Here is a 57,671-nt window from a genome sequence, read left to right on the forward strand (position 1 = left end):
CAAAGCCGGCATGCAGAACCTATGTTGAAAGGCTGGCAAGTCTCTCCCCGGCATCGGGCGGAAACTAGGTCTTTTAAGGGGGGGATGCAACACCTATAAGTGGTTCTGCACCCGTGACTTTTTGACACTTTTGCTGCATTTATTGAGCAGATAAAGGTCGTCATAAGGCCGCTGCTTTCAATGAAACACCAAGAGTCGATCATGCTTGAGAAGATGAAAACCCTGACACTTATCCCGGCGCGGCTCGGTTCCACACGGCTGCCGAACAAGCCGCTCGCCGATATTTGTGGCAAGCCGATGATCGTGCATGTGGCCGAAAGGGCTGTGGCAGCCTCGCTGGGGCGCACGGTTGTGGCAACCGACAGTGATGAGATATTCGCCGCAGTGATCGCGCATGGTCATGAGGCGATCATGACGCGCAGCGATCATGAATCGGGTTCGGATCGAATCTATGAAGCGCTTCAGAAACTCGATCCGGCGAATGAGGTGGAAGCCATCATCAATGTGCAGGGCGATTTGCCAACCATCGATCCGGAAACCATTCGTCGCGCATTGCGTCCCTTGCAGGACGGTCCCGCAGACATTGCGACCCTTGGTGTTGAAATCAAGCTGGATGAAGAAAAGGTCAATCCGAATGTCGTCAAGATCGTCGGTTCGCCTTTGAACAATGGTGAGCGTCTGCGCGCGCTCTATTTTACGCGCGCCACAGCCCCCTATGGCGATGGGCCACTTTATCATCACATTGGCCTTTATGCCTATCGTCGAGCAGCGCTTGAACGCTTTGTGAAGATCGGCCCATCGACCCTTGAAAAGCGCGAGAAGCTTGAGCAGCTTCGCGCGCTTGAAGACGGAATGCGCATTGATGCCGAGATCGTCACAACAGTTCCACTTGGCGTTGATACGCAGGCTGATCTTGACCGGGCGCGCGAAATTATCGCAAAGGGTTTATGATTTAAAATAAAAGGATTTGGAGCGCCGATCTGATTCAATCAGATTGAAACGTGCTCTAAAGCAAGCTTCGATTGTTGCGGAGCATTTGAGAAAGCACAAACACGATGAAGACCAACCGGATTTCCTTTCAGGGTGAAGCAGGCGCCAATTCCGATACGGCGTGCCGCAACATGTTTCCCGATATGGAGCCTTTGCCGTGCCCGACTTTTGAAGATGCCTTCAATGCGGTTGAAAGCGGTGCTGCGGATCTTGCGATGATCCCGATTGAAAATACGCTTGCAGGCCGCGTTGCGGATATTCACTATCTGCTGCCGCTCGCCGATATGCATATCGTGGGTGAATATTTTCTGCCGATTCACTTTCAGCTCATGGTGCTCCCGGGTGTGAAGCGCGAAGAGATCAAAACGGTTCACAGCCATATTCATGCGCTTGGCCAGTGCCGCAAAGTCATCCGGCAAAATGGCTGGAAGCCGGTGATCGCAGGCGATACGGCAGGCGCTGCGCGCCTTGTGGCTGATTTGCAGGATCGCTCCATGGCGGCCCTTGCGCCGCGCCTGGCCTCTGAACTCTACGGTCTTGATATTCTCGAAGAGAATGTGGAAGATTCGGAAGACAATGTGACCCGCTTTGTGGTTCTGTCCAAGAACAAGCAGTGGGAGCCACGCCCTGAAAAGGACGAGCGCATTGTCACGACTTTTGTTTTCCGCGTGCGCAACGTGCCCGCAGCACTTTACAAAGCGTTGGGTGGTTTCGCCACCAATGGCATCAACATGACCAAGCTGGAAAGCTATCAGATCGGTGGCCGTTTCATCGCGACACAGTTTTATGCCGATGTTGAAGGTCATCCGGAAGATCGCAATCTCCAGCTGGCGCTCGAAGAGTTGCGCTTCTTCACAAAGGAAGTGCGTATTCTCGGTGTCTATAAGGGGGCCGATACGCGCGGGACACAGTTGCTCGCAGCTGAGTAGCAAGCATTTCCAGCGAAAGTGGGAACCGTTTTCGCGTAGGAAAATGCGCAGAAAAAATAGTTAGATCGGTTTGACTGATCTAACTGTTTGCCCAGGCTCTGATCAGATGGGTTGCGATGGCGCCGGATGCCGGGACACGCAGCCCATTTTCATGGGTGTCTGAAAGCATGGCACGGACTTCTGCCTTGTCGAACCAGCGACCGTCTTCGAGTTCCGAATGATCAATGGTGAAATCATCGGAAAGCACCTCGGCATGACAGCCGATCATCAGTGAATAAGGGAATGGCCACGGCTGGCTGGCATAATAGCCAACACGACCAATCGACAGGCCCATTTCCTCACAACTTTCACGCCGCACGGCAGCTTCAATTGTCTCGCCATGCTCGATGAAGCCAGCAAGGCAGGAATAGGAACCGGCGGTAAAATGCGCGCTGCGTGCGAGAATGCATTTTTCACCCCGAACAGGCAGCATGATTGCCACAGGATCGGTGCGCGGAAAATGTTCGGCTCCGCAATTCGGGCAAATGCGTTTTGCGCCACCGGCGCGCATTTGGCTTTTTGTGCCGCAACGCCCACAAAAACGATGATTGCTGTGCCATGCAGTCAGTGCCGCCGCCTGCGCCAATGCGCCAACAAGATCGGTGGAAACCAGCCCTTCCATATAGATGCTGCGATAATCCTGTGCGCGAAACGGGTGCGCCAGTGCATCGGGATCAAGTGGCGCCATCAGTGCCACAATCGGCACGCCATCCTGTAAACCCAGCAGCACAGGCTCATCGAGATCGGGCGAAAATGCCTGCGCTTGCGTAAGCGAGAACAGCGCGCGCGGCGCATTTTCGTCCGTGTAATCAAGCAGAAGCTTATGGTTGCCCAAAACCATCACGCGGGTTTCAGGCAATTCCAGTGCGTTAAACGCAGAATCGTCCTGACGTTTTTCTGAAAGTCGGTCTATGCGATTGCCGGCGAAGCCAACAAGACTGCTCGGCTCAATATCCGGCAGGTCTGAAAGACTGAAAACCATGATTGTCTCGAAAAGTTTAAGGGAGAATCAGAGAGCAGTGCGAATCGCTTCGATGAAGCGAAGAGCGTCTTTTTCCGCATAAGGTGCGCGGGTGCCGTGCCCCCACACAGGGCCGGGCCAACCGGCATCGCCTTCATTGCGCGCAATCACATGGATATGCAACTGACGCACCATATTTCCCAGAGCGCCCGTATTGATCTTGTGGCACTGTGTGGCGTTCTTCAACGCCTGTGAGACCATCGCGGCTTCAAATGTCAGCATGGTCTGATCAAGCGGTGTCATATCGTGAATTTCGCTCAGCCCGGCGCGTCGTGGAACCAGAATAAGCCATGGCCAGCGCTTGTCATTCATCAGTCGCAGCTCGCAAAGGCCGAGCGGAGCGACTGAAAAAGTGTCGGCATCAAGCCGTTTATCGAGTTCAAACTGTTTCATAGAATAATTCTTATCAGTTTTTTTGTCTCTGCGCTTGCTTTTTGCGCGCCGATTGACGATATGCAGCGTGGGAGGTTGGTGGTGGACGAGCCACTCGCCAACCGGGTCAGGTCCGGAAGGAAGCAGCCCCAACGAGCACGGCACGGGTCATCGTGCCAGCCTCCCACCTTTCTTTCACGACGATCATGACTGTTGATGGTTGATATGCCAATGTCGAAGTCACTTTCGTCTCCGGTCCAAACTGTTTAAGGTTTCAGCCTGGACAAAAGCGAACAGGGAACGGAAGGGTCGCAATGGACACAAAATCCGAAACTGGCGCTTATCGCGTTCTCGCCCGCAAATATCGCCCCCAGAATTTCAATGATCTGATCGGTCAGGAGCCGATGGTTCGCACGCTGAAAAATGCGTTCGAAACGGGCCGCATTGCGCAAGCCTGGATGCTGACGGGTGTACGCGGTGTGGGCAAGACCACAACAGCGCGCATTCTGGCGCGTGCGCTTAATTACAAGACTGATTCTGTCGATCAGCCGACAATTGATCTCTCCATTATGGGCGAGCATTGTCAGGCGATTATGGAAGGCCGCCATGTCGATGTGATCGAAATGGATGCGGCTTCGCATACGGGTATCGACGATATTCGCGAAATCATCGAGCAGGTGCGCTATCGCCCTGTTTCGGCACGCTATAAAGTCTATATCATCGACGAAGTGCACATGCTGTCCAATCAGGCCTTCAACGGCCTGTTGAAGACGCTTGAAGAGCCGCCGCCGCATGTAAAGTTCATCTTCGCCACCACCGAAATCCGCAAAGTACCGATCACGGTTCTGTCGCGCTGTCAGCGTTTTGACCTGCGCCGCATCGAATCGGGCACGCTGGCCGCACATCTGAGGCGCATTGCGCAGGCAGAAGCAATCGAAGTCGATGACACATCACTGGCGATGATTGCACGCGCTGGCGAAGGCTCGGCACGCGATTCGCTCTCGATCTTTGATCAGGCGATTGCGCATGGCGCCGGTCATGTTTCAGCGGAAGCCGTGCGCTCCATGCTGGGGCTTGCCGACCGCGCCCGTATCATTGATCTCTTCGAGATGATCATGCGTGGCGATGTTGCTGGCGCTCTCACTGAGTTTCGCGCGCAGTATGATGTCGGAGCCGACCCATCGGTGGTGCTGACTGATCTTGCCGATTTCAATCATCTGGTGACGCGCCTGCGCTTCACGCCGGATGTGGCGAATGATGCAACGCTTTCGGAAGATGAGCGGGTGCGTGGCCGTGATTTTGCGCAAAAGCTTTCAGTGCGCGTGCTGTCGCGCACATGGCAGATGTTGCTCAAGGGCATTGCTGAAGTGGATACGGCAACACGGCCTGTGCAGGCAGCAGAGATGCTGCTGATCCGTCTGGCCCACGCAGCTGATTTGCCAACGCTTGATGAAGCGCTGAAGGGACTTGAAAGCGGCACTGTTTCAGCGCCGCGTCCGCAATCACCAGGCGGCGTAAGGCCAAATAGCGGTTCGCAACCAGAAGCGCGTGGCAGTGTTGATGCGGTGGCCGGCTCAACCATGATGCCTTCATCGGGTGGTCCTGCGACGGCCATGCGATTGGTCGAGACACAGCCGCAGTCGGTTCAGTCAGCATTGGCAGCATCGGCTCCGCAGCAGTTTGTCGATAACACGCCGCAGCCTTCGGTGCCGATCAACAGCCTCAATGACATTGTTGCACTGGCGGATAAGTTCCGCGACATGCAGTTCAAGATTCTGGTCAAGAATTGCGTGCGCTTGTCCTCAATTGCCCCCGGACGGCTTGAAATCGGTCTGACGGATGATGCGCCGAAATCGCTGGTCAGCGATATTTCGCAGCGCCTTATGAACTGGACCGGCATTCGCTGGGTGGTCACGGTTGCGCGTGATGTTTCGGGGCAGACTGTTGCAGAAGCGGAAACCGAGCGTCGCGATAATCTCGTGACCGACGCACGCGCTGATCCTGATGTCGCCGCCATTCTGGCCGCTTTTCCGGGTGCAAAGATCACAGACGTCCGCATTGCCGTTGCAGAACAGGGTGATGATGACGATATAGACTTGCATAGCGTTGAAGACGTGCCCGGCGCGCCTTCTGACGACGACTGAATTTCAAAGACAACGGAGTGAACCCATGCGTGACATGATGGGCATGATGAAACAGGCAAAAGAACTGCAGGCCAAGATGAAGACCATGCAGGACGAAATTGCCAATCTTGAAGCAACCGCTTCTTCGGGTGGCGGTCTGGTCACGGTCACGCTTTCGGGCAAAGGCACCTTGTCGTCGCTCAAGATCGATCCTTCGATGATGAAGGAAGAGGACACGGAAATCCTCGAAGACCTGATCATTGCAGCCCATAATGATGCCAAGGCAAAACTCGAAGCCGAAATGGCTGAAAAAACCCAGTCCCTGACTGCGGGTCTGCCAATTCCTCCGGGCTTTAAGCTGCCGTTCTAAGGACGGGGGAGCGGCTTCGCTCCCTTATATTTATTTCCCTTTTTCTTACGCCCAAAGCAGCATGTCCAAACGTATCGCCGGTCCTGAAATTGAACGTCTGATCCAGCTTCTGGCCCGCGTGCCGGGACTGGGGCCGCGCTCTGCGCGCCGTGCAGCGCTGCATCTGATCAAGAAAAAAGAGGCGCTGCTGATCCCGCTTGGCGGCGCCATGCAGGATGCCGCCGAAAAGGTGCGTATCTGCTCGTGTTGCGGCAATGTCGATACATCCGATCCATGCACGATCTGCACCGATAATCGTCGTGATCCATCGATGCTGATTGTTGTGGAGGATGTGTCAGACTTGTGGGCGCTGGAACGCGCAGGCACCATGAATGTGCGCTATCACGTGCTGGGCGGTCGTCTGTCGCCGCTCGATGGCATCGGCCCGGATGATCTTAACATCAAGGGGCTGGTTGAACGTGTCGCATCCGGTGAAATCAAGGAAGTGATTCTGGCCGTTAACGCGACAGTCGAAGGCCAGACCACGGCCCATTACATCACCGATCAGCTGACGAATTTAGAAGTCCGCGTCACACGGCTCGCGCATGGTGTGCCGGTGGGCGGTGAACTTGATTACCTTGATGAAGGAACGCTTGCGGCTGCATTGCGGGCGCGAACTGCACTCTGATTGCGTTTGGGAGAATTTCACAATGGCATGCAAATGGAAACGAAGCCTGAAGCTTGCTCTCGGCCTGTTTGCCAGCCTTGCCATATCGCCCGCATTCGCAGCGCCTTCCAAAGCGCAGGTTGAAAGCCAGTATCGTAATTGGATCGAAAAAGACCTCTGGCCGGAGGCAAAAGCCGCAGGCGTTTCGCGTGCTGTTTTCGAGCAGGCTTTTGCTGGCGTGACAATCAACTGGAAACTGCCTGATCTGGTTATTCCGGGGGAGAAGCCAACCACACCCAAAGAGCAGAGGCAGGCCGAATTCGGCGCTCCGGGCAAATATTTCAATGCCAAAACGATAGGCTCTGTCACGAGCGGCGGCAAGGCACGCTTTGGCCAGAATGCAGCCTTGCTCAAACGCATCGAACAGCAATATGGCGTGCCGGGGCGGATTGTTGTTGCAATCTGGGGACGTGAATCCGGCTTTGGCACGGTCAAAATTCCTTATAATGCGTTTGAAGTGCTGGGCACCAAGGCTTTTATGGCAACGCGCAAGGATATGTTCCGCAAGGAACTGATTGCAGCGCTTCAGATCACATCACGTGGTTATATCGCCAATGGCTCCATGAAAAGCTCATGGGCGGGTGCGCTCGGCCAGCCGCAATTCATGCCGACATCCTATCTCAAACATGCCGTTGATTTTGATGGCGACGGCAAGCGCGATATCTGGAATTCGGTTCCCGATACGCTTGGCTCCATTGCCAATTATCTCAAGATCCATGGCTGGCAGGCTGGACGCGACTGGGGGTATGAGGTCAATGTGCCGCAAAACATTTCCTGTTCGCTGGAAGGGCCTGATCAGGGCAAGACATTCGCCGAATGGGCAAAGCTTGGCATCACCCGCACCAATGGCAAGGCGTTTCCGGCCAATGAAATGCGCGGCGAGGGCTTTTTGCTGATGCCGGCTGGTCGTTATGGCCCGGCCTTTATTGTGACGCCGAATTTCTACGCCATCAAAGATTACAATATGAGCGATCTCTATGCGCTGTTCATCGGCCATGTCGGAGATCGGATTGCTTATGGCGCTGGTGATTTTGAAAACCCGTGGAGCACGATTGGCACCATGTACCGCTCCGACATTCAGGCCATGCAGAAGCGCATGCAGGCGCAGGGTTACGATATTGGCAAGGCTGATGGCCTGCCGGGCTTCAAGACCCGTCGTTCAATTGGTCTTTGGCAGTCCAGAAACGGGCAGGCTCCAACCTGCTTTACACAGCCTGAAATCGTGAAGTCCATTCGCTGAAGTGAATTGCCGGGAGTTTTGGCTCCCGGCAATGACTGTTTAAGCGGCCTTTGTCAGCATGCCATGCGGGTCGAGTACAAATTTCTTCGCCACGCCCTGATCGAAGCTTTCATAGCCTTGCGGCGCTTCTTCCAATGAAATCACCTGCGCATTGACGATCTCGGCAATGTTCAGACGACCATGCAGAATGGCCTGCATGAGTTGACGGTTATATTTGACCACAGGCGTCTGGCCCGTATGGAAAGACTGTGCCTTTGCCCAGCCAAGACCAAAGCGCAGCGACAGGCTGCCATGCTTGGCAGCACTGTCAACAGCGCCGGGATCTTCGGTCACGTAAAGGCCGGGAATGCCGATAGACCCTGCCGGACGGGTAATTTCCATCATCTGGTTGAGAACAATAGCCGGTTGCTCGCCACCACTGTGGCCGCGCGCTTCAAAGCCCACGGCATCAATGGCGCTGTCCACTTCATTGCTGCCAGTCACCTCGGCAATCATGTCACCGAGACGATCGCTTGCTGAAAGATCAATTGGCTCGAAGCCAACTTTTCGTGCGTGTTCCAGCCGTTCCTTGTTAAAGTCGCCAACCATGACGACCGCGGCACCAAGGATACGGGCAGAGGCGGCCGCAGCAAGCCCGACCGGACCGGCACCCGCCACATAGACGATTGAGCCAACGCCGACGCCTGCCTTCACCGCGCCGTGAAAGCCGGTGGGTAGAATATCGGAAAGCATGGTCAGGTCGCGAATTTTCTCGATGGCTTGTTCGCGATCCGGGAATTTCAGCAGATTGAAATCGGCATAAGGCACCATGACGTAGCGTGCCTGTCCCCCGATCCAGCCGCCCATATCGACATAGCCATAAGCGCCGCCAGCACGTGATGGATTGACGGTAAGGCAAACGCCGGTGTCTTGCGATTTGCAGCAGCGGCAGCGGCCGCAGGCAACGTTAAATGGCACGGACACGATGTCGCCCACGTCGAGCATTTCCACATCGCTGCCTTTTTCAATCACTTCGCCGGTGATTTCGTGGCCAAGAACAAGGCCGGGCATGGCGGTGGTGCGGCCGCGGACCATATGCTGGTCTGAGCCGCAAATATTGGTGGTAATCACTTTGAGAATAACGGCATGATCCAGCTTGCGCCCGTCCGGGGCGCTCAAGACCGGATCATCAATATCACGAACTTCGACTTTACCGGGGCGCATGTATACAACGCCTCTATTCCTGCTCATGTCGACCTCCTCCAGATTGACGTGCGGATCGTTCCCGATCCGCATATTGGGCCGGGATATGCGGGGATATACCCGTGGAGAAAGGCTAGCGTGCTTGATCGTCGGAGAGGTGGTCTGTGCGCGACATGTTTGGTTCGCTCATCAGCATGTCGGCGAAAGATTTGAGCGCTTTGGTCTGATAGCGGTCATTGTGCGAAAGCATCAGAAACTGGCGTTGCGGGAGAGTGAAATTGACTTTGACGAGCGTGCCTGCCGCAAGATGCGGCGCTGCCACCAGTTCCGAAATTGCCGTGACATAATTGCCGGAAAGCACCGCCGAGCAGATGGCTTCATTGGATGGAAGCTCGAGCGCGATGCTAAGACGCGCAGGATTGTAGCCTGCGACCCGCATCGCATCTTCAAACACGCTGCGGGTGCCTGAGCCATGCTCTCGCAAAATCCATTGGCCGTGAAACAGCGTATCCCAGGTCAGTTTCTCGGCATCGCGCCATTGATGGGTTGGTCCCGTGACAACAATAAGCTGATCCGTAGCAACCTTGCGCAGCGAGAGGGTGGGGGCCTGAACAGCACCCTCCACAAGCCCGATATCTGCCAATCCTTCTTGCGTGGCCTGTGTGACGCTTTCGGTGTTTCCGAGCGTGAGGCGCAAATCGATCATCGGATGCGTCGCATGAAACTGTGCCAGATAGGGTGGCAGCCAGTAGCTCGCGATGGTTTGGCTTGCATGGATCGCCAGAATGCCGCGTTTGCCGCCACCAAGCTCTGACAGCATACGCTCCGCCGATTGCGCGCGCGCCAGCGTTGCGCGTGCTTCATCCAGAAACATGCGGCCATCGCCCGTCAGCTCAATGCGCCGTCCAATGCGGTTGAAAAGCATCGCGCCATAGCGATCTTCGAGTATGCGGATTGCTGAACTCACCGCCGAGGGCGTGAGATGAAGCGCTTCAGACGCCCGTGTCAGATGCTCACGCTCGGCCACTTCGATAAAAATACGTAATTGTTCCAGTGTCATAGCTATGATCGTTCGATTTTATCGAATGAATTATGCCATATTATGCGATGGAATGAACAGAAGAATAAGCGCATTCGATTGGAAAATATTTCTCAAGATGTGAATGCTGATTCCAATGAACACCGCAACTGCCACAAAATTTCAGAACATTCTCCCGGGGCTTGCACTCAGCCTTGCTGTTTCGGCTGTGGCAATCGGGCTTGAAAAGATTGAGGAGCATTATACCGGCAAAGCCTGGCTGGAAGCGCTGGTGCTGGCTATTCTGCTGGGCACCGCCGTCAGAACACTCTTTCGACCCGGCAAGCAGTTTGCCAAAGGCATCAGCTTTTCCGCCAAACTGCTGCTGGAGATTGCGGTCGTTTTGCTTGGTGCTTCGATCAGCGTGAGCGCGGTCGTTGCCGCCGGTCCCGGACTGATTATGGGTATCGCGGCCGTTGTGGCACTTGCGATTACGCTCAGCTATGGCATAGGGCGATTGCTGAAACTGCCGCATCGTATGGCGGTTCTTGTGGCCTGTGGCAATTCCATCTGCGGTAACTCGGCCATTGCCGCCACTGCCCCCGTCATTGGTGCAGACAGCGAAGATGTGGCCGCTTCCATCGCCTTCACGGCAATTCTGGGCGTTGTTGTGGTGCTGTGCCTGCCGTTGCTCGTGCCGTTGCTGGGGTTGTCATTCACGCAATATGGCGTCCTGGCGGGACTGACGGTCTATGCGGTGCCGCAGGTGCTCGCTGCAACCGCGCCCGTTGCGGCAATCAGCGTACAGCTTGGAACCTTGGTCAAGCTTGTGCGCGTGCTGATGCTGGGGCCGGTTATACTGGTGTTGTCTGTTGTTGCAGGCAATCGGGATGCAGACGTGAAGCCCGGCTTTCTGCAACTGGTGCCGTGGTTTATCATCGGCTTTCTCGGTATGATGGCATTGCGGGCCTTTCATCTCATTCCGCAACCCGCTCTCCCAGCCATACAATATGCATCCACAGCACTGACGATCATTTCAATGGCGGCGCTGGGATTGGGTGTGGATGTGCGTTCGGTCGCCTCTGCCGGTGGCCGCGTGACCCTTGCCGTCATTCTTTCGCTGCTGGCTCTTGGGCTGATCAGCCTTGGCCTGATCCATTTGCTTGGTGTTATCTGAGGACAGCTTGTTAATCGCGCCGATCCGCTCCGAGATCAAAAAGAAAAAGCCCGCCAATGGCGGGCTTTCTCATTTCTCTAAGAGGTCGAAAACTTAGTTGTTTTCCGACTTCTTCATGGCTGCGGCAAGAATGTCGCCGAGCGAAGCGCCAGAGTCGGACGAACCGTACTGAGCAACGGCTTCTTTTTCTTCAGCGATTTCGAGCGCCTTGATCGAGACCTGCAGCTTGCGGGTCTTCTTGTCGAAGGCGATGACGCGGGCGTCAACCTTCTGGCCAACCGAGAAGCGTTCTGTACGCTGTTCGTCACGGTCACGCGACAGATCCGAACGCTTGATGAAGCTGTCGAGATCGTGGTCAACGAGACGGACTTCAAGGCCACCATCGGTAACAGCTGTGACTTCACAGGTTACAACAGCGTTCTTGCGCAGTTCACCCGAAGCGGCTGCTTCACCGACCTTGTCGCCGGAAAGCTGCTTGATACCGAGCGAGATGCGTTCCTTTTCAACGTCAACGTCGAGAACAACGGCTTTAACAACTTCGCCCTTGTTGTATTCTTCGATGACCTGCTCGCCCGGACGGTTCCAGTCGAGATCGGAAAGGTGAACCATGCCGTCAACGTCGCCGTCGAGACCAATGAACAGGCCGAATTCGGTCTTGTTCTTGACTTCGCCTTCAACGATTGTGCCCGAAGGGTACTTGTCGGCAAAAGTCGTCCATGGGTTGTCGAGGGTCTGCTTGAGGCCGAGGGAGATGCGGCGCTTGACCGGATCAACTTCGAGCACAACGACTTCGACTTCCTGAGTGGTCGACAGGATTTTGCCTGGATGTACGTTCTTCTTGGTCCACGACATTTCTGAAACGTGGATCAGACCTTCGATGCCTGGCTCGATTTCGACAAATGCGCCGTAATCGGTGATGTTGGTTACAGTACCGGTGATCTTTTTGCCGATCGGGTACTTCGCACCGATGCCATCCCAAGGATCGTTCTCGAGCTGCTTCATGCCGAGCGAGATACGATGTGTATCCTGGTTGATACGGATGATCTGCACCTTGACCGACTGGCCGATGGTGAGGATTTCCGATGGATGGTTGACGCGGCGCCATGCCATGTCGGTCACGTGCAGGAGGCCGTCAATGCCGCCGAGATCAACGAACGCACCGTAATCGGTGATGTTCTTGACAACGCCTTCAACAACCTGGCCTTCTTCAAGGTTCTGAACGATTTCCGAACGCTGTTCCGCACGGCTTTCTTCAAGAACGGTCCGGCGCGAGACAACGATGTTGCCACGGCGCTTGTCCATCTTGAGGATTTCGAAAGGCTGTGGGACGTGCATAAGCGGGGTAACGTCGCGAATCGGACGAATGTCGACCTGCGAACGTGGAAGGAAGGCAACTGCGCCGTCCAGATCGACGGTGAAACCACCCTTGACCTGGTTGAAGATGACGCCGTCAACGCGTTCGCCATTGGCGAACTTCTGTTCGAGCTTGCCCCAGCTTTCTTCGCGGCGTGCTTTTTCGCGCGACAGAACAGCTTCGCCAAGTGCGTTTTCGATGCGCTCAACGTAGACTTCAACTTCGTCGCCCGGCTTCATCGAGCCGTCTTTGCCCTTCGCGCCGAATTCCTTCAGCGGAACGCGACCTTCGACCTTGAGGCCGGCATCGATGATTGCCATGTCTTTTTCGATGGCAACGATGCGACCCTTTACAACATAACCTTCTGCAAGGTCATTGTTGGCAAAGGATTCAGCCAGCAGCGACTCGAAGTCTGCAAGGGTTGGATTGAATTCAGACATAAATACTCCTGATGCATCCGGTATAAAACAACATCGGATGCGGCGCCGGGGGTTAGAGTTGCGTTCGGCCTGTCCTTCGGCTCCGTCCCTTTGGGACAACCGGCGCGTGGAACGCGAAGTCAGGTTATAATGTTGGGAGTGCCCTATATAGGAACAAACCCCGAATAATCGAGCATTTCCGGGCGGATCATAGCAGAAAACCTCACGGCTTTCCTGATTTTATGCCGGATGCTGCGCCAAAGCGTGATCAATCAGCTTTTTCGCTGCCAGAAATGCCGCTTCTATACTCATTTTACTCGTATCTAGCAAGTGTGCGTCTTCAGCAGGCCTGAGCGGGGAATCCGTGCGGTTCATGTCGCGCTCGTCGCGCTTTTTGAGATCGGCCAGAATTTCATCAAAATCGGCCGTTCCACCCTTTGCAATAATCTCGTCAAAGCGGCGTTGCGCACGCACCTCCGGTGAGGCGGTCACAAAAAGCTTGATAGCGGCTTGCGGACAAACCACCGTTCCAATGTCGCGCCCATCAAGCACGCTGGATGGCAAGGCTCTGGCAAAGCCGCGCTGTGCTTCAACAAGAGCGCGTCGCACAGCGGGCATGACAGCCACTTTGGATGCGGCTTCGCCAATTGCATGGGCCGAAAGAACAGCCTTGTCCATCGCATGCAGATCAAGATGAAGTGCCACATCGGCAGCAATTGCTTCATCATCCAGCGGCAGCCCCTGATCAAGAAGCGCTTTCGCAACGGCACGATAGGTCAGGCCGGTATCGAGATGCGGCATGCCGTAATGAATGGCAATGCGCCGGGCAAGGGTTCCCTTGCCCGAGGCTGCCGGTCCGTCGATGGCAACGACGAAACTTGTCATTGCTGCGCGCTGACTTCGATTTTTGCACCGAGACCCGGCATCATGGTCATGAATTCCGGGAACGAGGTGGCAATCATCGTGCTGTCGTCAACTGTGACTGGCTTCTCGGACGCCAGCCCCATGACGAGAAAGCTCATCGCGATGCGGTGATCAAGATGTGTGGCAACCGTGCCGCCGCCAAGGCCCTTGCCGTCAGGACGACCGCGAACCGTGAGCGACATTTCACCTTCGGTGCAATCAACGCCATTGGCTTCAAGGCCACGCGCAACCGCTGCAAGGCGATCTGATTCTTTGACGCGCAGTTCATCAAGGCCGTCCATGACGGTTTCGCCTTCGGCAAAAGAAGCGGCAATCGCCAGAACCGGATATTCATCAATCATGGAAGGTGCGCGTTCCGGCGGAACGACAACGCCCTTGAGCTTCGATGACTTCACGCGCAGATCCGCAACGTCTTCACCGCCGGCAAGGCGCGGATTGATGATTTCAATATCAGCGCCCATTTCCTGCAAGGTGAGGATCAGGCCGGTGCGGGTCGGGTTCATCAGCACATTGCGGATGGTGACGTCCGAACCTTCAACCAGCAGGGCTGCAACCAGTGGAAAAGCGGTTGAGGATGGATCACCCGGCACGTCGATGGTCTGGCCAGTGAGTTTGCCCTGTCCAACGATGCGGATATGGCGCACGCCGTCCTTGTCGGTTTCAACCGTCAGGTCAGCACCAAAGCCCTGAAGCATTTTTTCGGTGTGATCACGCGTCATGACAGGCTCAATGACCGTTGTAACACCCGGCGTATTGAGACCTGCGAGCAGAACGGCGGACTTAACCTGAGCGGACGCCATCGGCACGCGATAGCTGATCGGGTTTGCAGTTTTGGGACCGGTGAGTGTCAGCGGCATGCGGTCGCCTTCGGCAGCCTTCACCTGAACGCCCATTTCACGCAGCGGATTGAGCACGCGTCCCATGGGGCGTGAGGTCAATGATGCGTCACCGATGAAGGTTGTGGTCATGTCGTAGGTGCCGACAAGGCCCATGGTGAGGCGTGCACCGGTTCCGGCATTGCCGAAATCAAGCGGGGCTTCAGGCTGCAAAAGACAGCCATTACCAACACCATTGATGATCCAGACGTCGCCGTCTTTGCGAATCTTGGCACCCATCGCCTGCATGGCGCGGCCTGTGTTGATAACGTCTTCACCTTCGAGCAGGCCGGTGATACGGGTTTCACCCGAAGCCAGACCGCCGAACATGAAGGAACGATGCGATATAGATTTGTCACCCGGAATGCGAATTTCGCCCTTGAGTGCCTCTGAGCGGCGGGCGATTGCAGGTTTCGGGGTAGCGGAATGGGACATGGATTTGTTACTGTCTCATTTGGGCGTTATGCACGCGGGATTGATCAAAGCGGCAGCTACCTAGCACAGGAACAGCGCGGGGTCATCCGCGAATGCGTGTTTTGAAACACAGATCGCGTGCAGAATGCGTCTTTCGCTTTGACAAAAGCTGCAAATTGCGTTTATGCACCAAAACAACACCGTAATGCGCGTCTTCCGCCTTCTCCCGACTGATGGACGGTTGAGGAGTTTGATGGCGAGCTTAAAGCATGTAAGCGTCGCAGGCGCGACGGAGAAATCAACTCACGAGGCTAAACGTGGCAAAAGCTGAACTTGGTACCAAGCGCATCGATCCGGAAACGGGCAAAAAGTTTTACGATCTCAATCGTGATCCGATTGTTTCGCCCTATACAGGCATTTCCTACCCACGGTCGTATTTTGAAGCGACCATAGCGGAAAGCCGTGCGGCCGAAGAGGAAGAAGAAGCCGAAGAGCTCGATACAGCGCTCGAAAAGCCGGAATTCGTTTCTCTTGAAGATGCGGATGACGAAGCCAAGGGTGGTGAAGATCTTCCTGACCTCGACGACGATGTCGATCTGGGCGATGACGATGAAGACACCTTCCTTGAAGAGGAAGAAGATGAAGACGACGACGTTTCCGGTATTCTGGGCGGCGGCGTTGGCGGCGACGACGAAGAAGTCTGATAACGCCTTCATGGACGATTTAAAGCAGGGCGGCTCAATGAGTCGCCTTGCTGTTTTCTGGGCTGCAATCTCACGCCTGTTGATGATCGACAAATTATTTTTGGCAGATATGAAAAGAGTTGCGTTTTATCTCTTGATCTTCTGTAACTTGCCCTTTAATAAGCCGCCTCAACGGGCAGCAAATTTCTGTCTGATGGGGCCATAGCTCAGCTGGGAGAGCGCTTGCATGGCATGCAAGAGGTCAGCGGTTCGATCCCGCTTGGCTCCACCAAATTTCCCCACACCACTCTATAAAAAACCGTTGAGCCCTAAAACCGGTCGCGAAATGCTAGGAATCGCTTTCGCGGGGAAAATACGTCACCGGACTGATTTCTATTCCCGCTACGATCCGCGAACAACATGCGTAAAAATAAGAACATAGAGCGAGCGTATTGGGTATGATTAAGCGCGATACGCTCTAGCCGGACGGTTTTATTATCGGAGAAATTAAGTTTCCCTCGACTTTTATCTCAATGTTGTTAGTGAAGCTCCACCAAAGTAATTGTTAGCGGTTGGTTGGGTGAAAAGGCTTCCTGATTTCGACGGTCTGCGATTTCTACTGTGTCTTGGAATTGCAGCGTTTCATTATTCTTTTCGCATCCCTGTGAAAAACGCCCCGCTGCAAGACATTATATTACCATTTGCTTATTTTACTGATGTCTTTTTTATTGTGTCAGGTCTGTTTCTAGCGAGAAAGCAGAATTACGTCTGGAACAGACGGCAATATCTTGGTTTTGTTGGCAAGCGCCTGGCGCGGATTTATCCGCTGCACGCCATAACCTTTGCCTGCTTTGCCCTTTTGTCAGTCTTGACGGCAGCCGGTGTTCTTCACCCTTCCGCCGAGCCCAATATGAGCCTGTCAGACGGGCTCACACAATTGCTGCTCATTCATGATTGGGGGCTTGGAAAAACGCTCTCTTATAATTACGTCAGCTGGTCTCTGAGCGCACTTTTCCTGATGTATCTCTGCTTTCCCTTGTTTGATATTCTTTGCCGCAGGCTGGGGAGTTTTGTTCTCGTTATTGTTATCCTTGTTGTAGCGGTTGGAGAGTATCTGGCGCAGAAGCTGGGCGCCCCCTCCTTGACACGCATTCAAATGGCCGATGTGGGTGTGCTGCGGGCGCTGCCTTCTTTCCTTTTCGGCATGTGGCTTGCGCGCCGTGCGCATCCGATAATGCCAGTGCTCGCGATTAAGCTGGCGCTTGCCGTTTGTGTGGCGATTTTTCTATTTTATCATCCGCCAGCTGTGGCGGAAGAACCCAACACGCTTGAAGGGCCGTTGCGGCTGGCTTTCCTTTATTGTGGAGTTTATGTGCTCTACATCGCCTCTACCCAGGATGTTTACACCCCCCTGCGACTGCCTGTTCTGGTGCGGCTTTCTCCCTACAGCTTTGGTATTTTCATTCTGCATCCATTGGTCGGATTGATTTTCTTCAACGCTCTTCCGCAACATTGGGGAGACACCACAATCGGTGCTGTGATGCTGATTGCGGGTGGTGTTACAGCCAGCGTTGTTGCGGCTTTTATAGCCTGGCATATTTTTGAAAATCCAATCAATCGCTGGCTCGTTAATCGGATAAACCGATGGCTAAACCGCGAAAGCGATACGGAAAACCTTCTGGGTTCAGGGCAATCAGCGCATTAGAGCGCATCCCGAAAAGTGTGAAACGGTTTTCGGAAAAAGATGCGCGATAAAACAAAAAGTTTAAGAGCCGATCTCATTCAGTCAGATCGAAACGCGCTCTAGCATCTGGAAAAATATGGACGGATGGGTAGGTCTCTTTTAGACATTTGTTTTGGAGCTGATCGTCGGAGTGATTTCAGCTCGGCGTGATTCTGGGAGGAATGATGACTATTGCGGCCGTTTCCGTTGATAAACAGCCCCTGTGGCAACCTGATGCAAACCGTATTGCGACAAGCCCGCTCGAGCACTTTCGCGTGCAGGCCGAGGGGAGGGCGGGACGGAAACTTGCCACTTACACCGATTTGCACCGCTGGTCGGTTGAAGACCGTGCCGCTTTCTGGAGTCTAATCTGGGATTTTTGCAATGTCATTGGTGAGCGCGGGCAAACGGCGCTGGTCGACAATGGTCATATGCGTGAGGCGAAATTCTTTCCCGATGCCAAACTTAATTTTGCAGAAAATCTCCTGCGTCATAACGGTGCGGGAGAGGCGATCATCTTTCGCGGCGAAGACAAGGTTGAGCGCCGCCTGACATGGGACGACCTTCATGCACTGGTCTCAAAGCTTCAGCAGTTGATGCTTGCAGAAGGAGTAAAGCCCGGTGATCGCGTTGCAGGCATGATGCCGAACATGCCTGAGGCTGTCGCTCTAATGCTGGCAGCGTCGTCTATCGGGGCAGTCTGGTCTTCGTGCTCGCCGGATTTTGGCGCGCAGGGTGTGCTGGATCGCTTTGGCCAGATCGAGCCGAAACTGTTTTTTGCCTGCGATGGTTACTGGTATAACGGCAAACGCATTGATGTGAGTGACAAGATCGCCGAAGTGACAGCCAGGCTGCCCAGCAGCAAACGCTCGGTCATCGTTCCCTATTTGGGCGAAGCGGAAGCGGTGGCCAGCAAGGCCCGGAACGGCATTGCGCTTGACGCAGCCCTTGACCCTTTTTCAGCAAAAGCAGTCGAGTTCATGCGGCTGCCATTTGACCACCCGATCTACATTCTCTTTTCGTCGGGTACGACCGGCATTCCAAAATGCATCGTGCATCGTGCTGGCGGCGTGCTGTTGCAGCATCTTAAGGAACACCGTCTTCACGCGGATATTCGCGAAGGCGACCGCTTCTTCTATTTCACCACCTGCGGCTGGATGATGTGGAACTGGCTGGCGTCCGGCATCGCGTCCGGTGCAACGCTGCTGCTTTATGATGGCTCGCCATTTTATCCCGATGGCAATGTTCTGTTCGATTATGCGGCGTCCGAAGACATGACCTATCTCGGCACGTCGGCAAAATTCATTGATGCGGTGCTGAAAGCCGGTCTGCGACCCGGTGAAACCCATGATCTGTCCGCTCTGCGTACCATTTCCTCGACCGGTTCGCCGCTGTCACCTGAAGGTTTTGCTTTTGTCTATGAGGCAATCAAAAAGGATGTGCATCTGGCATCCATCTCAGGCGGAACGGACATCGTTTCCTGTTTCGTGCTGGGCGTGCCGACCGAACCCGTCTGGCAGGGCGAAATTCAGGGCGCTGGCCTTGGCATGGCTGTTGATGTCTGGGACGATAATGGCAAGCCGGTGCGCGGCGAGAAGGGCGAACTGGTTTGCACCAAGGCCTTTCCTTGTATGCCGCTGCAATTCTGGAACGATCCGGAAGGCGCGAAATATCAGGCAGCCTATTTCGAGCGTTTCGACAATATCTGGTGCCATGGCGATTTTGCTGAATGGACCGAGCATGATGGCATTGTCATTCATGGCCGTTCGGATGCCACGCTTAATCCGGGTGGTGTGCGTATCGGGACAGCAGAGATTTACAATCAGGTCGAGCAGATGCCGGAAGTGACGGAAGCACTTTGCATCGGGCAGGGTTGGGACAACGATGTGCGCGTGGTGCTCTTTGTGCGGCTTGCTGAAGGCGTTTCGCTTGATGACGCTCTCAAAGCGCGGATCAAAGCCAAAATCCGTACCGGCGCTACACCGCGCCATGTACCTGCAAAGGTCATCGCTGTCAGTGATATTCCGCGTACCAAATCCGGCAAGATTGTCGAACTTGCCGTGCGCGACATCGTGCATGGCCGCGAGGTGAAGAACCGTGAAGCACTGGCAAACCCGCAAGCACTGGAGCTTTATCGCGATATTGCCGAGCTTCAGGAGACTTGATGCGGAATGGTGCGCGAAAGAAAATTTCGTTATAGGGTAATAAATAGCCACAGAACGCCGCGCAAAGCCATTGCCTAATCGGTCTCCACACGACACTCTGAACGGAACATAGCTGTTTTCAAAAACAGCAGCCGGGCAGAACTTGTGGAGGACGAGTATGTTTGCTTCGGGCCAGAATTTGGGGGGCATGAATTTCGGTCTTGGCGAAGAGATCGAAGCCCTTCGTGATACGGTTCGCCGTTTTGCGGAAAGCCGCATTGCGCCGCTTGCCGCCGATATTGATCGCAAGAACGCATTTCCCATGCATCTGTGGCGCGAACTGGGTGATCTCGGCGTGCTGGGCATCACGGCACCAGAAGATTACGGTGGCGCAGGCATGGGCTATCTTGCGCATTGTGTGGCAATGGAAGAAATCAGCCGTGCATCGGCCTCGGTTGGCCTGAGCTATGGCGCGCATTCCAATCTCTGCGTCAATCAGATCAAGCGCAATGGTTCGCCCGAACAACACGCGAAATATCTACCCAAACTTATCTCCGGCGAGCATGTCGGTGCGCTTGCGATGTCCGAACCGGGAGCCGGTTCTGACGTTGTGTCGATGAGGCTGACAGCCGAAAGGCGCGGGGACAGTTATATTCTCAACGGCAACAAGATGTGGATCACCAACGGCCCCGATGCGCATGTGCTTGTTGTCTATGCCAAGACCGATCCGGCAGCGGGTCCGCGTGGTATCAGTGCCTTCATCATTGAGAAAACCTTCAAAGGCTTCTCAACCGCGCAAAAGCTCGACAAGCTCGGTATGCGCGGCTCCAACACCTGCGAACTGGTGTTTGAGGATTGTGAAGTGCCCGCCGAAAACCTGCTGGGGGAAGAAGGCAAGGGCGTCAATGTGCTGATGTCCGGCCTTGATTATGAGCGGGTCGTGCTGGCCGGTGGGCCGCTTGGCATCATGGCGGCCTGTCTCGATGTCGTTGTGCCTTATGTGCATGAGCGCAAGCAGTTCGACCAGCCGATTGGTGAGTTTCAGCTGATGCAGGGTAAGCTTGCCGATATGTATGTGAGCTTCAACGCTTCGCGCGCCTATGTTTATGCGGTGGCAGCGAGCTGTGATCGTGGCGAGACGACGCGCAAGGATGCGGCTGGCTGCATTCTTTATGCAGCGGAAAACGCCACACAAATGGCTTTGCAGGCCATACAGGCGCTGGGCGGTAACGGCTATATCAATGATTATCCGACCGGGCGTCTTTTACGTGACGCAAAGCTTTATGAAATCGGTGCAGGCACGTCGGAAATCCGCCGTATGCTGATCGGACGGGAACTCTTTCAGGAGACCCGCTGATGCCGGTTCTGAAATCTGAAATTTTGACACGCAGCCCCGTCTTTGAAGCCAATCGCAAGGCTATGCTGGCAGCGCTTGATGTGGTGGCAGAGGCATCACGCATGGCCATGGATGGCGGTGGCGAAAAAGCGCGGCAGCGTCATATCGCGCGCGGAAAACTCTTGCCGCGTGATCGTGTTGCGCAGCTCATCGATCCGGGATCACCCTTTTTGGAAGTGGGGCTGACGGCGGCGCATGACATGTATGACAATGCGGCCCCTTCCGCGGGCATGATCACCGGCATTGGCCGGGTATCTGGCCGTGAATGCATGATTGTCTGCAATGATGCAACGGTGAAGGGCGGCACCTATTATCCGATCACGGTGAAAAAGCATCTGCGCGCGCAAGAGATCGCAGGCGAAAACCGCTTGCCTTGCATTTATCTGGTCGATTCCGGTGGCGCGAACCTTCCCAATCAGGATGAGGTTTTTCCCGATCGCGATCATTTCGGGCGTATTTTCTATAATCAGGCGCAGATGTCGGCAGCGGGCATTCCGCAGATTGCAGTCGTCATGGGATCGTGCACGGCAGGCGGCGCTTATGTGCCTGCCATGAGCGATGAGACGGTGATTGTGCGCAATCAGGGCACGATTTTTCTGGCTGGTCCGCCGTTGGTCAAAGCTGCAACCGGCGAAGTGGTAAGCGCTGAAGATCTGGGCGGGGGTGACACGCATACCCGGCTCTCCGGCGTGGCCGATCATCTCGCCCATGACGATGCTCATGCGCTGCAAATCGCTCGCGCCATCGCCGCTAATCTCAACAGTGAAAAACGTGCCTTCATACCAAGAGGCGAGGGTGCTGCCCCGCGTTATGACGCGGAAGAGATTCTCGGAATTGTCTCGGCTGACACCCGCATTCCCTATGATGTGCGCGAGCTGATTGCGCGGTTGGTCGATGGTTCCGAGTTTGATGAGTTCAAGGCACGATTTGGCCCGACGCTGGTCTGCGGTTTTGCCAGTCTTTATGGAATGCCGGTTGGCATTATCGCCAATAATGGCGTTTTGTTTTCCGAAGCTGCTTTAAAGGGGGCGCATTTCATAGAGTTGTGCTGCCAGCGCAATATTCCGCTGATCTTCCTGCAAAATATCACCGGCTTCATGGTTGGTCGCAAATATGAGGCCGAAGGCATCGCCAAGCATGGGGCCAAGCTGGTGACGGCGGTCGCCACCGCCAATGTGCCGAAGATAACCATGCTGATTGGTGCATCTTATGGGGCGGGAAACTATGGCATGGCCGGGCGGGCCTATTCTCCGCGCTTTTTGTGGACGTGGCCGAATAGCCGTATTGCGGTGATGGGCGGCGAACAGGCGGCAGGCGTTCTGGCCACCGTCAAGCGTGACGGGATCGAGCGCAACGGCGGCACATGGTCGGCGCAAGAGGAAGCGGAGTTCAAGCGTCCCACCCTGGACATGTTCGAGCGTCAGAGCCACCCGCTTTATGCATCGGCACGGCTTTGGGATGACGGCATTGTCGATCCGCGCAAGAGCCGCGAAGTGCTCGGTCTATCGCTTTCTGCAACGTTGAATGCGCCGGTCGAGCCGACGCGCTTCGGCATCTTTAGAATGTAAAGAGGGCGGTCAGATGTTTCAAAAAATACTGATTGCCAATCGCGGAGAAATCGCCTGCCGCATTATCCGAACGGCGAACAAATTGGGCATTGCCACTGTCGCGATTTATTCGGATGCAGATGCCAATGCGCTTCATGTCGAAATGGCTGACGAGGCGGTGCGCGTCGGTCCGGCACAATCTGCGCAAAGCTATCTCAATATTGATGCGATCATCAAGGCGGCACTGGATACGGGCGCGGAAGCCATTCATCCGGGCTATGGTTTTCTCTCTGAAAATGCCGACTTTGTGGATGCGGTCGAGGCAGCAGGGCTCACCTTCATTGGCCCTTCGGCCAAAGCCATCCGCGCGATGGGGCTGAAAGATGCCGCCAAGCGCTTGATGGAAAAAGCCCGAGTGCCCGTCGTGCCCGGCTATCATGGCGACAATCAGGACGCCGCCTTTCTCAAAGGCGAGGCGGATCGCATAGGCTATCCTGTGCTGATTAAAGCGCGTGCGGGCGGCGGCGGCAAGGGGATGCGTCGTGTCGACAATCCCACCGATTTTTTAACTGCATTGGACAGTGCGCGACGCGAGGCAGAAGCATCGTTTGGCGATCACGCCGTGCTGATTGAAAAATACATGACCAAGCCGCGCCATATCGAGGTGCAGGTTTTTGGTGATAATTATGGTCATGCGGTGCATTTGTTTGAGCGCGATTGCTCGCTGCAACGCCGCCATCAAAAAGTGATTGAGGAAGCACCCGCCCCCGGCATGACGCCTCAAATGCGCGCTGCCATGGGCGAGGCGGCAGTCAAGGCTGCCCAAGCCATCGGCTATTCCGGCGCAGGCACGGTGGAATTTATCGCCGATGTGTCGGAAGGGCTGCACCCTGACCGCTTCTTTTTCATGGAAATGAACACGCGGCTACAGGTTGAGCATCCGGTGACGGAAGCGATAACCGGCCTTGATCTGGTTGAGTGGCAATTGCGTGTGGCGTCCGGCGAAGCCTTGCCGAAGCAGCAGATTGAGCTTTCCATCAATGGCTGGTCTTTTGAGGCGCGGCTTTATGCCGAGGACCCTGCGCGTGATTTTCTGCCCGCGACCGGCAGGCTTGCGCTGTTTGCAGCGCCTCAAAATGCGCGCGTGGATTCCGGCGTGCGCTCTGGCGATACCATCACGCCGTTTTATGATCCGATGATTGCCAAGATCATCACCCATGGCGCAACGCGCGATGAGGCGTTGACCCGGCTCGAAGGCGCTTTGAACAAGACGCGTATTGCAGGACTTGTCACCAATCGGCAGTTTTTGTCCCAACTTTGCAAGCTTGAAGCCTTTCGTTCTGGCGATGTTGATACAGGGCTGATTGCGCGTGAGGCGTCCACACTTTTCAGAATAGAACAGTCTTCGGATATTGCTTTTGCGCTGGCAGCACTCGGTGCGCTTGATTTGCTGGATGCGCCGCTTAACAATGATCCATGGAGCAGTCTGCGCGGTTTCCGCCTATGGGATGATGCAGCGCGCTCCGTCCTGCTTGATCATCATGGTGAACGCCAGACAATTCATTTTACGATCAAAAGCGGCAGGCTTTTTGGCTTTAGCTTTGGCGATCTGGAAATCCGCTCTCATGAAAATGGTCTGGTGCGCTTTTCAATTCATGGTCACCTTGAACAGGCATCCGTCATGCGCATCGGCGTTGACGTGAGCGTTCAGCTCCATGGACGCGACGCCTTGTTTCATCATGTTGAGATTGTCGGTGCGGAGGAGGAGGTTTCGGGCGAAAGCCGCATTCTCTCGCCGATGCCAGGACTTGTGCGGCTGGTGTGCGTTGCGGAAGGCGAAAGTGTCGCCAAAGGCGACCGGCTTGTGACGATGGAGGCGATGAAGATGGAGCTTTCACTGACTGCGCCGCGAGATGGCAAGGTCGCAACTGTGAACGTCGCGGCTGGCGATCAGGTCGATGAAGGCGCGCTGTTAGTCCAACTGGAGGAAGAGCATGATCCCGAAAAGTGGGAACCGGTTTTCGGACAAGATCATGCTCAAACAAAAAGAGGAGAAGAACATGGCTGAACACGTGGAAATCGTCGAAATGGCAGCGCGTGACGGCCTGCAAAATGAGAAGCGTTTTGTTCCGACAGCCGACAAGATTGCGCTGATTGATCGCCTGTCCGCTTGTGGCTATTCCCGTATCGAAGCAACCAGTTTTGTCAGCCCCAGATGGGTGCCTCAATTGGCCGATGCGCAAGAGGTGATGCGCGGTATCCACCGTGCGGGCAGCGTCCGCTATTCGGTTCTGGTGCCGAATATGAAGGGCTATGCGCTTGCGGTGAGCGCCAATGTTGATGAAATTGCCGTCTTCATCTCTGCCTCCGAGGGCTTTTCCAAAGCCAATATCAATTGCACGATTGCAGAGAGCATTGAGCGGCTGGCACCAGTGATTGGTGCAGCCATCAATGATGGTCTGGCCATTCGCGGTTATGTCAGCTGCGTTGTCGAATGTCCTTATGATGGGCCAACTGCGCCGCAGGCGGTTGCAGAAGTCACCGAGCAACTCTTTTCGCTTGGCTGCCACGAGGTGAGCCTTGGTGACACAATCGGGCGCGGCACGCCTGAAACAGTGAGCGCCATGCTCGATGCCGTGTTGAATATCGCGCCTGCGCACAGTCTTGCCGGTCACTATCACGACACCAATGGCCGTGCGCTTGATAATATCCGGGCCAGTCTGGAAAAGGGGCTTCGGGTGTTTGATGCATCGGTGGGCGGACTGGGGGGATGTCCGTTTGCACCGGGTGCCAAGGGCAATGTCGATACGCTGGCAGTCGCGGACATGCTGCATCGGCTTGGCTTTGAAACCGGCCTTGATATTGAAAAGCTGAGATCGGCAGCGTTGTTTGCGCAAGCGTTCACGCAGGATAAGGCTGCATGAGCGCGTTCGAAACCTTGCAAATTGCGCTTGATGAGCGCGGTGTCGCGACACTGACGTTCAATCGCCCCGAGCAGCACAATGCGCTTTCCGGTCTTATGATCGATGAGCTTTTCAACGCGACGCTGCAACTGGCAGATGATGACGCGGTGCGTCTCGTTATTCTGACCGGCAGCGGCAAAAGCTTTTGCGCAGGTGGCGATCTTGGCTGGATGCAGGAGCAGGTGAACGCGAACCGCTCTCAACGAATAGAAGCGGCGCGCAAACTGGCACTGATGCTCAAAGCCTTGCGCGATCTGCCGAAGCCTCTGATCGGGCGGATCAATGGACAGGTTTTTGGCGGTGGTGTCGGGCTTATCAGCGTTTGCGATGCAGCGATCGGTGTCTGTGATGCGCGTTTCGGGTTGACGGAAACCAAGCTTGGCCTGATCCCGGCAACCATCAGTCCCTATGTGGTTGCGCGGATCGGACAGGCCCATGCACTGAGAACGTTTACCTCGGCACGATTGTTTGATGCAATGGAAGCAAAGCACATTGGATTGCTGCATCACGTGGTCGAAGCAGAGCAACTTGATGCTGCAATAGAGCGGGAAATCAAACCCTATTTTTCGACTGCACCCAATGCGGTCGCAGCGTCCAAACGGCTGGTGCACGCGCTCAGTGCACCGATCGACGAAGCGGTGATCGAAATGACACTCACCCGTCTCGCCGACACATGGGAAACGCCAGAGGCTGCGGAAGGAATCGCGGCCTTTTTTGCAAAGCAAACACCACCATGGAAGAGAGGAGGATAAGCATTTTTTGGGAGGCAGTTTTCGTTGTAGTTGCGGGTACTTGGCCCCTTGCAATCGGAAGCTGGAAATGCATTCTTATTACATCATGAAAGCGTGCTGCCGTTCTGGAGCATGTTTCCGAAAGCGCAGATGCAATTTCGGATAATATTATGGCTCTGGTACCCCAAAAGGGTGATGGTGCGGCGCGTTTTTGGATTGACCCTTTAAGATCGTATGATTGAAATAAAAGGGAGGGCCCGGCAAAGCTGCAGCGCATATGCGCTACGATTTGACCGGCATGGGTTGTCTGGGGCCATCGGGAAAAACGGGGCCTCACCAAAGGAGAAAAAGAATGAACCTCAAGCTTCTTTCCAGCGTAGCCTTTGCCGCTACTCTCGGTTTTGCCAGCGCTGCTTATGCAGATATTACGATTGGCGTTGTCGCACCACTCACAGGTCCGGTTGCCGCCTATGGCGACCAGGTCAAGAAGGGTGCGGAAACCGCTGTTGAAGTCATCAACAAGAATGGTGGTATCAAAGGCGAAAAGATCGTTCTGAAGTTTGCCGACGATGCCGGTGAGCCAAAACAGGGCGTTTCTGCGGCAAACCAGCTTGTTGGTGATGGCATCAAGTTCGTCGTCGGCCCGGTCACGACCGGCGTCGCGATCCCTGTTTCCGACGTTTTTGCGGAAAACGGCGTTCTTATGGTTACGCCAACTGCAACCGGTCCTGATCTGACGTCGCGCGGCTTGGAAAACGTGTTCCGCACCTGCGGTCGCGATGATCAGCAGGCCGATGTCATGGCCGCCTACTTCCTGAAAAACTTCAAGGACAAGAAGGTCGCCATCGTTCACGACAAGGGCGCATATGGTAAGGGTCTCGCAGATTCCTTCAAGGCTGCAATCAACAAGGATGGCATCACCGAAGTTCAATACGATTCCGTCACCCCCGGCGATAAAGATTTCAGTGCTCTGGTATCCAAGCTGAAAGCCGCTGGTACGGAGATCGTTTATTTCGGCGGTTATCATGGTGAAGGCGGCCTTCTGGCCCGTCAGATGCATGATGCAGGTTTGAATGCCCTGATTCTTGGCGGTGAAGGTCTGTCCAACACCGAGTTCTGGGCGATTGGTCAGAAGAATGCTGAAGGCACACTCTTCACCAATGCTGTTGATGCAACGAAGAATCCAGCTTCCAAGGAAGCCGTTGATGCGCTGACAGCCAAGAACATTCCGGTTGAAGCATTCACCATGAACGCTTTTGCCGCTGTTCAGGTGCTTGCAGACGGTATTGAACGCGCTGGTACGACGGAAGATACCGCAGCTGTTGCCGCAGCACTTCGCGATGGCAAGCCAATCGAAACGGTTATTGGTAAGCTGACCTATGGCGAAACGGGTGATCTTTCATCGCCAAGTTTTGACGTTTTCAAATGGGAAGACGGCAAGATCGTTGGTCTTGATTGATCAGCCATTTGCAATTGACGAAAACGCCGGGGATCAAACCCCGGCGTTTTTGTTTTGCGAATAACAGTTGAGGCTTTTTATGAGCTGGGAAAACCAAGCTCTGCTTCGATGGCTTCAAAAGTGTCATCCATGGCGCGGGTCGGGCTGAACGGAAGTGCGAAGTGACCGTAGGCGATCGACATCTGTCCTTCGGCTTTGCGCTCGCCGCCTTTGGCAACCGCAGCAATGTAAAGGGCAGCGGCAAGCCCGGTTCTGTCCGATCCTGCTTTGCAATGAAGAAGCACTGGCTTTTCCGCTTGCTGCATCAAAGCAATGAGCGCGCGTGTTTGCTCTTTGCTGAGTTGTTTGCGCGATGACATCGCATAATCTGCGTGTTGAATTCCAAGCGCCGTAGACGCTGCAACTTCGTCATCGTACCATTTCGAACCCGGCTCTGCGCCACGCAGATTGATAATCGTTTTGATGCCATAAAGCGTCTTCAGCTGTGCAATACGCGATGGATCAGGCTGATTGGAGCGATAGGCTTGCCCTGCGATGATGGTGTGGACATTGCCTTTATACTGAATTGTTACCAAATAGCCACCAAGAAAACTCCCGCCAATCAACATGCTCAGAACAAGTATCCTGACAAAACCAAGCGAAAAAAGCGCATGTTTTTTGAGGGGGTGCATAATTGTTCCTTAGTAGAGGTTTCTAATGTGATATAAATTTACTTTTTTTACTTGAATTCCCTCTCTTATATAGTACGATTGCGACATAATGTTGAAAAGTGTAATTTTATATTTCGTTGCGTAGTGTTTTCCAAGATTGACACGACTGAGCTTGCCGGAAGAGTGAGAGCGTCCTCCCGGACTGCAATTTCATCTCGAACGGCTGATAATGGTAAGCTTCGGTTAACCATAGTGGTTTAGTTTATTTGTATCAAAATGGGGCATTTAGCGGAGCAGGTTTGATGCAGCGCTATAGATTTGACGACAAAAAAGTTTTGATCGAAGCCATAGTCGAACTTCTTAACAGAGGTGTCGAGCCGGATGAACTTGATCTGGTACTCAGCCGGATTGGTCCGGTGGATCTCGATCTGATGCGGCAGTGTTTGATTGAGGTCTGGAACTATAATCATCCGGAACCTGTACAAACACCGATGGCAGCTTGATCAAAGCGCATCCCGAAAAGGGAGAATGCGTTTTCGGACAGAACACGCGTGAGCGCGCGTTGGGTTTTCGCGTGTTGTGATCGCAAGGAGCTCTGGCAAAGGTTAACACGTGGCCTATGGGCGACCGACGGGCCTATATGCTGGGCATTGCGCTTTCAGGTTATTCTTTTCGGGCTTTTGATGGATTTCTGAAGACTGTCACAATCCTGAAATGCAACAATGCTAAATCTAAATTCGTATCGGGAATTCATTCGGTGATGCGACCACGGATGTAATGGCGCAAACCGAATGAAAGCGGAAGGTCGGGTTCATCCCGGCCTTTTTCGTTTTGCAGCCCGAAGGAAACACTTCACAGCTGCCGGATCTGGAACTAGTCTTGCGCAGCGTTTCGTGAGGAGGCAATCAATGATACGCCATATCGTTCTTATTCGGTTCAGATCGGATGTCGAACCCGCGCAGATAAAAGCCGCTCTTGATCAGGTGGTCGCTTTGCGGGGCAAAATCGACGGCATCGTTGCGATTACAGCGGGTAAAAATAACAGTCCCGAAGCGCTCGAAAAGGGATTTAAGCACGGCTTTGTTGTCGATTTTACCGATGCAGCGGCGCGCGATGCCTATCTTCCTCATCCTGATCACGTGGTCGTTGGCGGAAAGCTTGTCGAACTGGCCGAAAATGGTCTCGATGGTATTCTTGTGTTTGACTATCATTGTTAAAACAGAAGTCCTCCGACCCCCATTTTTCCCAGATCGTCTGAATCAAGCCTCACACCCGCCATCAAGCGATCCAGTATCCAGTCGAGGCTGTTTTCGCGCGCACTGCGTGCGGATCCGGGCGCGACAATAATATATTTCTCCCCAAGCTTTGCCAGAACCAGAAGATTGCCCGGATCAACCGGCATACCAATACGCAAAATCTCGCCACCCGAAGCGAGAATTGCGCGCGCGACAATGTCCGCTTCATCTGCGATGGAAGAGGCGCTGACTATGAGGATGAGATCGCACGCATGCCGGAGTTCACTGATTGCCCGCATGAGCGCATCTTGCGCATGAACCACGCGGTGTTCAGCCCCCACTGATCCGTGATTATGCTCAATGCGCATGGAAATGAGCTTGCGTGTTTTGTCGAGGACTGAATCGCGTATGGACGGCAATTGAGACTGGATAATCCCGACCGTCATGGCCTGGAACGGCCTCACATCCAGAATATTTTGCGGGGCTGCTGGCCAGCGCAGGTTTTCAATCAGCTTTGCTGGTATCGCAAAGGGAATGATTTTAACGCTCGCAACCATCTGGCCACGCTGAACGCGGCAGTCATTGCGCAATGTTGCAACGGAAATACGCGGATCAAGCAGGTTTATGGTGTCAATGGCAGTTGCTTGCGCGTGAAACAGACCGTCATGACGGGCAAACAGATTGATACGCCCTGTAACGGGCTTTCCCGCTTCTATATTCTCTGAAATGAGCAAATTTCCGACGGCAAGCGCTGCTTCATCTTCCCTGATGTCGTCGTCTTCGAGGCGTGCTGCAAAGACATGCGTGATGCCTTGTTTTTGCAAAATATCGAGATGGTCGCGGGTTAAAACGGTGCCTTTACGAAAGCTGTGTGCACCTGACGTGATTGCATAGGCAAGCATTGCCCCTTCAGTTTGTTCAATCGGCCAGTTCCCAAATATCATGTGTTTTCCGTCAAAGCATTTCCAGCAAAAGTGCGCAGCGGTTTTGCGTAGGATAATGCGTAGCGCAAAAGATCATTTCCAGCAAAAGTGCGCAGCGGTTTTGCGTGGGATAATGCGTGAGTAAAAGATCATTTCCAGCAAAAGTGCGCAGCGGTTTTGCGTGGGATAATGCGTGAGTAAAAGATCATTTCCAGCAAAAGTGCGCAGCGGTTTTGCGTAGGATAATGCGTAGCGCAAAAGATCATTTCCAGCAAAACTGCGCAGCGTGCAGGCCGTAAAGTGCGACCAGAGGATCCTTTGTGATCCCGCTATGATGCTTTGGCTCCTGTGTAAAACAAAAAGAATGCGCGCTCTGGCGATGATAATGGTCGGGGATACTTCCAGATCATGGGCCTGCAAGTTGAATTGGTATTATTAAAAGCGATTCGCGAATCGATTTGCGTTGAGTGAATGGCAAAATTTATGGAGTTATTTTAAAATTTGTGTTATTGACAATATTGTCAACTGTTAAATGTTGTTATGATTAAGTTGCATTATATAAAATAATCTACATTAATATTGTTTAATCTTCATGAATTCTTTTGTGTGGTATCTTTGTTTAAGGTTCAGTTACGGTCAGTTTAACGCTGGGTATCGTCTTGAATTTTTTGATTTTAACTTGTAGAGAGCCGCCGACGGGAATTGGGTTTGTCCAGTTTGATTCCGGATGGGTCGATTATGACTCACAAAGCATATGCAGCCGCGACATTTCGATCCAGTACATTTTCAGTCTGGCGCGTGACAAACAGCTTTATTCGTTATAACGGTACCTTTGAAATTTTCAGAACTTACCGAAATCTAGGAAATGACGAATGCACCAGAGCTGAAGTTCTGTGTGCAGGATGGAAAGACAAATGAAACACGGCACCCCCCGGACGATCATTTCGTTCGCCGTCTTGGCCCTCACGGCGTTCCTCGCCGGCTGCGAGAACCAGGTTCTGCTCTCTCCGAAAGGAGAGATCGGTTTGGCGGAACGCGATCTCATCTATTTTGCGACTGGCCTTATGCTGCTGGTCGTGCTTCCGGTCATTGGCATGACGCTCTATTTCGCCTGGAAGTACCGCTCCACCAACGAAAAGGCAGAGTATCTGCCGGACTGGCATCATTCCAACAAGATTGAAGCGGCTGTCTGGCTTATTCCTGTCGTTATTATCGTTTTGCTTGGCACTGTGACATGGATCTCAACGCATAAGCTTGACCCTTACCGTCCGCTTGTCTCAGACGTGAAGCCGGTCAATGTTGAAGTTGTCGCGCTGGACTGGAAATGGCTGTTCATTTACCCGGATCTGGGTGTTGCATCGGTCAATGAAATGGCGATGCCGGTTGATGTTCCTGTGAACTTCAAGCTGACATCCAGCAGCATTATGAATTCCTTCTTTATTCCGCAGCTTGGCAGCCAGGTTTACACCATGCCGAGCATGCAGACGCAGCTGCACCTGATTGCAAATCATGAGGGCGTGTTTGACGGCATTTCTGCTAATTATAGCGGTCAGGGCTTTGCCCAGATGCGCTTTAAGGCGCACTCGCTTGATCAGGCCGGTTTTGACAAGTGGGTTGCCGATGCCAAGGCGTCCGGTCAGGAACTGACGCGTGAGCGTTATGCTTCGCTGGTTCAGCCAAGCGAGAAGGCTCCGGTTCAGTTCTTTGCCTATAATGACAAAGCGCTGTTTCATAATATTGTGAACCGCTGCTGGGATGGCAAATCGGTTTGTCTTGATGATCTGATGCATCAGGAACAGATGGTGCGTGAAGCCCGTGCAGATTTGCGCAAGTCTTCGCCCGTCGATTTCAGCCAGTGGGCAAATGACATTCTTTGTCTGACTCAGCCGCAGCGTATGACGCAGCTTGAAAACTGATTTGCCGATGTAGCTGGCCCCGGGCATTTCATCCGGGGCTTGAGCTGCTGATCGCACTCCAATCGAAGTAAGAATAGAAATGTTCGGAAAACTTACGCTCGAAGCGATTCCCTATCACGAGCCTATCATCATGGTCACACTGACCGCGATAGCTGGTGGGGCGCTCGCTATTCTCGCAGCCATTACCTACTATAAGAAGTGGGGCGTTCTGTGGAGCGACTGGCTGACCTCTGTCGATCACAAACGTATCGGCATTATGTACATTATTCTGGCTTTCGTGATGCTGTTCCGCGGCTTCTCGGACGCTGTTATGATGCGCGCGCAGCAGGCAATCGCCTCCGGCGCCAATGAAGGCTTCCTGCCGCCGCACCACTATGATCAGATCTTCACCGCGCATGGCGTGATCATGATCTTCTTCGTCGCGATGCCTTTCATTGTTGGCCTGATGAACTTTGCCGTACCGCTTCAGATCGGTGCGCGCGACGTGGCTTTCCCATACCTCAACTCGTTGAGCTTCTGGCTCACGGTTGCCGGTGCCATCCTCGTTAACATTTCGCTTGGTATCGGCGAATTCGCAAAGACCGGCTGGCTGGCTTATCCGCCGCTTTCAGGTCTTGAGTTCAGCCCGGATGTCGGGGTGGATTATTATATCTGGGCCTTGCAGATTTCCGGTATGGGGACGCTGCTTTCGGGCGTGAACCTCATCACCACCATCATCAAGATGCGTGCGCCGGGCATGGGTATGATGCAGGTTCCGGTTTTCACCTGGACCGCACTCTGCTCCAACGTTCTGATCGTGGCTGCGTTCCCGATCCTGACTGTGACGCTGGCACTGCTGTCGCTTGACCGTTATCTGGATTTCCACTTCTTCACCAATGATGCTGGTGGCAATCCGATGATGTATGTGAACCTGATTTGGATCTGGGGTCACCCGGAAGTCTATATTCTGGTTCTGCCGTGCTTCGGCGTTTTCTCCGAAATCATTGCCACTTTCTCCGGCAAGCGCCTGTTTGGCTATGCGTCGATGGTTTATGCGACCGTTGCCATTACCATTCTGTCGTTCCTCGTCTGGGTGCATCACTTCTTCACCATGGGTGGCGGTGCAAGCGTCAATGCCTTCTTCGGCGTTGCGACCATGATCATCTCGATCCCGACAGGTGCAAAAGTCTTCAACTGGCTTTTCACCATGTATAAGGGGCGTCTGCGCATCGAAACGCCGGTCATGTGGACGCTCGGTTTCATGTGTACCTTTGTTGTTGGTGGTATGACGGGCGTTCTGCTTGCTGTTCCGCCTGCAGATTTCGTGCTGCACAACTCCGTGTTCCTGATCGCCCACTTCCATAACGTGATTATCTCGGGCGTTTTGTTTGGCTGCTTTGCCGGTCTCATCTACTGGTGGCCAAAGGCGTTTGGCTTCAAGCTGCATGAAGGTCTCGGCAAGAAGGCGTTCTGGTGCTGGCTGGTTGGCTTCATCATGGCCTTTATGCCGCTCTACGTGCTCGGCCTGATGGGCATGACACGCCGTCTGAACCATACGGAAAACCCAGCCTGGCATATCTATCTGATCATTGCAGCAGTTGGCGTTGCGATTATTCTTTGCGGTATTGTCTTCCAGGTTCTCCAGATCATGATCTCCATTCGTGATCGTGAAAAGCTGCGCGTCGTCAATGGCGATTCATGGGGCAACGGACGTACGCTCGAATGGTCGATTTCGTCACCTCCACCATTCTACAACTTTGCTGAAGTTGCGCATGTGCGTGATCACGACAGCTGGTGGGATATGAAGCAGAACGGTTATGTGCGCCGCACTGAAAACTTCGCCCGCATTCATATGCCGAAAAACACAGGCACGGGCTTCATCATTGGTATGCTCTGCATTCCTCTGGGCTTTGCGCTGGTGTGGCACATCTGGTGGCTCGCAATTGCTGCAGCTGTTGGTGTTCTGGCTGTCGCCATTGCCCACTCTTTCAACAATGACAGGGACTATTATGTCTCGGCCGATGAAGTACAGCGCGTCGAAGACGCCTATACGCGGCAACTGAATGCTCAGGAGGTCTGATCCATGAGCGCTACCGTTCATACGGCTGCACCATTTACGGGCGGCAACGAGCATCCGGCTCACGAAGATCATCATGATGCAGGGTCGACCACACTGGTCGGCTTCTGGATCTACCTGATGAGTGACTGCGTTCTCTTCTCGGGCCTTTTTGCAACCTACGCCGTTCTGGCGCATCAGTTCGCGGGCGGCCCGACTGGCCGTGAACTGTTCGATCTGCAGTTTGTTCTGACAGAAACGATGATCCTGCTGGCGTCTTCGCTGACTTATGGTCTGGCGACGCTCTCCATGTTCAGGAACAATCGTGCAGGCGTGCTCTTCTGGCTGGGCGTGACTTTTCTGCTCGGCTTCGCGTTTCTTGCGATGGAAATCTATGAATTCCATCACCTGATCGTTGAAGGTGCAGGTCCAAGCCGCAGCGCATTCCTTTCGGCCTTCTTTGCGCTGGTTGGAACCCACGGTCTGCATATTACCTCGGGCCTCATCTGGATTCTGGTGCTTTCCGCCCAGCTTCTGCGCGATGGCCTGACTGAAAAGAACCGGACGCGCGTGATGTGCTTGAGCCTCTTCTGGCACTTCCTGGACATCATCTGGATTGGCGTCTTTACCCTTGTCTATCTGCTGGGTGTATTGTGATGAGCTCTGGACACGAAACACACGATCAAGCCGCGCATGGCAGCCTGAAGTCGTACCTGATTGGTCTGACACTGGCGATCATCCTCACCATCGTTCCGTTTATGCTGGCAATGAATGGCTACTTCACGCCGGCAACGACCGCAGCGATTGTTATCGGAATGGCCGCCGTTCAGATCGTGGTGCATCTGGTTTACTTCCTGCACCTTGATCCGAAGTCAGAAAATGGCTGGAACATTCTGGCGCTCATTTTCACGGCCATCATTCTGGCGATTGTGCTGGCTGGCTCCATCTGGGTCATGCATCACCTCGATACCAATATGATGCCGATGTATATGACGCCGGGCGATGTGCGTAATCTGCCGTAAGTGAATTTCAGGAGGCTGGCTCGTGCTGGCCTTCTGTCTCCTCTTAACCAGGTCTGACGGCCCGGTTTTGCGGCTTTTTTCCTCCCTCTCCCCCTTAAAAAGCCGCATGGCGCCCCGGTCTTTGCCGGGGCGCTTTTGGTTTGTTTGAGGCAGTTCCCGAAAAAGGGAAGCTGGCTTTCGCAACAGCACGGATGCGAAGGTGAAGACAGAGCATTTCCAGCAAAAGTGCGCAGCGGTTTTGCGGGGGGACAATGCGTGAGCAAAAGAGCATTTCCAGCAAAAGTGCGTAGCGGTTTTGCGCGGGATAATGCGTGAGCAAAAGAGCATTTCCAGCAAAAGTGCGCAGCGGTTTTGCGCGGGATAATGCGTGACGGAAAACAGACAGGACGTTTCTAACGGATGGCCTTAAAAGGAAATGGGCGCGATGTGCCCTTTAAAGCAAATAATGAATGTATAAAATTTTAGTAAACTTATTATTATGCTGTAATATTCATCGTTCTTTGCATTCAAATAGACGTTATAGTTTGCTAAATATTGGTCACTATTGCTTTTGTCCATAATTTGGGCTATATGATACACAATGGTTTTCTTTGTATTGCATTTCTACAGTTGCATATTTGGAGAATTATCGATGTTTCTATTTAAGAAACGACTTAATAAAAAGCTTGTTCGCGCATTCATTTTTTCGTCTGTACTCTTTGTTCCTGCCGTGGCTTTTGCTGTGCCTGCGACCGTGACTGCGACTGTAAATGTCCGCAGTGGGCCGGGCGTCAATTACGGGCGGCTTGCCGCATTACCGGTTGGCCTCCGGGTGGATGCGGGCCCATGTCGAGGACGCTGGTGTCAGGTAAACAGCGGTGGTTATCGTGGCTGGGTTTCAGCGCGTTTCATAAGCTTTGGCGGCTATGTGAGGGGGCCAGTCTATCCGAACCGGGCCTATCTTAACCCTGTCGATCCTTATAGCGCCTATCCATCGGGATATTATCCTTCCGGTTCAAGCACCACTGTCATCATTGGCGGTGGCGGCTGGGGACCGGGTTACGGCTGGGATCGCGGTTGGACCTCGGGATGGCCTCCCTATTGGGGATGGCGCGGGGGTCACGGCGCATATCCGGGTTGGCGTCATGGCTGGGGACCGAGATACGATCCTTATGCCGGCTCTCACCGGGGATGGAATCCCGCCTGGGGTGTTGGTCCTGCCAGAGGTCCGCACTGGTCAGGGCGAACTGCCCCTTACCGGATTGGGACAGGTGTTCGCCCTCAATTCGGCAATATGCGCCCATATCACTCCGGGCGCTGAACCGGCATAACTTATTTCATATCAGGTCATTCTCCTCCTCCCCTGACCATGACCTGAGACGCGGCCTGCCGGATTCCCTCCCTCCGGCGGGCCGCATTCATTTTATAATGTTAAAACGCGCCATTAACTCTCCATTGACTCAATCTATTCACAATAGGGGATAAATGACTTCGGGCTTTGCAAGGAGGTTTGTGATTCTCGTCTGAGCCCGAAATGTCATACCGCATCTGGGTTGAAGCTTGGTCTTCCCACCACTCTATGCTAATCCCTGAATCGTCCTGGGATTGTGGGGGAGGACGAAGCGCTACCGAGGCGGTCGTCAAGGAGCGCGCATCCCGAAAAGTGTAAAACAGTTTTCGGATAATATGCGCATGAAACGAATGTTTAGAGTGTTGATCTGATACAATCAGATTGAAATACGCTCTGGAACCCGGACAGTAACGTGTATGACTAGGCGTAACAGGACGATACAGGGAAGAAGTCTCATTGTACTCGCATTGGCGGTGCAATTTGCTTCAATGACCGTTTCGCCCGCTTTGGCATTCGAAATCTTTGGTATACGCCTCTGGGGTAAGGACAAGAGCGTCGACCCTGATATTATTGATCCCAAAAGCTATTCGGTTGAGGTCAACGCTGTTGGTAATCGCAAGAATGCCGATGGCAGCGATGCTGATCTTAAATCCGTTATAGAAGGGGCCTCCGGCCTTGTTTCCGACGAACAGACGCCTGCATCGGGTTCTGCGGGCCTTCTGGCGAAAGCACGGGGCGATTATCGCCGTATTCTGGCAGCACTCTATGGTGAAGGTCGTTACGGCGGCACGATTTCCATCAAGGTTGATGGCCGTGAAGCCAATGATATTCCAGTCGATACCGATATTCCAAACAATGCGAAGATCGATATTTCGGTTGATCCGGGTCCGCAGTTTTTGTTCTCGCGCACGGCCATATCCAATATCGCACCGCCGCCTGCAGACAAAAGGGAACAGGTGGAATCGGTCGAAAAGGCCGGTTTTGCTCCTGGTCAGGTCGCCCGTTCAGGCACCATCCTGAAAGCCGAGCGGCTGGCGGTCGAGGCATGGCGTCAGCAGGGCTATGCCAAAGCCAGGATCACCAAAGAAGACATTGTTGCCGATCATGATGGCAATAGGGTTGCTGCCGATATCGGGCTTGATCCGGGCAGAAAGGCTTATTACGGCCCCGTCAGCGTGGTTGGTACTGCGCGCATGGACCCGCAATTTGTCGCCTGGATGACCGGATTGAAGCCGGGTGAGCAATACAGCCCCAAAGACATCGAAGATGCAAAAAAGCGCCTTGGTCGCATGGAAGTCTTCCGCTCGATGAATTTTGAAGAAGCCGAAAAGATTGGGCCGGATGGCAGCCTGCCAATGACGCTCAATGTTCAGGAGCGCAAGCCACGCCGCTTTGGTTTTGGTGCCGAGTTTTCCACGCTCGACGGCTTTGGTGTCACCGGTTACTGGATGCACCGCAACCTGTTCGGGCGCGGCGAGCGCTTGCGTTTCGATGCCAAGGTCAGTGGTGTCGGCGGTTCACAGGACAATTCCTTCGATCCGTCCAATTACACCTATACGCTTGGAACGAGCTTCGCAAAGCCCGGCGTTTACACGCCTGACACGGATTTCGTTGCCGCCCTTGATGCCAAGCGCGAAGTGCTTGATGCCTATACGGAAACGTCGATCAATGCGAAGACCGGCTTCACGCAGATTTTCAGTGATGAGCTTTCCGGCGCGCTTTATGCCAAGGCAAGCCATGGGCGCTTCGATGACGATTATTTCGGAAAACGCGAATTTACGACAGGTGGTCTTGAAGGCAATCTTCTTTACGATGGCCGGAACAACAAGCCCGATCCAAGCTCGGGTGTTTATCTGGAAGGCAACATTCAGCCCTTCTATGAGTTCCAGCGTGGCAATTTTGCGACCCGCTTCACGGCGGAAGGACGCGCTTATTACGGCTTTGGTGCCACAGACCGCGTTATTCTCGCTGGCCGCGTGAAACTTGGCTCTGTCGTTGGCGCCGGTATTGCGGATATCCCACCCAATCAGTTGTTCCTTGCAGGTGGTGGCGGCTCAGTCCGCGGCTATTCCTATCGCAGTATCGGTGTTCAAACAGCGACTGGCGACACGATTGGCGGGCGCTCGCTGGTTGAGGCATCGGGTGAAGTGCGTACGCGTGTCACCGATTCAATTGGTGTCGTGGGCTTTGTCGATGCAGGCTATGTCGGCGAACAGTCCTATCCGGATTTTTCAGAACAAATGCGCATAGGCACGGGCCTTGGCCTGCGTTACCTGACAGGGCTTGGGCCGATCCGTCTCGATGTTGCTCTTCCGCTTAACCGCCGCTCGGGCGATCCGAGCTATGCATTTTATGTGGGCATAGGACAGGCGTTTTGACCAGATTTCTAGCACTCTTGGCCTTCATTCTCTTCGCCATTCCAGCGCTCGCACAGCAGCCGCAGCAGGAAGAGGAGAAGTCTTATTTCATTTCTTTTGTGGAGAGCAAACTTTCCGCGCCCAACCGTCGTATCCAGTTTTCGGGTCTGAGCGGACTTTTGTCGTCTGAGGCAAGTGTCGGGCAGATCACGATTGCTGACCGCGAAGGCGTTTGGCTGCGCATTGAAAATGCAAAGCTCAACTGGAGCCGCACGGCGCTTTTTACCGGCCGTTTGAGCATTCAGTCGCTGGTGGCTGAACGCATTGATTTCATTCGCAAGCCGTTGCCGGACAACAGTCTTCCATCGCCGGAATCATCGACTTTCAGCCTGCCGGAACTGCCGCTGTCGATCAATATTGATAGTCTTGATGTCGCTCATCTGTATTTTGGTCAGGAGATTTTCGGGCTGCAATCGGAAGTGTCGCTGAATGGAAGTCTGTCGCTGGCGGATGGCTCGCTGAATTCCACGTTCGATATCAAGCGTTTGGATGGTCCGGGTGGCAATTTTGCCTTGCGCGCAGCCTATGCCAATGCCGATCAGAAACTTGATCTTGATCTGAAAGTGAGCGAGCCTGCCAATGGTATCGTTGCCAATCTGCTCAATATTGAGGGATATCCGCCTGTCGATCTGACGCTGACGGGCAATGGTACGCTTGATGATCTCAAGATTGATCTGGCCCTTGATACCAATGGCAGCCGCACGCTGACGGGTGGCTTTACACTGGTGCGCCGCGCTGATGGACGTGTCTTTGCCACACAGATCAATGGCCCGATTTCTGTTCTTGTCCCGCCTGCTTTCCGTGATTTCTTTGGTGCCGATACGGCATTGACTGCAAATGGGCTTCTGAAAGATGGCGGCGGGTTCCGTCTTGATGATCTTGCACTCAATACGGCTGCGATGAAGATCAAGGCTTCTGCTGAATCCGACACGAGCGGCTTTTTGAACAAGCTGCGTGTGGATGCAGATATTCGCGATGACAGCAAAGGTGAAGTTTTGCTGCCGGTCAAAGGTGCGCAAACCACGATCAACAATGCGACGCTGCAAATCGCCTACGGTGATCGTCCGACCAATGATTGGACGGGTAAGCTTGCGGTTTCCGGGTTTAAAAATGCCTCTGTTTCGGCTTCCAGCATCGCCCTTGATATGGGGGGGGGGGCTGAAAATCTGAATGATGCAACGAACCGCCATATCACATTTAACGTTGATGGCGGTGTAAGCGGCATCAACGCGCCCGATCGGAAAATCGCCGAAGCTTTGGGTGATAAAATTGATGTCCTGATCAATGGTGGCTGGCGTTCCGGTTCCCCGGTACAACTTGAAAAGGCTGGTATTGAGGGCAATGGCCTGAGCCTTGAGCTAAACGGCAACATCGATGATTTCATCTTCAACGGCGATATTCTTGCAAAAATTGCAAGCCTCGCTCCTTATGCGGAACTGGCCGGGCGCGATCTTGCGGGCAGCATCGATGTGAAGGCCTCCGGTAAGGTTAGCCCCATCAGTGGTGCTTTTGATCTCAATCTCGATGGCACGGCGCAAAATATGCGCACCGGTACGCAAGCTGTCGATAATATTCTTGATGGCGAAGTCCGCATGAGCGGCGGAATTGCCCGCAGTGCGGCAGGCTTTGCTGCACGCGATTTCCGCATTGGAAATGCGCTAAGCGAAATCACCGCCAACGGCTCTTTTGCATCTGATAAGGCAGATTTCGATTTCGGTGTCATGCTGTCCGATATGAAGCTTCTGTCTGACAAAGCCTCAGGCCGCATGACGATCAAAGGCAGCGCGCGCGGCGATGACAAGCTGATCGCACTGGCGCTGCGCGCCGACGCACCACAGGGAACACTTGCTGATCGCAAGCTCGCCGACGGCGCGCTCGATTTCAATGCGTTGCTGGATGGCAATGCCACAACAGGCGCATCGCTTTCAGGCAAGCTTGCAGGCAGCGCACTTCTCAATGGCCAGAAGATCGATCTTGGCACGCTCATCGATATCGTCAATGACGAGAAGCGCCTGACCAATCTCGTGTTCAATGCAGGCGGCACACATGTTTCCGGTGACGTGACGCAGAATGCCAAAGGTTTGCTTGCGGGCCAACTCATGGTTGATGCGCCTGATATTTCAACCGCAGCTGCACTTTTCCTTGCTGATGCGACGGGTTCCGCCAATGCCGACATCACGCTTGATGCCAATGGTGAACGCCAGAATGCAACTGTCAACGCCAAGGCCAATGGTCTGAAAATCAACGGAAATCATATCGCATCTGCAGATATTGCCGCAAGCGCGCAGGATCTGTTCGGCGTGCCGGTTGTCGATGGAACGGCCAGCGCACGCGATATTCTGGTTGGCACTTTTGGAATCGACAGTTTTGATGCCAAGGCCAATGCAACAGGGACAAAGACTGATTTTACCGCGAGCACCAAGCTCAAGATTGGCACTTTGGCCAATGCATCCGGTTCGCTTGAGCCAAAAGATGGCGGTTTTGAACTGGGGCTTGCTTCAGCTGACGTGAAACAGGGTTCGCTTTCAGCCGTGCTTGCTGCACCCGCAACCATTGCCATGAAAGGCAGCGATATTTCTTTCGGCGATATCATCGTCAATACCGGCGATGGACAGGTCAAGGTGAATGGTGCGATTGGAGAAAGCCTTGATCTTTCGGTTGCACTGAAAAATCTGCCGCTGGCGCTGGCCAATACTTTCAAACCCGAACTTGGTCTTGGCGGTATCGTTAACGGTACGGCGCGCGTTACCGGTACGCGCGAGAATCCGAATGCCACTTTTGATATTTCTGCGCGTGGTGTGAGCGCAGCGCAGCTTAAAGATCAGGGTATTGCGCCGCTTGATGCGGATGCAAAGGGCAGTTCTGACAGCAATCGTTTGAATGTCGATGCGCATGTAAGCGGCGGCGGCGGTATTGATGTCACCGCTAAGGGCGGCGTCCCGCTTGGCAAAGGCGAGCTTGCAGTTGATGTCAACCTGACCAATCTTCCTTTGGCAGCACTCAACGGCGCGGTAAAAGGACAGGACCTTGCAGGCAATGTCACCGGCACGGCACGGCTCACAGGACCGCTGACCAATCCGGCAGCCCAGTTTAATCTGCGTGGTACAGGCCTGGCTGCAAAGCCGTTGCGTGACAACGGACTTGCGCCGTTAAGCTTGCAGGCTGCGGGTAATTACGCGGCCATGGCGGTTGATATTTCTTCTTTGAACGTGGATGGTCCGCAGGGTCTCAACATCACAGCCAAAGGCAAGGTGCCGTTTTCGGGGCAGGGGCTTGGCGTAGATGTTTCGGGCAATGTTCCGCTGGCGCTCGCCAACCGTTTCCTTGCTGATCGCGGTTCGCAGGTGAGTGGTACACTTTCGCTGACAGCCAATGTTTCAGGTGGCTTTGACAGACCGCAACTGCGCGGTATGTTCTCGACATCGGGTGCGCAGTTTATCGATCCAGAAACCAATGTCCGATTGAACGCCATCAATGTGATGGGGGCGATGGAGGGTGAGACAATCACGCTCCGTCAGGTCAATGCGACCTTTGGCAGTGGAGGTAAGATTTCCGCAAGCGGTACGATTTCGACAAATGCGAGCGCAAATTTCCCGGCCAATATCGACATCAAGCTTGATCGTGCGCGGTATGCTGACGGCAAGCTCGTCGTTGCCACTGTGAGTGGTGGCATTTCGATCACCGGGCCATTGATGCGTGATCCACTGATTGCTGGCCGTATCGATGTTGAACGTGCAGAAATAACTGTGCCAGAAAATCTGGGCGGTGGCGCGGCCTATGTCCCTGTACGCCATATCAACACACCGGCAAATGTTCTTAAAACGCTGGAGCGTGCCAAGGTTGAGACACGTCGTGGCAGCGTGCCGACACCAACGTCCCGTCCGACGGTTCCGCGTCTTGATGTGCTTGTCAACGCACCCAACCAGATATTTGTCCGGGGCCGGGGTTTGGATACGGAACTTGGCGGTCGCGTTCGTTTGACCGGTCCAGTGACAAACATCCAGCCTGTTGGCTCGTTTGATCTTATTCGTGGCCGCATCGGAATTCTCGGCCAGCGCATTACCTTTGATGAAGGTCATGTCACGCTGGTCGGTGATCTTAATCCTCAGCTCAATTTCGTTGCCCGCAGTGAAGGGGATGACATTACGGCAATTGTGACGGTGACGGGTACGGTTGATAATCTGAACATCGCATTCTCCTCCTCGCCGGAATTGCCGCAGGATGAAGTGCTGGCGCATCTGATATTCAAGCGTTCGATTGGTGAGTTGTCAGCCTTCCAGATCGCCCAGCTTGCGGCTGCGGCTGCCGAGCTTGCGGGTGGTTCGAATAATTCGCTCATGAGCAAGCTGCGTCAGGGCACGGGGCTTGATGACATTGATGTTGTCACCGACAGCAAGGGGCAGACTGCGGTCCGTGCAGGTCGTTATATTCGCGATAATATTTATCTGGGTGTCGAAGCGGGTTCTGCTGGCACGACCAAAGGAACGGTTAATCTGGACATCTCCCGCAATCTCAAGGTCAAGGGTGCTTTGGGATCGGAGGGTGACTCCAGCGCCGGTATTTTCTACGAAAAAGATTATTGATCGAAAATGCGATCAAAGGCCGGGCATATCCCCCGGCCTTTTTTCTACCCACTGTTGCGCCCCCGGTTTTTTCTTAACGTTTGCGCGAGGTGTTTAACGCTTCCTCAACCATAAAGACGCAAATTGTTCCCAGCGTAAGAAGGTATTTTGCCGTATTTTGAGTTGGGCGAATTGTATGTCGAAACTGACTGAAAGATTAAGCCGCCGTCATTTTCTGATGGGCACTGGTGCTGCGATGCTGGGCGGTGTTGCAGGCTGTTCGCAAAGCATGGATATGTCTGCATTCCAGATGAATGTCGATCCAATGTCGACGGGTGGCATCACGCCGATGCGTCCGCAGATCAGCATTGATAAGAATATTACCACGCCGGATGTGATGTATGCTTCGGTGCAGGAAGGGCCTTATGCGCTTCCGGCAATTCCCTATCAGAAAGTACCGAAAGAGTTCCGCCGGCAGATCGTACCCGATCCGACAGGCGAAGCGCCGGGAACGATCGTTGTCGTTACCAAAGATCACTTTCTTTACTATGTCTTGCCCGGTGGCGAAGCGCTGCGATATGGCGTTGGCATCGGCAAGGCAGGCTTTGAATGGCAGGGCCGCGCCAATGTTCAGTATAAGAAGCAATGGCCGCGCTGGACGCCGCCGCCTGAAATGATTCAGCGCCGACCGGACCTTGAGAAATACCGCAATGGTCAGGAGCCGGGTCCACAAAACCCGCTTGGGGCGCGTGCGCTTTATATCTTCCAGAATGGTCGTGATACGGGTTACCGCATCCATGGCTCGCCGGAATGGTGGTCTATTGGCCAGTCTATGTCCTCAGGCTGCATCCGCCTGATGAACCAGGACATTATTGATCTTTATAACCGTGTTCAGGGAAAAGCGCCGATCATCGTGAGCTGATCGCAATAGGTTTGAAGCAAAAAACAGAGCGCGTGCATATCAACAATGCACGCGCTCTCATGTTCGACCGGACGGACTGGAGGCGTTTCGCCCGGTTGATCGGTCTTCTGTTTACTCGTAATGAACAGGCTTAGACGCACTGTCGGCAAAGGCGACAAGGCGGGAAAGTTCAAACTTCATGCTATCCACCGATGCATGGCGTTTTGCAGGCGCAGTGATATCCTGTGCCATCTGTGTCGATACCGCTGGCACCGCAAAGGCTGCTGTGGTGAGCGCAATGGCTGCAACAAAGCCGAGGCGTCGTTCGGTTCTGGCTTGCATGTTGGGTCTCCTCGTGCCGCTTTGCGCGGCCTAAATCAAAAAAATCCTACGCAGCGTTTTTCACATCAGTGAAAGGTCGCGCGCCGGGTTATGCTCAAAGCACTGTCGATGGCATGGATGGGTATTGGCAGCAAAGTCTGTCCGAAATCCGCCAATGTGTCGGCAAAATTGCGCGCGGCGTCTGCCACATCATTGCACCGTCGTTTGCAGGCAATGGCCTCAAGACAGGTATCGAGCAACAAGCCATCCTGATTTTGAATGCCGGAGATAAGACCGAGTGTCAGGCACTCTTCCCGGCAAACATGGTGCGAATCGAATGGAAAGGCGCGCAGTGGGCAGCTGGCGCAATGGCGCAACACGCGGATAAACTGCGAAAGTTCGCCCACAGCCCGTTTTGCTTCTGACGCGCCAAGCACTTCCGCATAAAGACCCCAGGTCATTTCCCATGGAATGATTGAGCCGGTTTCAAACCCCGCAGTCCAGCGGCGGTAGCCCTCAAGCACCAGCTTTTCCGGCAGGCGGTCATAATAGCCCACGCTGTTGGTGCCATTGAGTTCGGAGATACGCATATTCATTTGCGCCTCCGTTCAGAGGTATAAACAGCCAAACCGTCTCGCTGCTTATGATTTGCGAGGCGTTCTGTTTCCCCTCGCACATTGCAGTATCCGGTCGGCAAAAGATGAAGTTGCCACGGCAATCCATCTACATTTGCGAACCGGCATTCACTGACACCGATCATCGGGTCCTCCAATCGAACGGGTTCAAGGCCCAAACATCAAAGGCTGCACAAAATAACTCAACTGCATAAAAGCTGTAAATTGATCTGGAGTCAATTACTCATCTTTTATAAAAGTGAATTATTTCAATAGTGTAGAATTATTCTAGACTATTGAACTCATGTTTATAGCAATAGCCGAAGAACGCAATCGCTACAATTGGGTAGCGGTTGCGGCAAACGGGCGCATAAGTCGTCTATGTACCCGTCTTTTCTATTCAGAGCGTGTCGCGCTTAATCCTGCCCGATACGCACGCTCTATCTTCTTGTTTTGACGCATGTCGTTCTCTGATCGTAGCGGGAATGGAAATCAGTCCGGTAGACTGATTTCCCCGCAAAGGCGGTTCCCACTTTTTCGCGACATGCTTTAGTGGTTTGAATGGTCGTCAGACTTACCGCTTTGCGCAGTTACCGGAAACTCCACATCGACCTTCCCGGCTTTTGCGAATTCAAGCGTCGCGGAAACCTTGTCGCCTTCCTTGTAAGGATGCTCGGGCTGAATGAACATCAGGTGATAGCCGCCCGATTTCAGCGCAACGCTCTCGCCTGCGGGAATATCCAACCCGTTCTTGAGCGGGCGCATTTTCATGACCTGATTCTCCATGGTCATTTCATGGATTTCAACGCGCTTGACGCCGGTCGTTGTAACGCCGACCAGCGTGTCAGCCTCTTTGCCGTCATTTTTGATGGTGAGGAAACCACCGGCAACTTTCGCGCCGGGAACCATGGCACGGATAGAAGGTCCACTGATGCTGAGATCACCCACCTTGATTGCAGCCATGGCATGATCGCCATGATCTGCATGTGTGCTGCTGCTCGCATTGCCGTGCATATCATGTCCGGCATGTTCGTCGGCACTTGCTGCGGCCAACACGCGAAGCTGTGGCGCTGGATGCTTGAGATCATGCGGGTTCTGACCATCCTTTGCAATGTCTGTCCAGGCCACGGAATCATCCGTTCCGCAGAATTGCGTCACAGGGAAGGAAAGCGTTGTATCCTTGTCGAATTTGGCAAGCTGGCCGACAACCACGAATTCGTCATAGAAGTCGCTTGGCAGTTCGCCTTCGCTCCATGTCACCTGTTTAAGGCCTGAGGTCACATCCTTGCCATGGACCTTGTAGCTTTGGGCATAGTCGCCTTTGGCTGTTTCGATCTTCCAGCCAGCCTTCGGCTGTGGCTGTGCGGAAACAAATCCTTCGGGAAGCTCCACTTTGACAGCAGTGGTCGCTTTGCCATCACAACCATGCGGGATGCGGATAATCGCCTTGTAGCGGCTGCCAGCCATCGCTTCGCTCTGATCAAGCGAGGAATGGGCATTGACGATTCCCGCGGAAGCGCAAAGGGCAAAAAGCGAAATGGCGGATGTAAAAAGACGAGTGTTTTTCATTGTTTCAAACCTGAATAATCATATGTCGGGATGCAGCGCATTGAAACGCTTGCAAGCGAAGATGAATCTCAGGCGAAGGGTGGCGCTTGTGGTGGCGCGGACGGTGGATAGATGGTCTGCTTTAAAATGGGTTCTGATGGAAGAATAACTTCTGCCGCTGCAATGTTGGGTGCGGCCCCGGTCGATGCAGCAGGCAAGGGGCAAAGGAGTGCTGACGAAATGCGGCAGGCATCACAAATATTGCTGTTGTGCAGATGCTGGTCCTGATCATGACTTTCTTGATCGACTGCATGGTCGGTGATGCAAAGCACCGGATAGCTGCCATCGGGCAGAACATATTGCGCAAGCAGCAATGGTTCGGGCGCAGCGAATATCACCGGCTTGTGTCCGAAAGCGACGAGCAACAACGCCAATACGCTCAAAATGCGTATTGCCAATGTTGCCCGGAACTGGACTGCGCGCATGTTCAACCCAAAATTCTCCCTCAGGATCGACTTTATCTATTCCGAAGCGGCTGTCTTTGCCAAGCGTCAAATAGAAGCTTGTTGATTAGGATGCACTCAGGTGAGCGGTCAGTTTATGCGCTCTACGCGCCGCATTGTCCTTATTGATACCGTCCACCGCGTTGAATGACTTCAATCTTATAGCCATCCGGATCTTCAACAAAGAAGAAGCGCGCAACCGGCACATCACCGTTCTTGAAATCGACCAGCTTGCCGACCTTGAAGCCGAGTTCTGCGAAACGGACATGTTCCGCATCAAGATCATCGACCACGAAAGCGACATGGCCATAGCCATCGCCGAGATTATAGGCTTCAGTGCGCCCCTTATTAACGGTCAGCTCAACTTCGAAATCGGCTTCGCCATTGCGCAGATAGACCAGTGTGAAGCTTTCGAAATCGATGCGCTCGGCGATTTTCAGGCCAAAGGCCTGATCGTAGAAGGAAACTGAGCGCGCTTCATCAAGAACGCGTATCATTGTGTGGATGGCTTTGGCCATTATGTCACCTGCCTGGCTTAAAACTCTTTGTTCACATCTATTGGCCTTTTGGCTGAAACTGGATTATCTCAAGATATGCAAAGCGAGCAAGCGGAGAGCTTGCCGCAGACGAGGTTGGAAGAATGTCAGGCGTAACGCGTGAACAGGTTCTGGAGCGGCTGAAGGCTGTGACAGGGCCAGATTTCGAAAGCGATGTGGTGTCGCTTGGTCTGGTGTCGGATATTTTTATTGCCGACGGCAAAGTCTTTTTCTCGATAACGGTTCCGGCGGATCGCGCAAATGCGCTTGAGCCGATGCGGCTGGCTGCGGAAAAGACAGTCAAGGAAATTCCAGGTGTGTCCGGTGCGCTGGTCACGCTGACGGCTGAAAAGAAGGGCGGGCGTACGAGTGATGATGCACCGCCGCAGCCCAAACCGCAGGCTCGCTCTGCACCAGTTCAGAATCGTCAGCCGCCGCAACCGCGTCCGGCTACAAAGCCCGGTATTCCCGGAGTTGGTGCCATCATTGCCGTCGCATCCGGCAAGGGTGGGGTGGGCAAATCCACCACGGCTGTCAATCTGGCGCTCGGCATGGCCGCAAATGGCTTGAAAGTCGGCATTCTCGATGCCGATATTTACGGCCCATCCATGCCGCGCCTGCTTGGCCTTTCCGGTCGCCCGGAAACAATCGAAGGCCGGACGCTCAAGCCGATGGAAAACTACGGCATCAAAGTGATGTCGATGGGCTTCATGGTGGATGAAGAAACCCCGATGATCTGGCGCGGCCCTATGGTCATGTCGGCGCTGACACAGATGCTGCGCGAAGTGGCATGGGGCAATCTTGACGTTCTGGTCGTCGATATGCCCCCGGGTACGGGTGATGCGCAGCTCACCATGGCGCAACAGGTGCCGCTGGCGGGTGCCGTTGTTGTTTCAACGCCGCAGGATCTGGCGCTGATCGATGCGCGCAAGGGGCTTGCCATGTTCCGCAAGGTGGATGTGCCACTTTTGGGTATTGTCGAGAACATGAGCTATTTCATCGCGCCCGATACCGGCAAACGCTACGACATTTTCGGTCACGGCGGCGCACGCAAGGAAGCCGAACGTCTTAATGTGCCGTTCCTTGGTGAAGTGCCGCTGCACATGGATGTGCGCGCGCATTCGGATAACGGCACACCGATTACGGTGGTGGAACCTGACAGCGAGCACGCGAAAATTTATCGCGATATAGCAGCCAAGGTTTGGGCGAATATGAAAACCGGTGAGGGCGCTGGCAAGTCCGCTCCGGCAATTGTTTTTGAATAAAACGAAAGGGCCGCGCAACGCGGCCCTTTTATTATTTACGTAATCACCGAAGGCTCAGTCCGTCCGCTGCGCCTTTTCACCTCAGCGATCTGTTCTGCTGCATCGATCAGTGTCGCGAGCGTCTCCTGCGTATCGAGATTATGCTTGGCTGCATCTGCTTCATAGCGTTCGATATAGACGCGGATTGTGGCGCCCGATGTGCCGGTGCCTGAAAGACGCAGCACCACGCGCGCGCCGCCTTCAAAATAAATGCGGATGCCCTGATGCTCGCTTACCGAATGATCGATCGGATCGTGATAGGCAAAATCATCGGCCTTTTCGATCTTAAGGCCATTGACGCTTGTGCCCGGCAGGCTTGCAAGCTTGCCACGCAAATCAGCAACCAGCTTCTTTGCAATGTCGGAATCCACCGCTTCATAATCGTGACGGGTGTAATAGTTGCGGCCAAAACGCGCCCAATGTTCCTCCACAATGGCTTTCACACTTTCCTTGCGCACGGCAAGAATGTTGAGCCAGAGCAGAACCGCCCAAAGCCCGTCTTTTTCGCGCACATGGTCTGAGCCGGTGCCGGAGCTTTCCTCACCACAGATCGTGACCTTGCCATGATCGAGCAGATTGCCGAAGAATTTCCAGCCCGTCGGGGTTTCATACATGCCAATGCCAAGCTTCTCCGCAACGCGATCAGCGGCAGCACTCGTTGGCATGGAGCGGGCAATGCCCTTGATGCCGTTTTTATAGCCGGGTGCCAGATGCGCATTGGCTGCAAGCATGGCAAGCGAATCGGATGGGGTCACAAAAATACCGCGCCCGATGATGAGATTGCGGTCGCCGTCGCCGTCTGATGCGGCACCGAAATCGGGTGCATTGTCTGACATCAGAAGATCGTAGAGCTCTTTGGCATAAACGAGATTAGGGTCCGGGTGATGGCCGCCAAAATCTGGCAGCGGCACGAAATTCATCACGCTGCCTTCCGGCGCACCGAGACGATGTTCAAAGATCTCCTTGGCGTAAGGGCCGGTAACGGCATGCATCGCGTCGAACTTCAGCGCAAAGCCGCCTTTGATCATCGTGCGGATCGCGTCAAAGTCGAACAGGCTTTCCATCAGTTCGGCGTAATCAGCGACGGGGTCAAAGACCACGATCTCTGTTTCGCCAACCTTAAAGGCTCCAATCGTGTTGAGATCGATATCGGCTGCATCGGTGATCTTGTATTGATCGATCACTTTTGAGCGCGCAAAGATCGCTTCAGTGATCTTTTCCGGTGCCGGGCCGCCATTGCCGATATTGTATTTGATGCCAAAATCTTCGGTCGGACCACCGGGATTGTGGCTTGCAGAAAGAATGAGGCCACCAAAAGCCTTGTATTTGCGGATCATGTTGGAAGCGGCAGGCGTCGAAAGAATGCCACCCTGCCCAACCATGATACGGCCAAAGCCATTGGCGGCTGCGATCTTGATAACTTTCTGGATCACTTCGCGATTATAAAAGCGTCCATCGCCGCCGACCACGAGGGTCTTGCCCGTAAACCCTTCCAGCACATCGAAAACCGACTGGATGAAGTTTTCGGCATAATTGGGCTGCTGGAAAACCGGCACTTTCTTGCGCAGGCCCGATGTGCCGGGCTGCTGATCCTGAAAGGGCGTGGTGGCAATTGTCTTGACGGTCATATTTTTCCCGTTCGATTAAAATAGTCTTGGTGGGTGCAAGTGATCAGTCTTTGCGGTCATAGCAAGACAAGATAGATCAAACTTATTGTTTGAAAATAACAAACTGTGTGTTTCTTCTCTAAACACACGCTCATTTTTCAATTCAGGTGCCTCATATGAAGCCTTGCCCAGCCGAAAGCCTGCCTGCGCAAATTCTCTCGAAGCTTTCCGAAACAGATGGCCGCCTGATTGTTGCAATTGCTGGACCTCCGGGAGCTGGCAAGTCGACGCTCTCCGGCTATCTGCGCGATGCGATCAATAAAGGTGAGGCGGGGCCGGCTGTCGTTGTGCCAATGGATGGCTTTCATCTGGACAATGCTATCCTGGATGAACGCGGGCTTCGCAAGCGGAAAGGCGCACCGCAGACTTTCGATTGTGCAGGCTTTGCAGCACTTTTGGCGCGACTGAAAAACGCGCAGGAAGACGTTGTTATCCCGGTTTTCGACCGCACGCTTGATCTTGCCCGCGCTGGCGGAGCAATTGTGCATGCCGATCACCGGATTCTGCTGGTTGAGGGCAATTATCTGCTGCTTGATCAACAACCATGGACGCGTCTTGCATCGTTCTTCGATATGTCGATCTTTCTGGATGTGCCTTTTGCCGCGCTGGAACGCCGCCTTATTCAGCGCTGGCTTGATTATGGGCATAGCCACGATGCAGCACGCGAACGCGCACTTTCCAACGATATTCCCAATGCAGAACTTGTGATCTCATCCTCACGCAATGCAAATTATGTTGTTACAACGGCATAAGACATGACGGAAAATTGCATGCGAAAGCCTTGCGGCAAATGCCTGCTGGCTGCATGATATTCAACATCAGTCATATTCTCACGGGATAAGCCTTTTATGATAAATTATGTGTTCGCCCCCGCACCACAGCCATTTGTGCCTGTGAAGGGAACAGAAGCACGCTTTCCCGTGCACCGCATCTATTGTGTTGGTCAGAACTATGCCGATCACGCCATTGAAATGGGCGGCGATCCTACACGCAATCCGCCTTTTTTCTTCCAGAAGAACCCGGATAATCTGGTTATCAATGGCGGTGATTTCCCCTATCCGCCAAAGACTGAAGACGTGCATCACGAGATTGAACTCGTTGTCGCGCTCAAGACGGGCGGCAAGGATATTGCTGTCGAAACGGCGCTCGACCATGTCTATGGCTATGCAGTCGGTATCGACATGACGCGGCGTGATTTACAGGCTGTCGCCAAGAAGGCGGGCCGTCCGTGGGAAGTGGCAAAGGCGTTTGAACATTCGGCCCCTTGCTCGGCTATCGTGCCCGTGTCGGAAGTCGGTCACCTGGATTCGGCCGCAATTACGCTGAAAATCAATGGCGAAACGCGCCAGTCCGGTGATCTTAACCAGATGATCTGGAAGGTGCCGGAAACCATTGCCTATCTGTCATCGCTTTTCGTGCTGCAATCGGGTGATCTGATTTATACCGGCACGCCCGCAGGTGTTGGCGCTGTAAAGCGCGGAGACATACTGCAAGGAACCGTGAGCGGCATCGGTTCGCTTGCCGTAACAGTTGTCTGATCAAGGAGGAACGATGAGCACCTATCTCCCCATGGACGTGCATGACGCGCTTGAACGTTTCATCAATGAGACGCATCCGGGTATCAATCAGAGTGAGGCTATCATTCTCATTTTGAGGAACGCACTTGTGCAGCAGGGCTATCTTGCCGCGGCGTCAGAACATGGTACACCACTGGAAGAATTGAACGCCACGAACGACGATTGAATATGAACAAGAACCCACCCGAGGGAGCTGGCTCCAATGTCGCTCTCGGTCGCCGCCTTCTGCTTCTGACGATTCTCGCGATTTTGCTGACATGCGGACTCATATGGATGAGTATTTATCTGTTTGATCCACATGGTGGCCTCGGCTTGGATGATCTTGGGATTTTGGCGCGTGATTTCAATGCGATAGATACAATGCTGCCACGTATTCTTTGAGGTTCGAAATCGCTGTGTTACGCGTTGAAATATTCATTTTGGCGTTGTTGCAACTTTGAGGGCTTCCGTTCTGTGTCTTTTGCGTGATACATGACGGTTATCGATTGAAAGAATATTGTCTGAACCGGGCCGCAAAACGGACCCGCTCAAGCCAAGAGGGTCTTATGGCATTCGAGGACATCAAAGCGGAAATCGCCCTGCTGTTTGAGCAGATGGTCAACCAGCCGCAGGACGTTCATGAGATTCGGGAAACTGTTCGCGAGAAGCTCAACGCGTTGAAAGCGACTGGTATGCCTTTGCCGGAAGATCTTGTTGAACTCGAAAAACGCATTGAACAAGATTTCGATTCATAGGATCGGTCAATCATGCATTTTCAGGCTTTCTCCAAACCATTTTCGTCTACGGTCCTTAAAGGGGTTCTTCTCCTTGGTTGCGCTGCCGCTTTGAGCGCATGCAACACAACGAGCGATGGCAAGTCTGGAAAAACGGCGCTGGTCTCACCGGCAGAAAATTCGGCCAAAGTTGCTGCCGCGCCTGCTCAGGGTGCTGTCACTGTCGCCGATGCCAATGCGACACCCGGCACGCAGACTGTCGCATCGCTTGAAAATCCGGTGCTCCCATCTGTTGTGCCAATTCCCGGTATTCGCGGGCAGTCAGAGCCGATGATGGCCTTTGCTGGCGCGCAGGCAGCAGCCTCGCCTGCATCTCTTGCCACCAATATGGCATTTGAAACGCCGGACCATGCACCCGAAGGCCTCGACGATCTGATCACCAAATATTCGGTTGCCTATGATGTGCCGGAGCGTCTGGTGCGTCGTGTGGTGCATCGCGAAAGCCGCTTTAACCCCGGAGCGCGCAATGGCCCTTACTGGGGCTTGATGCAGATCAGCCATCCAACGGCGCGGGGCATGGGCTACAAGGGCAACCCCAAGGGGCTTCTTGATGCCGAAACGAACCTGAAATATGCCGTCCGTTATCTCTCCGGCGCTTATAAGGTTGCAGGCGGTGATGAAAGTCAGGCTGTGCGCTATTATGCACGTGGCTATTATTATGATGCCAAGCGCAAGGGATTGTTGCAGGAAACAGGTCTCGACGGCAGTTGGAAGCGTGGTGGTCCAACGCGCGAAGCAGCAATCGTCTCTGCTGAAACAGAAACGCTGCCAGACGGCGCTTCAGCGCCGCTTCCCGGCGTCGCACCAGTTCAGGCGTCTTATACCCCTTCTGTGCAATAACCGCATTCTGCAACTGTCATCTTGATGCTGCAATGCGATGGCAGTTTGCTGTCTTGAGCGCGCACTCCGAAAACTGTTTCACACTTTTTGGGCAAATGTGCGTCTCACATGAAAAGACATGAGTGCGTGTGATGAATGTAAAGCTGCCTTATCCAATCAACTGGAAATATGACCGGGCCGAGTTGTGGGTCGATGGTATCATTCATGTGCTGGGCGTCGCACTGGCGCTTGCCGGCGCCATTGCCATGTTGCTCTATTTTCTGCCCAACATGTCAGCAGCCACTTCCATTTCTTCAGGTGTCTATCTGGCAAGCCTTCTGGCAGCGCTTGGTATTTCGGCAGTCTATAATATCTGGCCGGCCTCGCCGACAAAATGGTTTTTGCGCCGTTTCGATCATTCGGCGATTTATCTGCTGATTGCCGGAACTTACACGCCTTTCGCGATCCATATGGGCGATCGTGCTTGGCCTTTGCTTCTCTTTGTCTGGGGCGTGGCTTTCATTGGCATCATGCTCAAACTCTTTATGCCCGGACGCTTTGATCGCCTGTCGATCCTGCTTTATCTCGCGCTCGGCTGGAGTGGTGTCATGGTCTATGACACCATGGTGCAGTCATTGCCACCAGCTGTCTTCTGGCTGATCGCAGCGGGTGGCATGGTTTATTCACTGGGTGTGATCTTTCACGTCTGGGAGCGTTTGCGCTTTCAAAATGCCATCTGGCACGCTTTTGTCGTGGTCGGCGCTGCACTGCATTATTGTGCGGTTTTTGTTGTTGGAACCTGAAACTGACGAAATGCACGGCATCAGATTGAGTTTATGGCGTGCCGAAAATGGTGTTTTGCGAGAACCGGAGCGGAGTGTACTTTAAGGTACATGCGCACCGGAAGCGCAGCAAGGCGCCATTTGCAGACCGCCAGAAGCTCAATCTTAGTGAAAGTCGCGTGAGTTCGGCATCACCTTCACATTGCGCGGATGACGCGCTGTGGTTTCTGAAGGTGTCATGAGCCTTTGTGATTCCCGTCCACTCATTTCAATCAGTGTGGCAGAGCGATCTTCCAGCTTTGATGCAACCAGATGCACCACACCTTCCGGGCTGCGCTGAACCTGCCCGTCAATCAGAATAAGCCGAGCGCCCATCACTTCGCGACGAAACGCCTTCATGATCTTCGGCCAGATGACGATATTGGCAATGCCCGTTTCATCCTCAATCGTCAGGAACACCACGCCCTTGGCACTGCCGGGGCGCTGGCGCACAGTGACAACACCGGCCACTTTCATGCGTCCCCCCTGTTTGCCTTCCTGTATGGCGCGGCAGGTGGACACGCCTTGAGCTGCAAGCCCTTCACGCAGATATTGCACGGGATGCCCTTTAAGCGAGAGCCGGGTCGTTTCATAATCGGCAATCACATGCTCGGAAGCGGCCATCTCGGGGAGTTTTGTGCGCGGTTCTTCTGCGAGTTCGCTTGTTTCAGCGGCACGAAACAGCGGCAGCGTTTCATCATTGGGCAGGCGGCGCACGGCCCAAAGCGCGGCACGACGATCAATGTTAAGTGAGCCAAAAGCATCGGCATCGGCCAGAAGCGTGAAACTGCGCCGGTCAAGCCGCAGGCGGCGATGCATATCCTCAATACTGCGATAAGGCTCGTGCTGACCTGCATGAAGAAGGTCGGCATTGCGTTCGGAAAACCCGTCGATCTGGCGAAAGCCGAGCCGCAGCGCTGGTTGTTTGCCGGGCCGGTTTTCCAGAATATTATCCCACTGGCTGAAATTCACATCGATTGGCAACACAATCACGCCATGCTCGCGCGCATCGCGCACGATCTGCGCGGGGGCGTAAAAGCCCATGGGTTGCGAATTGAGAAGTGCTGCTGCGAATACGTCTGGATGGTGGCATTTGATCCATGCGGAAATATAGACCAGATGCGCGAAGCTTGCCGCATGGCTTTCCGGAAAACCATATTCGCCAAAGCCCTTGATCTGGTTGAAACAATTTTCGGCAAATGTGCGATCGTAGCCACGGTTGACCATGCCATCGATCATTTTTTCCTGCATGGTGTGGATGGTCCCAACCTTGCGGAAAGTCGCCATGGCGCGGCGCAGAAGATTGGCCTCATCGGGCGTGAATTTAGCGGCCTCAATGGCAATCCGCATGGCCTGCTCCTGAAACAGCGGCACGCCTTTGGTCTTCTCCAGAATTTTTCTGAGTTCGTCTGGCTCACCATGTTCGGGGGAGGGCGAGGGGTAAGTGACGTTCTCCTGCCCGCTTCGCCGTCTCAAATAAGGATGCACCATGTCGCCTTGAATGGGGCCGGGGCGCACAATGGCGACCTGAATGACAAGGTCATAGAATATACGTGGTTTCAGGCGCGGCAGCATGTTCATCTGCGCGCGGCTTTCCACCTGAAACACGCCAAGCGAATCGCCCTTGCAGAGCATGTCATAGACGATTTTATCCTCGCGTTCCAAATTGGCGAGCGTCAGCTTTTCGCCGCCATAAAGATGCGGCTTATGGGTGTGAATGAGGTCGAAAGCTTTGCGGATGCAGGTGAGCATACCGAGCGACAGCACGTCCACCTTCATCAATCCCACTTCATCAATATCGTCTTTGTCCCATTCGATAAAATAGCGCTTGTCCATCGCTGCCGGGCCAATGGGCACCGTTTCGTCAAGCCGGTCGCGCGTCAGGACAAAACCGCCGACATGTTGCGAAAGGTGGCGTGGAAAGCCGATCAGTTCCAGTGCCAGTTCGACCGCACGCCGGATGATGGGATTGTCAGGATCAAGCCCCGCCTGGCGGATATGCTGCTTGTCGATGCCGCCACCTGATATGCCCCAGACTGTGTTGGCAAGTGCTGCCGTCACGTCTTCCGTCAGGCCCAGTGCCTTGCCGACATCGCGGATCGCACTGCGCGAGCGATAGCTGATGACGGTCGCGACAATCGCCGCACGATCGGTGGTGTAGCGATTGTAGATATACTGCATCACTTCTTCGCGCCGCTCGTGCTCGAAATCGACGTCGATATCCGGGGGCTCCTTGCGTTCGACCGAAAGGAAGCGTTCGAACAGGAGATCCACTTGCGTTGGATCAACGCCGGTCACACCAAGGCAAAAACAGACAGCCGAATTGGCTGCCGAACCGCGTCCCTGACATAGGATATTCTTCGATTTGGCAAACTGCACAATGTCATAGACGGTGAGA

Annotated in this window: 50 protein-coding genes, 1 tRNA gene, 1 other RNA gene and 1 pseudogene (1 of these 53 only partly in view); 37 read left to right on the top strand and 16 right to left on the bottom strand. The window is 53.9% G+C overall.

Translation table 11 applies throughout. From position 1 onward, the window contains the following. Window positions 1-201: 201 nt before the first annotated feature. Together OPR82_RS01420 and OPR82_RS01425 are read left to right on the top strand one after the other, a co-directional pair. Window positions 202-951 carry a 3-deoxy-manno-octulosonate cytidylyltransferase gene (locus OPR82_RS01420; RefSeq protein ID WP_265982598.1) on the top strand — a complete coding sequence of 250 codons (750 nt, stop codon included), beginning with the start codon at window positions 202-204 and terminating at the stop codon, window positions 949-951. 104 nt (window positions 952-1,055) lie between these two features. Beyond that, window positions 1,056-1,919 (top strand): prephenate dehydratase, encoded by an 864-nt coding sequence (locus OPR82_RS01425; RefSeq protein WP_265982600.1) that lies wholly within the window; start codon window positions 1,056-1,058, stop codon window positions 1,917-1,919. A 79-nt stretch (window positions 1,920-1,998) separates the two neighbouring features. On the opposite strand, the gene nudC is transcribed toward OPR82_RS01425, so the two are convergent. Both nudC and OPR82_RS01435 read right to left on the bottom strand, forming a co-directional pair. Next, window positions 1,999-2,940 (bottom strand): NAD(+) diphosphatase, encoded by a 942-nt coding sequence (nudC, locus tag OPR82_RS01430; protein ID WP_265982601.1) that lies wholly within the window; start codon window positions 2,938-2,940, stop codon window positions 1,999-2,001. Window positions 2,941-2,967: 27 nt separating this feature from the next. After that, window positions 2,968-3,372, bottom strand: a complete 405-nt coding sequence (locus tag OPR82_RS01435) for an HIT domain-containing protein (RefSeq protein ID WP_265982603.1) — start codon at window positions 3,370-3,372, stop codon at window positions 2,968-2,970. A gap of 70 nt (window positions 3,373-3,442) precedes the next feature. On the opposite strand from OPR82_RS01435, the gene ffs reads away from it, so the two are divergent. From ffs to OPR82_RS01460, 5 genes are all read left to right on the top strand, one after another. Further along, window positions 3,443-3,539: signal recognition particle sRNA small type (ffs, locus tag OPR82_RS01440), an RNA gene on the top strand. A 126-nt stretch (window positions 3,540-3,665) separates the two neighbouring features. Continuing rightward, a complete protein-coding gene (locus OPR82_RS01445) occupies window positions 3,666-5,495 on the top strand; it encodes a DNA polymerase III subunit gamma/tau (RefSeq protein ID WP_265982604.1) in 1,830 nt (609 codons plus the stop codon). Between the two features lie 25 nt (window positions 5,496-5,520). After that, entirely contained in the window at window positions 5,521-5,844 is a 324-nt protein-coding gene (locus OPR82_RS01450) for a YbaB/EbfC family nucleoid-associated protein (RefSeq protein WP_265982605.1), read from the top strand. Between the two features lie 61 nt (window positions 5,845-5,905). Beyond that, window positions 5,906-6,511, top strand: coding sequence for a recombination mediator RecR (gene recR, locus OPR82_RS01455; protein WP_265982606.1), 606 nt, complete (start codon window positions 5,906-5,908; stop codon window positions 6,509-6,511). A 22-nt stretch (window positions 6,512-6,533) separates the two neighbouring features. Next, complete coding sequence (locus OPR82_RS01460) at window positions 6,534-7,790, top strand: lytic murein transglycosylase (protein WP_265982607.1); 1,257 nt, start codon at window positions 6,534-6,536, stop codon at window positions 7,788-7,790. A 39-nt stretch (window positions 7,791-7,829) separates the two neighbouring features. On the opposite strand, the gene fdhA is transcribed toward OPR82_RS01460, so the two are convergent. Next, window positions 7,830-9,020: a formaldehyde dehydrogenase, glutathione-independent gene (gene fdhA / locus OPR82_RS01465; RefSeq protein ID WP_265982609.1), complete on the bottom strand. Its 1,191-nt coding sequence runs from the start codon at window positions 9,018-9,020 to the stop codon at window positions 7,830-7,832. Window positions 9,021-9,105: 85 nt separating this feature from the next. Next, entirely contained in the window at window positions 9,106-10,032 is a 927-nt protein-coding gene (locus OPR82_RS01470; RefSeq protein ID WP_265982611.1) for a LysR family transcriptional regulator, read from the bottom strand. 115 nt (window positions 10,033-10,147) lie between these two features. Here OPR82_RS01470 and OPR82_RS01475 point away from each other — a divergent pair, with 115 nt between their 5' ends. Continuing rightward, window positions 10,148-11,167, top strand: coding sequence for a YeiH family protein (locus OPR82_RS01475; protein WP_265982613.1), 1,020 nt, complete (start codon window positions 10,148-10,150; stop codon window positions 11,165-11,167). A gap of 93 nt (window positions 11,168-11,260) precedes the next feature. Here the strand turns inward: OPR82_RS01475 and rpsA are convergent, their stop codons facing one another. From rpsA to aroA, 3 genes are all read right to left on the bottom strand, one after another. Further along, window positions 11,261-12,961, bottom strand: coding sequence for a 30S ribosomal protein S1 (rpsA, locus tag OPR82_RS01480; protein ID WP_265982614.1), 1,701 nt, complete (start codon window positions 12,959-12,961; stop codon window positions 11,261-11,263). 219 nt (window positions 12,962-13,180) lie between these two features. Beyond that, window positions 13,181-13,825, bottom strand: a complete 645-nt coding sequence (cmk, locus tag OPR82_RS01485) for a (d)CMP kinase (RefSeq protein WP_265982616.1) — start codon at window positions 13,823-13,825, stop codon at window positions 13,181-13,183. Continuing rightward, complete coding sequence (gene aroA / locus OPR82_RS01490; protein WP_265982617.1) at window positions 13,822-15,174, bottom strand: 3-phosphoshikimate 1-carboxyvinyltransferase; 1,353 nt, start codon at window positions 15,172-15,174, stop codon at window positions 13,822-13,824. Before aroA ends, cmk begins: the two co-directional genes overlap by 4 nt. Window positions 15,175-15,470: 296 nt before the next feature. On the opposite strand from aroA, the gene OPR82_RS01495 reads away from it, so the two are divergent. The 11 genes and pseudogenes from OPR82_RS01495 (at window position 15,471) to OPR82_RS01545 (ending at window position 27,799) form a co-directional block, all read left to right on the top strand. Further along, window positions 15,471-15,857, top strand: a complete 387-nt coding sequence (locus OPR82_RS01495) for a TIGR02300 family protein (RefSeq protein WP_265982618.1) — start codon at window positions 15,471-15,473, stop codon at window positions 15,855-15,857. Then, entirely contained in the window at window positions 15,832-16,062 is a 231-nt protein-coding gene (locus tag OPR82_RS01500; protein WP_265982619.1) for a hypothetical protein, read from the top strand. Before OPR82_RS01495 ends, OPR82_RS01500 begins: the two co-directional genes overlap by 26 nt. Further along, window positions 16,053-16,128: transfer RNA gene (locus OPR82_RS01505), tRNA-Ala, on the top strand. The genes OPR82_RS01500 and OPR82_RS01505 overlap by 10 nt, the downstream gene beginning before the upstream one ends. 288 nt (window positions 16,129-16,416) lie before the next feature. Then, window positions 16,417-17,541 (top strand): acyltransferase family protein, encoded by a 1,125-nt coding sequence (locus OPR82_RS01510; RefSeq protein ID WP_265982620.1) that lies wholly within the window; start codon window positions 16,417-16,419, stop codon window positions 17,539-17,541. Between the two features lie 203 nt (window positions 17,542-17,744). Next, window positions 17,745-19,724: an acetoacetate--CoA ligase gene (locus OPR82_RS01515; RefSeq protein ID WP_407673222.1), complete on the top strand. Its 1,980-nt coding sequence runs from the start codon at window positions 17,745-17,747 to the stop codon at window positions 19,722-19,724. Between the two features lie 157 nt (window positions 19,725-19,881). Continuing rightward, complete coding sequence (locus tag OPR82_RS01520) at window positions 19,882-21,060, top strand: isovaleryl-CoA dehydrogenase (RefSeq protein WP_265982622.1); 1,179 nt, start codon at window positions 19,882-19,884, stop codon at window positions 21,058-21,060. Then, window positions 21,060-22,667 carry a carboxyl transferase domain-containing protein gene (locus tag OPR82_RS01525; protein ID WP_265982623.1) on the top strand — a complete coding sequence of 536 codons (1,608 nt, stop codon included), beginning with the start codon at window positions 21,060-21,062 and terminating at the stop codon, window positions 22,665-22,667. The genes OPR82_RS01520 and OPR82_RS01525 overlap by 1 nt, the downstream gene beginning before the upstream one ends. After that, a pseudogene (locus tag OPR82_RS01530) lies at window positions 22,624-24,642 on the top strand (acetyl/propionyl/methylcrotonyl-CoA carboxylase subunit alpha); the annotation flags it as partial. The gene OPR82_RS01525 and the pseudogene OPR82_RS01530, both read left to right, overlap by 44 nt. Window positions 24,643-24,706: 64 nt before the next feature. Then, window positions 24,707-25,570: a hydroxymethylglutaryl-CoA lyase gene (locus OPR82_RS01535; RefSeq protein ID WP_265982624.1), complete on the top strand. Its 864-nt coding sequence runs from the start codon at window positions 24,707-24,709 to the stop codon at window positions 25,568-25,570. Beyond that, the gene (locus OPR82_RS01540; protein WP_265982625.1) at window positions 25,567-26,361 is read left to right on the top strand and encodes a crotonase/enoyl-CoA hydratase family protein; all 795 of its coding nucleotides are present in this window, start codon (window positions 25,567-25,569) and stop codon (window positions 26,359-26,361) included. Before OPR82_RS01535 ends, OPR82_RS01540 begins: the two co-directional genes overlap by 4 nt. A gap of 331 nt (window positions 26,362-26,692) precedes the next feature. Next, complete coding sequence (locus OPR82_RS01545; RefSeq protein ID WP_265982626.1) at window positions 26,693-27,799, top strand: branched-chain amino acid ABC transporter substrate-binding protein; 1,107 nt, start codon at window positions 26,693-26,695, stop codon at window positions 27,797-27,799. Between the two features lie 77 nt (window positions 27,800-27,876). Here OPR82_RS01545 and OPR82_RS01550 read toward each other — a convergent pair whose 3' ends face one another. Continuing rightward, entirely contained in the window at window positions 27,877-28,407 is a 531-nt protein-coding gene (locus OPR82_RS01550) for a tyrosine-protein phosphatase (RefSeq protein ID WP_396996096.1), read from the bottom strand. Window positions 28,408-28,751: 344 nt separating this feature from the next. On the opposite strand from OPR82_RS01550, the gene OPR82_RS01555 reads away from it, so the two are divergent. Both OPR82_RS01555 and OPR82_RS01560 read left to right on the top strand, forming a co-directional pair. Then, window positions 28,752-28,952 carry a hypothetical protein gene (locus OPR82_RS01555; protein WP_265982628.1) on the top strand — a complete coding sequence of 67 codons (201 nt, stop codon included), beginning with the start codon at window positions 28,752-28,754 and terminating at the stop codon, window positions 28,950-28,952. Between the two features lie 405 nt (window positions 28,953-29,357). Next, entirely contained in the window at window positions 29,358-29,666 is a 309-nt protein-coding gene (locus tag OPR82_RS01560) for a Dabb family protein (RefSeq protein WP_265982629.1), read from the top strand. Here OPR82_RS01560 and OPR82_RS01565 read toward each other — a convergent pair. Next, window positions 29,663-30,628 (bottom strand): molybdopterin-binding protein, encoded by a 966-nt coding sequence (locus tag OPR82_RS01565; protein ID WP_265982630.1) that lies wholly within the window; start codon window positions 30,626-30,628, stop codon window positions 29,663-29,665. The two genes, OPR82_RS01560 and OPR82_RS01565, sit on opposite strands and share 4 nt — an antisense overlap. A gap of 893 nt (window positions 30,629-31,521) precedes the next feature. Between OPR82_RS01565 and cyoA the strand changes: the two genes are divergently transcribed. The 8 genes from cyoA (at window position 31,522) to OPR82_RS01605 (ending at window position 44,811) form a co-directional block, all read left to right on the top strand. Continuing rightward, a complete protein-coding gene (gene cyoA / locus OPR82_RS01570) occupies window positions 31,522-32,523 on the top strand; it encodes a ubiquinol oxidase subunit II (RefSeq protein ID WP_265982631.1) in 1,002 nt (333 codons plus the stop codon). Between the two features lie 79 nt (window positions 32,524-32,602). Further along, window positions 32,603-34,582 carry a cytochrome o ubiquinol oxidase subunit I gene (gene cyoB / locus OPR82_RS01575; RefSeq protein WP_265982632.1) on the top strand — a complete coding sequence of 660 codons (1,980 nt, stop codon included), beginning with the start codon at window positions 32,603-32,605 and terminating at the stop codon, window positions 34,580-34,582. A 3-nt stretch (window positions 34,583-34,585) separates the two neighbouring features. Then, a complete protein-coding gene (cyoC, locus tag OPR82_RS01580) occupies window positions 34,586-35,215 on the top strand; it encodes a cytochrome o ubiquinol oxidase subunit III (protein ID WP_265982633.1) in 630 nt (209 codons plus the stop codon). Further along, complete coding sequence (gene cyoD / locus OPR82_RS01585; RefSeq protein WP_265982634.1) at window positions 35,215-35,580, top strand: cytochrome o ubiquinol oxidase subunit IV; 366 nt, start codon at window positions 35,215-35,217, stop codon at window positions 35,578-35,580. Before cyoC ends, cyoD begins: the two co-directional genes overlap by 1 nt. 631 nt (window positions 35,581-36,211) lie before the next feature. Beyond that, complete coding sequence (locus OPR82_RS01590; RefSeq protein WP_265982635.1) at window positions 36,212-36,880, top strand: SH3 domain-containing protein; 669 nt, start codon at window positions 36,212-36,214, stop codon at window positions 36,878-36,880. A 446-nt stretch (window positions 36,881-37,326) separates the two neighbouring features. Continuing rightward, the gene (locus OPR82_RS01595) at window positions 37,327-39,288 is read left to right on the top strand and encodes an autotransporter assembly complex protein TamA (RefSeq protein WP_265982636.1); all 1,962 of its coding nucleotides are present in this window, start codon (window positions 37,327-37,329) and stop codon (window positions 39,286-39,288) included. Beyond that, window positions 39,285-43,910: a translocation/assembly module TamB domain-containing protein gene (locus tag OPR82_RS01600; protein ID WP_265982637.1), complete on the top strand. Its 4,626-nt coding sequence runs from the start codon at window positions 39,285-39,287 to the stop codon at window positions 43,908-43,910. The genes OPR82_RS01595 and OPR82_RS01600 overlap by 4 nt, the downstream gene beginning before the upstream one ends. 175 nt (window positions 43,911-44,085) lie before the next feature. Continuing rightward, complete coding sequence (locus OPR82_RS01605; protein WP_265982638.1) at window positions 44,086-44,811, top strand: L,D-transpeptidase; 726 nt, start codon at window positions 44,086-44,088, stop codon at window positions 44,809-44,811. Window positions 44,812-44,922: 111 nt separating this feature from the next. Here OPR82_RS01605 and OPR82_RS01610 read toward each other — a convergent pair whose 3' ends face one another. The 5 genes from OPR82_RS01610 to OPR82_RS01630 all read right to left on the bottom strand — a co-directional run bounded on the left by OPR82_RS01610 (window position 44,923) and on the right by OPR82_RS01630 (window position 48,294). Further along, window positions 44,923-45,132, bottom strand: coding sequence for a hypothetical protein (locus OPR82_RS01610; protein WP_265983893.1), 210 nt, complete (start codon window positions 45,130-45,132; stop codon window positions 44,923-44,925). A 65-nt stretch (window positions 45,133-45,197) separates the two neighbouring features. Further along, window positions 45,198-45,707, bottom strand: coding sequence for a hypothetical protein (locus OPR82_RS01615; protein ID WP_265982639.1), 510 nt, complete (start codon window positions 45,705-45,707; stop codon window positions 45,198-45,200). A 567-nt stretch (window positions 45,708-46,274) separates the two neighbouring features. Then, window positions 46,275-47,294, bottom strand: a complete 1,020-nt coding sequence (locus tag OPR82_RS01620; RefSeq protein ID WP_265982640.1) for a DUF1775 domain-containing protein — start codon at window positions 47,292-47,294, stop codon at window positions 46,275-46,277. Window positions 47,295-47,362: 68 nt separating this feature from the next. Continuing rightward, the gene (locus OPR82_RS01625) at window positions 47,363-47,764 is read right to left on the bottom strand and encodes a hypothetical protein (RefSeq protein ID WP_396995932.1); all 402 of its coding nucleotides are present in this window, start codon (window positions 47,762-47,764) and stop codon (window positions 47,363-47,365) included. A gap of 134 nt (window positions 47,765-47,898) precedes the next feature. Then, complete coding sequence (locus OPR82_RS01630) at window positions 47,899-48,294, bottom strand: VOC family protein (RefSeq protein WP_265982641.1); 396 nt, start codon at window positions 48,292-48,294, stop codon at window positions 47,899-47,901. 122 nt (window positions 48,295-48,416) lie between these two features. Between OPR82_RS01630 and apbC the strand changes: the two genes are divergently transcribed. Then, on the top strand, window positions 48,417-49,577 hold the full coding sequence (gene apbC / locus OPR82_RS01635) for an iron-sulfur cluster carrier protein ApbC (RefSeq protein WP_265982642.1): 1,161 nt from the start codon (window positions 48,417-48,419) through the stop codon (window positions 49,575-49,577). 35 nt (window positions 49,578-49,612) lie between these two features. Here the strand turns inward: apbC and OPR82_RS01640 are convergent, their stop codons facing one another. Next, the gene (locus OPR82_RS01640) at window positions 49,613-51,244 is read right to left on the bottom strand and encodes an alpha-D-glucose phosphate-specific phosphoglucomutase (protein WP_265982643.1); all 1,632 of its coding nucleotides are present in this window, start codon (window positions 51,242-51,244) and stop codon (window positions 49,613-49,615) included. Window positions 51,245-51,399: 155 nt separating this feature from the next. Between OPR82_RS01640 and OPR82_RS01645 the strand changes: the two genes are divergently transcribed. The 7 genes from OPR82_RS01645 to trhA all read left to right on the top strand — a co-directional run bounded on the left by OPR82_RS01645 (window position 51,400) and on the right by trhA (window position 55,255). Beyond that, entirely contained in the window at window positions 51,400-52,035 is a 636-nt protein-coding gene (locus OPR82_RS01645) for a nucleoside/nucleotide kinase family protein (protein ID WP_265982644.1), read from the top strand. 96 nt (window positions 52,036-52,131) lie between these two features. Further along, window positions 52,132-52,821 carry a fumarylacetoacetate hydrolase family protein gene (locus OPR82_RS01650; protein WP_265982645.1) on the top strand — a complete coding sequence of 230 codons (690 nt, stop codon included), beginning with the start codon at window positions 52,132-52,134 and terminating at the stop codon, window positions 52,819-52,821. Between the two features lie 13 nt (window positions 52,822-52,834). Continuing rightward, window positions 52,835-53,026, top strand: a complete 192-nt coding sequence (locus OPR82_RS01655; RefSeq protein WP_265982646.1) for a hypothetical protein — start codon at window positions 52,835-52,837, stop codon at window positions 53,024-53,026. Between the two features lie 2 nt (window positions 53,027-53,028). Continuing rightward, complete coding sequence (locus OPR82_RS01660) at window positions 53,029-53,241, top strand: hypothetical protein (protein WP_265982647.1); 213 nt, start codon at window positions 53,029-53,031, stop codon at window positions 53,239-53,241. Window positions 53,242-53,405: 164 nt separating this feature from the next. Beyond that, window positions 53,406-53,594 carry a hypothetical protein gene (locus tag OPR82_RS01665; protein ID WP_094578679.1) on the top strand — a complete coding sequence of 63 codons (189 nt, stop codon included), beginning with the start codon at window positions 53,406-53,408 and terminating at the stop codon, window positions 53,592-53,594. A 12-nt stretch (window positions 53,595-53,606) separates the two neighbouring features. After that, entirely contained in the window at window positions 53,607-54,473 is an 867-nt protein-coding gene (locus OPR82_RS01670) for a lytic transglycosylase domain-containing protein (protein ID WP_265982648.1), read from the top strand. Window positions 54,474-54,604: 131 nt separating this feature from the next. Beyond that, window positions 54,605-55,255 carry a PAQR family membrane homeostasis protein TrhA gene (gene trhA / locus OPR82_RS01675; protein ID WP_265982649.1) on the top strand — a complete coding sequence of 217 codons (651 nt, stop codon included), beginning with the start codon at window positions 54,605-54,607 and terminating at the stop codon, window positions 55,253-55,255. Between the two features lie 144 nt (window positions 55,256-55,399). Here the strand turns inward: trhA and OPR82_RS01680 are convergent, their stop codons facing one another. Continuing rightward, window positions 55,400-57,671 carry the 3' portion of an error-prone DNA polymerase gene (locus OPR82_RS01680; protein ID WP_265982650.1) on the bottom strand. Its footprint extends 965 nt past the window's final position, so only the last 2,272 of its 3,237 coding nucleotides appear in the window; the start codon falls outside the window, past its right edge; its stop codon occupies window positions 55,400-55,402.

The sequence above is a fragment of the Ochrobactrum chromiisoli genome (assembly GCF_026241335.1).
GTDB classification, from domain to species: Bacteria; Pseudomonadota; Alphaproteobacteria; order Rhizobiales; family Rhizobiaceae; genus Brucella; species Brucella chromiisoli.

Bases quoted from the DNA above. Each gene is read 5' to 3' on its own strand.
- recR (WP_265982606.1), top strand. From the start codon at position 5,906: ATGTCCAAACGTATCGCCGGTCCTGAAATTGAACGTCTGATCCAGCTT.
- cyoD (WP_265982634.1), top strand. From the start codon at position 35,215: ATGAGCTCTGGACACGAAACACACGATCAAGCCGCGCATGGCAGCCTG.
- trhA (WP_265982649.1), top strand. From the start codon at position 54,605: ATGAATGTAAAGCTGCCTTATCCAATCAACTGGAAATATGACCGGGCC.
- OPR82_RS01560 (WP_265982629.1), top strand. From the start codon at position 29,358: ATGATACGCCATATCGTTCTTATTCGGTTCAGATCGGATGTCGAACCC.
- OPR82_RS01650 (WP_265982645.1), top strand. From the start codon at position 52,132: ATGATAAATTATGTGTTCGCCCCCGCACCACAGCCATTTGTGCCTGTG.
- OPR82_RS01425 (WP_265982600.1), top strand. From the start codon at position 1,056: ATGAAGACCAACCGGATTTCCTTTCAGGGTGAAGCAGGCGCCAATTCC.
- OPR82_RS01660 (WP_265982647.1), top strand. From the start codon at position 53,029: ATGAACAAGAACCCACCCGAGGGAGCTGGCTCCAATGTCGCTCTCGGT.
- aroA (WP_265982617.1), bottom strand. From the start codon at position 15,174: ATGTCCCATTCCGCTACCCCGAAACCTGCAATCGCCCGCCGCTCAGAG.
- OPR82_RS01610 (WP_265983893.1), bottom strand. From the start codon at position 45,132: ATGCAAGCCAGAACCGAACGACGCCTCGGCTTTGTTGCAGCCATTGCG.
- OPR82_RS01665 (WP_094578679.1), top strand. From the start codon at position 53,406: ATGGCATTCGAGGACATCAAAGCGGAAATCGCCCTGCTGTTTGAGCAG.
- fdhA (WP_265982609.1), bottom strand. From the start codon at position 9,020: ATGAGCAGGAATAGAGGCGTTGTATACATGCGCCCCGGTAAAGTCGAA.
- rpsA (WP_265982614.1), bottom strand. From the start codon at position 12,961: ATGTCTGAATTCAATCCAACCCTTGCAGACTTCGAGTCGCTGCTGGCT.
- cmk (WP_265982616.1), bottom strand. From the start codon at position 13,825: ATGACAAGTTTCGTCGTTGCCATCGACGGACCGGCAGCCTCGGGCAAG.
- OPR82_RS01520 (WP_265982622.1), top strand. From the start codon at position 19,882: ATGTTTGCTTCGGGCCAGAATTTGGGGGGCATGAATTTCGGTCTTGGC.
- OPR82_RS01475 (WP_265982613.1), top strand. From the start codon at position 10,148: ATGAACACCGCAACTGCCACAAAATTTCAGAACATTCTCCCGGGGCTT.
- OPR82_RS01595 (WP_265982636.1), top strand. From the start codon at position 37,327: ATGACTAGGCGTAACAGGACGATACAGGGAAGAAGTCTCATTGTACTC.
- OPR82_RS01515 (WP_407673222.1), top strand. From the start codon at position 17,745: ATGACTATTGCGGCCGTTTCCGTTGATAAACAGCCCCTGTGGCAACCT.
- OPR82_RS01645 (WP_265982644.1), top strand. From the start codon at position 51,400: ATGAAGCCTTGCCCAGCCGAAAGCCTGCCTGCGCAAATTCTCTCGAAG.
- OPR82_RS01445 (WP_265982604.1), top strand. From the start codon at position 3,666: ATGGACACAAAATCCGAAACTGGCGCTTATCGCGTTCTCGCCCGCAAA.
- OPR82_RS01590 (WP_265982635.1), top strand. From the start codon at position 36,212: ATGTTTCTATTTAAGAAACGACTTAATAAAAAGCTTGTTCGCGCATTC.
- apbC (WP_265982642.1), top strand. From the start codon at position 48,417: ATGTCAGGCGTAACGCGTGAACAGGTTCTGGAGCGGCTGAAGGCTGTG.
- OPR82_RS01420 (WP_265982598.1), top strand. From the start codon at position 202: ATGCTTGAGAAGATGAAAACCCTGACACTTATCCCGGCGCGGCTCGGT.
- OPR82_RS01450 (WP_265982605.1), top strand. From the start codon at position 5,521: ATGCGTGACATGATGGGCATGATGAAACAGGCAAAAGAACTGCAGGCC.
- OPR82_RS01460 (WP_265982607.1), top strand. From the start codon at position 6,534: ATGGCATGCAAATGGAAACGAAGCCTGAAGCTTGCTCTCGGCCTGTTT.
- OPR82_RS01525 (WP_265982623.1), top strand. From the start codon at position 21,060: ATGCCGGTTCTGAAATCTGAAATTTTGACACGCAGCCCCGTCTTTGAA.
- OPR82_RS01670 (WP_265982648.1), top strand. From the start codon at position 53,607: ATGCATTTTCAGGCTTTCTCCAAACCATTTTCGTCTACGGTCCTTAAA.
- cyoB (WP_265982632.1), top strand. From the start codon at position 32,603: ATGTTCGGAAAACTTACGCTCGAAGCGATTCCCTATCACGAGCCTATC.
- OPR82_RS01535 (WP_265982624.1), top strand. From the start codon at position 24,707: ATGGCTGAACACGTGGAAATCGTCGAAATGGCAGCGCGTGACGGCCTG.
- OPR82_RS01565 (WP_265982630.1), bottom strand. From the start codon at position 30,628: ATGATATTTGGGAACTGGCCGATTGAACAAACTGAAGGGGCAATGCTT.
- OPR82_RS01620 (WP_265982640.1), bottom strand. From the start codon at position 47,294: ATGAAAAACACTCGTCTTTTTACATCCGCCATTTCGCTTTTTGCCCTT.
- OPR82_RS01470 (WP_265982611.1), bottom strand. From the start codon at position 10,032: ATGACACTGGAACAATTACGTATTTTTATCGAAGTGGCCGAGCGTGAG.
- OPR82_RS01605 (WP_265982638.1), top strand. From the start codon at position 44,086: ATGTCGAAACTGACTGAAAGATTAAGCCGCCGTCATTTTCTGATGGGC.
- OPR82_RS01435 (WP_265982603.1), bottom strand. From the start codon at position 3,372: ATGAAACAGTTTGAACTCGATAAACGGCTTGATGCCGACACTTTTTCA.
- OPR82_RS01655 (WP_265982646.1), top strand. From the start codon at position 52,835: ATGAGCACCTATCTCCCCATGGACGTGCATGACGCGCTTGAACGTTTC.
- OPR82_RS01615 (WP_265982639.1), bottom strand. From the start codon at position 45,707: ATGAATATGCGTATCTCCGAACTCAATGGCACCAACAGCGTGGGCTAT.
- OPR82_RS01640 (WP_265982643.1), bottom strand. From the start codon at position 51,244: ATGACCGTCAAGACAATTGCCACCACGCCCTTTCAGGATCAGCAGCCC.
- OPR82_RS01555 (WP_265982628.1), top strand. From the start codon at position 28,752: ATGCAGCGCTATAGATTTGACGACAAAAAAGTTTTGATCGAAGCCATA.
- OPR82_RS01630 (WP_265982641.1), bottom strand. From the start codon at position 48,294: ATGGCCAAAGCCATCCACACAATGATACGCGTTCTTGATGAAGCGCGC.
- OPR82_RS01545 (WP_265982626.1), top strand. From the start codon at position 26,693: ATGAACCTCAAGCTTCTTTCCAGCGTAGCCTTTGCCGCTACTCTCGGT.
- cyoC (WP_265982633.1), top strand. From the start codon at position 34,586: ATGAGCGCTACCGTTCATACGGCTGCACCATTTACGGGCGGCAACGAG.
- OPR82_RS01540 (WP_265982625.1), top strand. From the start codon at position 25,567: ATGAGCGCGTTCGAAACCTTGCAAATTGCGCTTGATGAGCGCGGTGTC.
- cyoA (WP_265982631.1), top strand. From the start codon at position 31,522: ATGAAACACGGCACCCCCCGGACGATCATTTCGTTCGCCGTCTTGGCC.
- nudC (WP_265982601.1), bottom strand. From the start codon at position 2,940: ATGGTTTTCAGTCTTTCAGACCTGCCGGATATTGAGCCGAGCAGTCTT.
- OPR82_RS01550 (WP_396996096.1), bottom strand. From the start codon at position 28,407: ATGTTGATTGGCGGGAGTTTTCTTGGTGGCTATTTGGTAACAATTCAG.